The following is a 57,671-nucleotide window of genomic DNA, read 5'->3' on the forward strand; positions in this document are numbered from 1 at the left end:
TTTTATTAAATAGGAAGTGCCCCGACTACTTTTTATTTTTCTACTATGATTAGCTTTCTTAGCTCGTTTTGTATGGTCAGTAGATACAATTTTTTTCTTAAACTGATTATTATCTCGATTTACTACAAATTTTTTTGCTGTCCTTTGTTTTCGGATAATCCGTTCTCGAAAATCTGTGTTCATACTGTAGTACCTTGTTCTCTTTGCTCATTTTGATACTTATACACGTCCTCAATCTTAGTTGACATCACTTTATATAAGTTAGTATCTTTTGGAAACTCATCATAAAGTGGAATCATAGAATCGTCCGCATACATCAATCCTGCACCTTCTTTGGCATTCGTAATATATTTTTTCTGACGGCTAGAAATGTGTAACAATTCGCCTAGTCTTTCTCGATCACGTTGGGATTGATTTAACATTAGAACAAAATCACTATTTGATAGCATACGTTCTGCATTTAATGAAGAAAGAAGCGTAGACACATTCTGGGTGATACCTGTAGGAATTGCCCCCCATTTTCTTGCTCTTGACCATAATTCAAAAAAGTAATTCTCTGCGTATTCATTTGAAAAAAGAAGCTGAATTTCATCAATATATACCCATGTCCGACGTCCTGCATTTCGATTACTTGTGATACGATTCCAAATTTGATCTAGAATAATCAACATGCCCATTGATCGCAATTGTTTTCCTAAATCTTTTACATCAAATACGATAAAACGTTTGCTCGTATCAACATTGGTTTGGTGGGAAAACACTGATAATGATCCTTCAGTATAAAGTTCAAGCTCTACTGCTAATTGTCTTGCTTCATCTTCAGGCTGATCCTTAAGAATATTAGAAAAATCTTTTAAAGTAGGCATTCCAGATCCATTTTCAAAATATTTCTTGTAGGCAAATCGGCATGAACGATCAATTAAAGTTTTTTGAGTCGGACTAAGACCAATATTCCCCCCTACCAACATTTCGCAAAGAGATAACACAAAGTCAGTCTTTAAAATGACTGGATCATCATCATCTGCATAGTCATTATTAATTTCCATCGGATTCACATGATTTTTTGATCCTGCGGATATCTGAATAACCTCTCCATTTAAAGCTTCTGCTAAAGGTGTATATTCTCTTTCAGGATCAATTACTATTACTTCAGCATCGGGATCACTCAGTAAAACAGCTGTCATTTCTTTTTTAGTAGCAAAAGATTTTCCACTACCCGGAGTACCTAAAATAAAACCATTAGGAGCTTTTAGTTTTCTTCTATCTAACGTCACTAAGTTTTTTGTTACTGAGTTTAAACCGTAGTATTTCCCATTTGGCTGCATAAGTTCTTGTGCAGTAAAAGGAATAAATACAGCAGTACTAGCAGTTGTTAATGTTCGATGTATAGGGACAAAATTGTTTCCCCATAAAAGCGTAGAGTTTAGACCTTCTTCTTGAAGATAATTTAACTTTGCAAACTCGCAGTCATTTTTCCGACCTGCAGTTAAAATTTGCTCAATTGTGTCATCAAGCTTTCTTTCATCTTTATCAACCGCCATCACTAAAAAAGTAAAAGAAAAGAGCTTTTCATTGTCTCCTTGCATTTGATCCAACAATTCTTGTGCTTCGTCCATACTTCTTCTTAATTCCATTGGTATCAAGTTAGGATCATAATTACTTCTAGCCGCTTTTTTCTGTTCATCAATCTTTTGTTGCTCCATAAATGATAATTTTGTTTTTACTAAATCTAATCCCTTTTGTTGATCTAAAGGCTCAATATGCAAAGTAATCTGTAAATTAGTAGGGATATCTGTGATATTAGTAATTAATTTATCCGAAAGTTCAGCAGGATAATTACGAAGATACAAAACTTGACCGTAATAATCTCCCATCTTGAAACGATCCTTACGATATTTAAAATCAAAACTATCTGGCGCAATTGCTGAATGTGTAGTTAAGCCGCTGAAAAGCAAATCCTCATATTCAAAATGAAGTTTTTTATTGGGACGTAAAATATCATTGACAACCCTTAGGCGCTCAATTCCTGACAGTTCTTCTACTTCACACCCCATTTCGCTAAATTGATCTTCTAAATCGCCTTGAAGTCTATTTAAAGCTGGTATAGCTTGTTCTAAAGTTTTTGCTCTTTGATTAAAAGTAATATATTTTTCTTTTTGTAAACTACTATTCCCATATTTAATCTTATTAGATATCATATGATTCATTTCTTTTCGATATACATCTAGTCCATCATCAACTAATTCGTAAGATAAGTCTTTTTCAAATTGTTTCTTGTCTTTACTTCTATTAATAATCGAAATCTGCAAAGAAGTATCAGAATCACAACTATTTAGTAACTCACAATAGGAGCTAAAAGTTAATTCTTGCTCAGATTGATCTGCAATTGCATAATTGATATCTGAAAATTTGAATGTACGAGAATAAAGCCCTTCTTTAAGCTCACACACTCCATTCTCATACATTGCTTTATATGTTAATGATCGTTGGCTAGATAAAGGTGGAGCGTCTCTACGTTGATTTTTTCCACGCTGTTTTTTCTGCTTTGCTAAGATTTTTAATACTTTTTTTGCTTGCTTATCTTTTGGTTGTTTCTTTGACTTTTTGGAATCGTTTTTTTCTAAAATCATTTAGATTGCTCCTTTCTTTAGTCTGATATATTCTTATTCCAGTTTTCGAGTAATAATTTAGAATAATCTTGCCATATTTTTCTAAAGGCATACCTTCTTTTCTTATCCAGCCAAATGCTACAATAGGTATCAATAGTGGGATAACTATATAACCGGCTGCGTCAACCGACATATGCAATACCAATACACAATATGCTGTTACTCCTACTGAGATTAATACTGCCAATACAAAAAATACTAACTGCCTAACGCTCATTCCTCCCATTAGTTTTTCTTGATAATCCTTAATTTCTTTTGGTACTTTTACTCTAATTGCCACTCAAACACCTACTTTTCTTTCTTCTGTGAAAAAATATCAGATATTAATTTCTTAAAATCTCGCAACATCTCTTTTGTAATAATTACGATCATTATGAGTGTAAAAACAAGAGAAACAATGAAAAATACATAAAGTATACTTAGTGTTAATGGATTGGAAATATTATACTGTGTTAATAATATGGATAGTATTTGTAACAAAAGAAATAGCACTCCAAAAATTAGAGTGCTGTTACAACGAGATTTTTTCATTGAAAAGTCCTTCCTACATTGCATTTGTAATAGATTTTGACCATCTTCCAGTCGCCATTACTGCGAAAATTAGTAACACGCTATTACCAATTATCCCAATCAGTGTCATTAAGAATGTTTCACTTGCTGAACCACTATTTGTTATATCACTAAAAGCCGAGCTTAAGAGATATGGATAAAACTGCATAACCATAAATATTAAAGTTCCTTGTAACGCTGTCGCTGTAAATGATTTTAGAAAATTTTTACCTATACTTGACCATTCATCATTAGGAAATGTTGCGATTGGAATAGGAGACATAGCTAAGAATGCGTATAGTTCAATAAAACGCATATTTACAACTACCTGTACAATTACTATTGAACCAATAGTAATTAGTAATGCGATAATTAAAACAGTTGATACACCTACTTTAAACATTAATCCTTCTTTTAAAATAGGGGCTAATATTTTTTTTGCGTCTAACATATCACTTACTTCTTTGTTTCCCATACCTAAATTATTAATCTTGTCAGTCATATATCCTGTTATATCCATAATCGCCCGCATAATTAAAGATACTTGATCCATAGCTATTTTACATAGTCCTAATCGTAACAATGATTTAAAGATCATTTCAATACCTGTTTGACCTCCTCCATTAGTTTCCACACGATTAGATATTCTTTGTAATTCCAAAGCAAAAAACAAAGCCAATATGCTAAAAGCTATTGGCTTTGAAACAGAATCAAGAATAGTTGTTGAATACTTATATAACTGAGGACTGAAATTTTCTAAATTGCTAGTTAAGTGGCTTGTCTTACTACTAAAGGAAATTACTTCTAAAATAGATTCGACACACCATGTTAAAAATCCATCCATCATTTATCCTCATTTCTGTACATCCACTATGCTGCAATTGACTTAAATAACGCTGCTGCTGCTACAATCACAGCTCCACCAACAATTTGCCAAATACCTGATTGCATTTGTGGTCCATTATGATCTTTTAGAGCACCACCTAAAACAATTGCACCCCATACTGCATAAAATCCTCCTCCAATAACCGCAAACTTTGATACAATATCTATAATAGCGTTAAATGTTCCCATTAATTATTCTCTCCTTTTATAATTCATCTAAATTTATTGTTTCAATTTCTTCGTCTTCAAAATCATAGGTTTCTATTTCCGTATGTTTCAAAAACTCCTTCATATCGACATTTTTTGATAATTCAAAATCAATTGGATCATTATTTGCAATAAATTCTTCTTGATCCAACGGTGATTGATACATATAACCTGAAGGTGTCTCTTTTAACTTTTTAAATAAAGGGTGGCGTTCCAACTTAAAACGATCAGATAAAAAAGGCTTTGTGCCACGTAACATATAAATACATTTTCCGCCTTTAATCTCACGCACTTCATTTGGATCAAGTAGGTTTCTTCCCTGCTTTTGAGAGTTTTTAGTAAAACTTCCCGTAGTTCCCCTTGATTCGTTATAAGTTACTACATCAATTGTTTCTTTTCCTAATTGAGTTGAAATATACTTATGAGTACTTTGCTCGTTTCCTCCTAAATACAAAAAAGAATCACAGTTTCCTATGATTGTTTCCCAACTGTCTTTATAAAGCTTTTTACTAATCTGTGTTAAATTTTGCAAGATAACATCAACTGAAATTCCTCTACTACGTGTTGTTGCAATAACATTTTCAAAATCTGGAATTTGCCCAGTATTAGCAAACTCGTCTAACAAACACCTTACAGGAATTGGTAACGATCCATTATAAACATTATCTGCTTTATAAACTAACGTATCAAAAAGTTGTTGGTAAATCATACTTGCTAGAAAGTTCATAGTAGTATGAGTATCTGGCAAAATAATATAAAGTACAGTTTTACGATCTCCTATTGTATCTAATTCTAAGGTGTCCGTTGACGTTAATTTTCTGATATCTGGAACGTCAAAAGGAGACAAACGAACACCTAAACTAATTAAAATACTCTTAGCCGTCTTTCCTGCTGCCATCTTAAAATTCTGATACTGTTTTGCTGCAAAACAACTAGGCTGTTCTTGCTCTAATTCTTGAAATACTAAATCAATCGAAGAAATATATTCTTCATCATCTTCTTTTACTCTTGCGCGTCTTACTAAGTCTGCTACTATCCCTAAATTTTGTTCTTCAGGTTTTCCTTTCAAAATCAACAAATGGAAAATAGCTGCCAAAAAAGATCTTTGTGCATCGTCCCAAAATGAATCTCCACCCTTTTTGTTAGGGTCTGAAGTATTCTTCATTAGATTGTTAACCACTTTCAATATATCAATTTCACAATCTCCTTCTGTTCTTCTAATATAATGGAAGGGATTATAACCATCAGAATTTTTCATGGTATTCAGATTAAATACTTTTATCCGATACCCATTTTGTTGCATAATGGCAGCTGTATCACTCAAGATTCCACCTTTGGAGTCATTAATAACATAGCTTGAGTGCATTTGTAATAAATTGGGCAATACATAAAATCTAGTTTTACCTGAACCAGCTCCACCTACAACTACAACGTTATTATTACGTTCATATTCCTTATTCTTTTTTAACTTAGTTTCGATCGTTATTCTTTCTGTATTTGTAAATAAAAGATTATTTTTAAATTTTTTATCTACATAAGGAGCAATGTCTTTAGAAGTACCCCATTTGGCACTCCCATGTTCTTCGCCCATTCTTAAATTTTTCTTGCCACTTATAATATATAAATCAATCAGTAAAACAATAACCGCAATTATCGCCCCACCTTTCATAGCAATTTTTGAAAAAGTAAATGGAGAAATGGTAAATGTCTTAGGTTCTAAGAACTTATCAAATGCTGCATTTACTACATTTATCCATGAAGAATCTGTATTTTGAGGAATCGAGAAATAAACCATAAAAAATAAAGTACCTAAATAAAAGAAAAAAGCAGCAAGTGCGACACCAAAAATAAGATCTTTTTTGGTGATATTCATCGTTCTTGCCCCTTAGTTTTATTTTTCGTGTTCTCTTTTAGTTGTTCTCTTTGTTGATTTATTTCTTGCGCTTTATCCTCTAATTTATCAAGTTTTTTAGTTAACGATTTATCTTTATCCTTGTCATCGACAGAAGATTTTTCAATATCTTTATTAGGTTTCTCCTGCTGTTGTTCTCTATTCTGTTCTTTTTCATTAGTAAATTTTTGTAGCACATTTTCTAATGCTAAATTGAGTGTATCTCTATCTTGAGCTTTAAAGAAAACATGTATTTTACCCGTCTCTTTGTTTCTTTTTACTGCAAAATCTACCTTGTATTTCTTTAGTTCATTTGCAAGTGGCTTTAAATCAGTCTTTGAGACATCAATATGTTCTAACGCTCCATGCTTTTTTAGTTGATTATAGCGCTGTTTTCCTGTAGTTCTCTGCTTTTTAATTTGATTAGTTACTGCTTTTGTTGAGCCATTAACAATTGATACCCCTCCCCTGCTCATTTTCTGTGTTAAGTTTCGCATTAAGCTTTTACCTTCATCAAAAACAAATTCCGCCACTCGTTCGTCATTTGCTGCCATTTTAACAACCTCCTCTTTAAAATAACCTTGAACCATATTATCAGAAACAAATTCATATTTAAGTTGTTCATATCCTGCTCGTTGCATGATTTTATTTCGAGATATTCTAAAACTTTCATAGCCTTTTATATATTGATCACGCTCATTGAAGTAAGCTTTCGCTTTATTTTTTGCGTATCTCTCCATGAATCGTAAATCATTTTTTTCAAAAAAAACTGGGGACAGTATTTTTTCAAGCTTTAATTGTTGTATATGATAGTGAACAAAGTTGTCTACGCTTAATTCGTCATTCACACGTCCCTCATATCTTCTATCAAACATCGGCAAACGATTGACACCAAATGACGTAATCTCTTCTTGTAGAAAGTTATAATCAGGTGGACGGTGATTTTTTTGGTAAAAAGAATACCACTTAGTTTCCGCTCGAATCAGTTCCATATTAAAAAGTTGTCTTACCCGATTATCTTTACGATCAATAAAAGTCATATTTTTTAATAAAAATATGACTTGGAATTTATATTCTTCTAAATAATCTTCGAGTTCTATAGGTTCGCCTAATTCTTTTACTGTTATATTCATAGATATATCCTCACATAAGCTTTTTACCTACGTTTTTTTACGTTGTAAGGCAAAATTAGTTTCTCTTTAGGAATTTTGTCTTCTTCTGACACGAAAAATTCAAAGTATCCTTGCTCATATACATTTTTGTTTCCTCTTTTATTGCTAGTTCTTTCTTGATCAATCATTACTTCCTCATAAACTGCGTCTCCACTAATAACTTGCTTTCCACCTACTACTGAAATAAAAGTCTTATAGTTACTTTTTGTCACTAAGGCTACTGTTGAAACATAAAATATACTTTCTTCATTGACTACTTTATTTCCGAAAAGTTCTGCAACTTTATTAATGGATAGACGAATACTTGATAAGTTATTCTCTGAATCAAAATTTAACTTAACTTCTTTACCAATAGTCAAGTAGATAGTGATTCCTTCATTTCTATTCGTCATAAAATTTGTACTCCCTCTTTCTTAATTATCTTCTTTCATCAATCATATCTTCATAACGATCGATTGCTACTAATGACATTAACGCCACACCAATAAATCCGCCTAAAAATAAACCACTTATAAATAGCAACATAGACAATACCTCCTTAAAAATTGAATAAAAAAAACAGCCTTATTTTTAAAATAAGACTGTTTCTGGATCAACCAATTGTGATTGACTTAAACTATGATCTAAACATAATTCAAAATGTAAATGGCTACCTGTGCTATTTCCTGTCGAGCCAACATAGCCAATGATCTGACCTTGTTTTACTTTGTCGCCAACTTTGACTTGATATTCTTGTTGGTGGGCATATAAAGCCGTTGTACCGTCTTCATGCTCAATAGCTACATAATTCCCCCATGAAGGGTGAAACTCTGCTTTAACGACCGTTCCTGCTTTGCTAGCATAGATTGGCTCGCCTTGTGCTGCTGCCAAATCTAATCCTCTATGAAATTCTCCCCCACGAGTACCAAACGGACTAGAAATCGTATAGTTTTTCACTGGTACAATATATCCTTCTTTACTTAATTGTGGTCCTGCGATTTCCTTGTCGAAGTCCGTTAAATGATAGGTTTCGATCAAACCATTTAATTTTTGATCGTATTTCGTATCAGTTGCATATCTGCCAGTTAAGAATTTAGTTGCTTCTTGATAAGTTTTTGCGTTTGTTTTCCATACACCACTATAAAATTGACTATTACCAGTCAAACCTTCTTTAAGCAGCTGTGCATAGTCATTTAAGCTATCTTCATAGTTTTCATACTGTCTAAAAGTAGCTTGTGTGGTGTAAAGAGTGCCGTCACCTAAATCCTCTTGTGTGGCAAAAGAAACACCTTTTCCGTTATGTGTTCCTTTGATTCCGAACAAGTTATAATTTGGCGCTTGTGCTAACTGACTTTGTCCGCTAGCTGATTCCAAAATGGCTTGCGCAATCATGACAGAAGCGTATAAATCGTTCTCCTGTCCTACTTTGCGAGCAGATTCGCCGATTTTTCGGACAAAGCTTTCTACGGACTCATCTTTTTCAAAATGAATGTTTCCTTCAGCCGTTTCTTTGCTTGAAGGAACTAATTCTTGAATAGGCGCAGTTGGCGTTTGGTGATACGGTTTTGACTCGCTTTCTGCTGGTTTAACTTGCTGTTCCTCACTTGTTGCTTTTGCTTGATTGTTTGGAGCAACAGACGGTGCTTGCTGATTGTTTGAAGGTTCAGTTGTTGGCTGAGTCTGTGATTCATTCGTAGAACTGCCAGTGTTCGGCTTTTCTGGTTTCGATTCACTCGGCTTTATTTCGCTAGGTTTAGTTTCATCTGGTTTAGACTCACTACTGGATTCCGTTGTACTTGTTGAATCTGTCGTACTGTCTTCTGTAGGCTTTTCAGACGATTCTGTTGTAGACGTCGTATCTGTCGAGCTAGTTGTTGTATCATCGGTTGTACTTTGATCTGTACTACTTTCTGTGGAATCAGTCGTTGTTTGTGTAGTAGACGTTCCTGTTTGTTCATCACTACTTGAAGTAGATTCTTCAGACTGATTATTCATCGTGCTGGATTGACTGGTTGGCGTTGAAAGCTGTTCATCTGCTAATACCTGTAACGGTGTTGTCAATAGCATTTGAGAAAGAAGAACAGCGGAAGCTACTTTTGAAATATGCTTTTTTTTCACTTTTTCTCTTTCCTTTCCTGTGTTACATCTAAGATAACTTTATTTTATGAATTTTTTATAAAAATATATATAAGTTTTGTCACTCATTATATTCTGTTCAATAGAATACAACTTGAGAGACCAACAAGAAAAACTAACCCAATCAGAATAGGATAAGCATTAGCTAATTGAAATACTAGGATAGAAAACACTTGGAAGTTAGAATAAATAGCTTTCTTTTCTGTGAAGCGCCATTCTATTTTATTTGTTTGCTTTGCCTTTTTAGTATCCTTATCGGGAGTAATACTTTCCTTTGCTGCTTCAGTTCTATTAGTTGAAGTCGCCTGTTGGTCATTTAGACGTTGTTTATTGACTGTCTTATTTCTCGTTGTTTCTAATCCTAAAGCTTGTTTAATATCATGTGAACCATTTTCAGCTGAGTAAGATCGAACATACCTAGCTTGAATTAATGCACGATTAGCTGTGTGTAATCCTCCCTCACATCTAAAAATAGTCATTAAAGGCGAATCACCTTCTTGTGGGATATCCAATAACTTACCCTCTGATTGGTTAACAATTTTATTTGTAGTGATCTCATATTCATAAATCTTGCTAAAATCAGTCGCATAAATTGTTGATCCTACGCTAGATTGTGGTAAATTACGAAGGACTCCCCCACCTTGAACTAAATTATGTGCCATCAAAACATAGTTTCCTTTTCCAAGTAACTGGTTTGGATAATAGGTTCCCAAGCCAACCATTAAATTGTCATTGCTCATTCCTGCAAGAATCTTGGAGTATATACCAGAAGACGGAATATAGAGAGAACCGATTCCCCATTGGTTAACAAGAGCCTCATAACTCAGCTGTGCTTCCGCATAGTCTGTAGGTGTAACAGGTTGGATTTGATTTTCATTGTATGTTGCTTTCCCTATTGTCGTTTGTTGTATCTCCTTGATCTCTTTCTCTGACTGTATAGGGTGAGTGATTTGCTGTGCTTGTTTGATTGTATTTTCGGGACGAAGAAGAACGGTATAACCATAAAATCCACAGATTGCTAAAATCAGGCTACTTAGTAGCCACAATAACGGTAAGGCTTTAATGATTTTCTTTACTATATTGATCTCTCCTTTCCCTAAAAACAATAACTAAAATAGGAAAAGCACCTTTTTCAAAGTGCTTCCCCTTCATTCTTATTTTTCGTTTTTATTTACTTTTTTCTTAGTTGTAACATACAATGCTGCACCTGCAACAGCAGCAATTCCTAAAACAATTAAGCTTCCAATATTAACCAATGATCCAGAAGTTTGTGGAATTGATTTTTGTGGTGTTGTTGGAGTTGCTGGCGTAACTGGTGTTTTTGCCGTTAGTGTTTGTTTTTCATTTTTCAAATCAAAGTGTTTGGCATATTCGTTTTTGTGTTCTTTGTCTGTATAAGCAATATGAGTCGCAACTAATTTTTCGCCGTCTTTCAAAGTATTCGCTTTGTAGTTATAAACCGCTTTGAACTCATAAGTCATTTCGCCTGCTTTGTGTTCTGATTCGTCCGTACCTACAACAGTAACTTTTCCATTTTTATCAATTTTATGGAATTGTGTTACATAGTAGAATGTTTGACCGATATCTTCTTTAGGTACAGTTGCCTTTACTTCATCAATTAATGTTTGATCTTTCGTTGGATCAAATGTTTTGCCACCATCTTTTGTTACGAATAATGTTTCAATAGTTGGCAATTCAGGCACGACTGGACGAATCGTTTGTTCTTTATTCGTTAAGTCGTTGTGTTCTGCAACTTTTGCTCCATCTTTAATGAATAATTCTTCCGTAAATACGTAAGAGACAGTGTTGTCATCTTTTGAAGTATCTACCATTTGCTTAATAACGTCTTCTGCTTTATCGCCTTCAGCTACAAAATCATGAGAACCTTCCCAAACAACTTTAGCATTGTCATAGTCGTCGTTAACGATTCTCCAAAGTTTGATTTTGTTTGTATATTCGACACCTTTTTCAACGTTAGTAATTGTAGCAACGTCTTGCATTGGTGTTTCTTTTGAAGGTGTAAATGTTTTTTCTCCGTCAACAGTAGCTTTTGTGCGGATAGTTGGCATTTCTTTAACTTTATTAGTTAAGAATAATTTGCTTAAATGAATCACATTTGAACCTTCATTGATTTTAGCTTCTGGTACAGTCAATGTTTTAATTGGTTCTTTTTGTCCGTCTTCAGTAATGGTAAATGTGTATTCACGTTTTTCAGCATCAAATTTGCTGTTAATGATTAAATCTTTAATTGTTTTGTAGCCTTCTGGAGCTTTTACTTCTGACATTTTGTAGTCGCCATAAGGAACTTCATTGAATGCCCAGTATCCATCATAGCCGTTTTCATCTGTTTCAGTTGTTACTTTACGTTGTTCGCCTTTTGTTGGATCAATAGGAGTTAACGTGAAGTCAATTCCATTGTAACCAGTCTTAGTATCGCCTGATTTTGAATCAACATATTTAAAGCCATCAAGACTAAATTTGATTACATTTTCTTGTGAAGTGCTTTGAGTTTCGATTACTTTTGTATCTTGATCTTTGTAAGTAATAGAAAATTCACGTTTCGTATTATCAATTTGGTATCCTTCTGGAGCAACAAGTTCTTGCCAGTAGTAGTCACCTAATGCTAAGTGTTCAACACTTGCTTGTTGTTCTTCGTCAGATAATTCAAATTTCACTTCGTCGCCTTCTAATTTGTTTCCTTTAGAAGTTGTTGGTTTGAAGTTTTCAGACCATTTCACAGGAGTACCGTCTTTGTGGAATAATCCGTATTGTGCCCCATCAAAAGTAGCACGTCCTTGTGTTTCTTTGCCTGTTTCAGCGTCTTCTTTCGTTAACAATGTTGAACCAACGACTTCTTGGTTCGTTCCTTCAGTTCCTTTTACAATTACTGCTGTTGTTTGGTTTGCATATTCGATTTTCACTGTTACTGGTTTGAATGTGTTAGCAAACCCATTAGAAGCTGTTTTTTCAGTAATTACATAAGTACCTAATGGCAAATCTTTTCCTGTTTCTGCATGACCTTTGTCGTCCGTTGTAATAGTGCGAACAACTGTCCCTGTCTCAGTTCCCTCATGAATTTCAAATACATTTCCTGCTAATGTATAGTTAGCATTCCACATATCTTTTCCTGTTTCTACACCAGATTTTTCAATCAGGATTTGTCCTTTAGCTTTTTGGTTACGTTGTGTTAAAGTAACTGTTTGTCCTGCGACAACATCTCCTTCTACTACGTCAGAATCGCCAATAGCTGATCCTAAAACATAAGGAGCTGGTACAGCAATTTCTGTTGCTTTGACATGCACACCATGATTAATTCCTTTGATCGTTGCTAAACCATTTTTATCAGTAGTAACAGTTTGTGCTGAAGGCGCTCCTTTACCACTAAACTCTACTTTAAATTGCGTATTAGGAACAACTTCACCAGTTTCTTTATCTACTTTTTTAATTGTAATATCTCCAACTGTTTGAATACGGAAATTCACGCTGTAGTTATTAGGGTCTTTTACACTTGGTAAGTAGACTGTTTGTGAGCCTGTTTTTTCTAATGCGATTGGTGTTCCTTCCATGTATGAACGTTTAAAAGAAATGCTTCCACCTGTCACATTAGGATCAGTAGGAGTTACATCGACTGATTTACCATCAGCTGCAATATTCCAGTTAACTTTTGCACTATTAGAAACTTGAGTTTCAAAAGAATTTAAATCTACAGAAGAAGTTAATTTTTTAGTTTCGCCAAATGTTAGATCAATCGTCTTGTTGTTAAATTCTGGCAAACGTTTATATTCTTTGATTCCATCATAAAGTTTTTGCTTTTTAGCCTGAAAATCAGGAATACCACTGATAGAGTCAACTTTGATTCCATATTGTGGTAATAATTCCCAAATGACAGCTTGTGTGACAATTCGATCTTCATTGGTAAAGTTAGTCCCAAAAGCATAAAACGTATTCCAAATGACAGAAGCAATTTGTGCGTCTTTAGGAATGTCAGTTACAGCAACTGCTTCATAATCTGGATTATTTGTATTAATAAAAGGCACACCGGGTTGAATACAAAATACAATTCTATCCGTAGCCCCATTGTTAGGAGAAACTGCCATTGCAGCTGTTGCGTCGCTCCATGGTTGCCCATGCTTCGTACCATGCATAGTATAAACATTACTTGCATCATAATAGATATCGCCTTTTTCTCCCGGCTTCATCGTAATATTATCGGCATTTACGCTTTGCGAACTAAGTCCAAATCCTAAAAACATTGCCAATGCCCCTAAAATCATCAATAGATACTTGGGAACTTTCCACTTATTTCTCTTGTTTTTTATTCTCACTATAATCTCCCTCTCTTCAATCAATATATATAAGTACAATAAAAAAAGAGCTCCCCCCAAAGGCTCGCTCCACCGACTGACATTAAATTTTAGATTGGAATCACCCCCCTTAAGAAAATAAACCCTTCAATAGCAATTTGAAAAAAGGGTAAAAAAAGGTTCAGTATAAATTCTTGTGTAAACGGCTGTGAGATTTAGGATGCCTTTCGGGATATTTCCATTAATCGCAGAAAGAAGTATTCATCATCTGGATACCCATAACCCTTACGTCTCTCAGTCTTGATCTTATTGTTGATACCCTCAAGTTTGCCAGTTGATATCCCGTATTTGGCGAACGTGTAGATCCCTCTCAAATGGTTATTTAAGAGACGCGCAAACCAAATAAAGTGGCTATTCTCAGTTGCCTTGCAGATGTCTATGATCCCTTCAAGTCTAACGCACATTTCCACCTCGTCATGTGAGTTGTATGCCTGGTCTAGCAAGTCTTTGACGAGGTCTATTGTGAAGAAGAGCTTGTTTTCTTCCAACAGCTCGTCATACCATGCTTCATTACCGCCATAAGCCTTTATTTCTGGTGTATTGAATATTTCACCAGCAGTAGACACTAGCTTGCCTTGACGGGCATCCTCGTCCTTCTGAACTAATGTGGACCTCTTAGACATCAAGATGTAACGTGAGTTCTTAAGCAACTTAGCAGCCTCTGGAGAGCCTTCTTCAGCCAGCCGTCTTTGTTCATCCTTTCTGATCTCTGAAACCACTTTATCGTTGAAATTCTTGATAATGTGGAAGCGATCATAGACGATGTCTAGCTTGGGATAGCGCCCTTTAAAAGCTTCTTCGAAGTCTGAATTCATGTCGCAAGCCACCGCCTCAACTTTTGACATCCACTCATCGCCAACATGATCCATAAACTCGAAAACAACGGCTTTCTTCTTGCCATGGGCTAAGTAGAGAATATACCCTGTTTCCCAGTCTATGATTGCGGTGGCGTACTTATGGCCATCGTGGAGCTTAAACTCATCAATGGCTAAGTATTTTGCCTGCCTTTCAGGTTTTATGAGTGTCTTGCCATCAGTTGTAAATTTAGACAGTAGAAGAGACTTGTGAATTGACTTTACAGTCATCTTGTCCAAGCCAGTAAGCCAAGCCACTGCCTTTAGAGTAAGGCCATAGCTTAACAGTTTCTCAGTGTATTCTTTTAAAGGTTTGGTGATGCGATAACCATCAGCTTTAAAAGGGATAGACTGGCTTCTAGTGTTGAATTGGCAATCAATGTTAAGACAACGAAAACGTGCATAGGACACTCTGATATTGGTGTGTACTCCACCAATAGCGACGTGCTTAAGGGTAGATTCTAAAGACCCATTTTTAACTAGTTTTCTTGAGCAATTAGGACAGAAGGTATCACCACGCTCATCTAGCTTTCCTACAAAGGTTAATCCACCTTCATTTTGAATTGGCTCGCCAACTTGAATAAAGTCGGTAAGACCAGAATTAAAGGATAAGACACCTTTGTTAGGCATAACATCTTGAGTAGTAACTGACAGTTCTGTATAATTCATAGTAAGAAGGGCTCCCCATGTTTTTGTCGTTATTAACATTGTAAGGGACAACCCTTCTTTTTTTGTTATCTAATTTCTATTTACACAAGAATTTATACTGAACCGCTAAAACCAGCTAGGATCAATTCTTCAGGTTATCGGATTTATGGCAAAAAAGAAGTCGATCGTCTGCAACACATCTTATTTTATCGAACAATGGCATTCAAGTTGGATGATATCCAAGAGGTCTTAGACAATCCATCTTTTGACCACCAGAAAGCTTTAATCAAGCATCAGCAAATGTTGCTGGAAAAACGGGCACAAATCGATACCCTCTTGACAACTGTCCAACAGACACTTGATATGTACGAAGGAGGAAGAAAAATGAGTGACAAAGAAAAATTTGAAGGGTTTAAACAACAAAAGTTGAAAGAAAATGAAGAATCCTATGGACAAGAGATTCGACAAAAATACGGAAAAAAAAAGGTTACAGCATCCAATGAAAAATGGATGAATATGGATAAAGAAACGTATGAAGAAATGCAAACTGTTGAAAAGCAGATGTTATTTGATCTCACTCTTTACTTAAAAGAACCAGAAGATGAAAGCTTAGCAGACCGTATCTTCCAAGCTCATAAGAAGTGGTTATCTTACAGCTGGCCTGAATATCAGCCAAAAGCGCATAAAGGACTAGGAATGATGTACGAAGCCGATGAACGGTTCACTGCATATTATGACGAGCGAAGTGGTCATGGTGCAGCAAAAGCTTTAAATGAAATTATCCAAAAAAAGGCGTAATCTTTTACATGATCCAACAAAAAAGTACACGTAAAATGACCTAATAACAAAACAGCAGACACCCAAGTTAGATTTTTATGCTAACTTTTGGTGTCTGCTCCATTCTTTCACAAGTTTTTTCATCCTACTTTAAATATATTCATCGTTGAATAAACGTATAAGGTATTTTCACTTTATCCTTTTTTTCTGTAAGAAACAATTGAAATGCCATTTCTCCGCAAGCTTCCAGATGGTGGTCGATGGTTGGGAAACCAAGAAGCTCGCTGATCAGCAAATTATCGCGTCCAATCACCACTGGTGTCTTATCTTGCAGATAGCTTTGCAAGATGCCTGCTGCAACCATATCCGAATTTGTAAAGACACCATCAACTCCAAGCTCTTTAAAAAAGAAGCCTGCTTGTTTTCCTTTCTCTGCATCTATACAATCCCAAAAAACAAGTGATTCATCAAAAGATGGAAAAAGTTGATGACATAGCTGCAAAGTGATTTTTGAGTTATAACTTAGCCTGCCACTTCGCCCCAACGTGATGCCCAATTGCTTTATACCTTGCTGCTTCAAATAAGTAAGGCCTTCTGTAATTGATTGTTCTCGATCAATAAAGACACAACTTGCCTGTTTTCCCTTGATTTCTTCACAAAAAACTAGAGGTCCATATTTTTGATATGCCAATAAATCATCTAGTGTATTGGCACGAGACGTAATGATCAATCCATCGAAAGCTTTAGCTGCAAATTCTTCAAGATACCTTCGCTCTTTTTCTTTCTGATAGCCCGTCGGTAAAAGTGTCACTTTGTAATCATAATCAAACGCTGCTTCAATGATCCCACTGATCAACTGATCAAAATACGGATGATTGGTATAAGGCAGAATCACTCCAATGCTTTTCGTTTTTCCATAACTTAACTGTCTGGCATTTGCATTAGGGATATAATCGACTTCTTTCATGACCGCAAGTATTTCTTTCCTTTTTTCCTCATCTACATATGGATGTCCATTGATTACACGTGAAATAGTAGAAACTGAATAACCTGTGAGCTTTGCGATATCTCGAATGTTTGCCACTGCTGCTTCGCCACCTATACAAAAAGATTTTCTTGTAAATAGTCTACCACAGCTGGACCGCATTCAAAAAACTGATACATTTTTCCTTCATGCGAAAAACTGATCCGCTGCCCGCCCCAATATATATCTTTTGTCAAAGTTTCGATTTCATTCATTGGTATTTCTTTTACTATATTCCTATTCAACCCTTGAAAACTGTACAACGTTAATACGGATCCCTTGAACTCGACAAACGCATAAAAATAATTGTTCGTTGTGCCATCTGTTATCTCTACATAAGTATTCATTGCAAGCCCTCCTTTTGATACTTTGAGTATAGTGTATGAAACGCGTCTCATAGCAAGGAGTTTGTTTTGCCAAAGAAAAGTTTTATTCCTCTTTCATTATTACCAAAGTCTCTTATTTTAAATTGAATACATTATAATGATACTGTAAATATATCTTTATTATTAGTGAATGGATATTTAGTCAAGTCCATAATCCTGTGTAAAATACTATACAATGTTTTACCGGTCTCTCATTGATCAAACTTAATATATTTTCTTGTAGAACTGAGCCATTCGTCATGAAGGTCCATAAGGACAGCTCCAATTAATCGATTGGCAGACGTTCGGTTGGGAAAAATCCGAATAATCTTTTCTCTTCTGCGGACTTCCTGGTTCAGTCGTTCAAGAAGGTTGGTGCTTTTTAGCCGATTATGACTATTTCCGATAACCGTGTATTGAAAGGCATCTTCGAAGCCATTATCCAATATTTCGCAGGCTTTTGTATATTTAGGCTGGTCGATATATTCACCGACTAAGGCATTCTTAGCTGTTCGAGCGAGTTCAATATCCGTAAACTTAAAGATCGCTTTTACTGCTTCTCTAAACGGTTTTGAATTCTTTTTTGGAATGGAACTGAAGATGTTTCTTAAAAAATGGACCTGGCATCTCTGCCAACTTGCGTTGGTAAATGACTTACGAATCGCAGACACTAGGCCTTTATGGGCATCAGAAATGATGAGTTCTGTCCCCTTTAGGCCGCGTTCTTTTAAGTATTCAAAGAAGATGGACCATGTGTCATCACTTTCTTCATTTTGAATCATGAAGCCAATGATTTCACGGTCGCCACCTTCTGTTATCCCGATCGCAATATGGCAGCTTTTAGAAAGCACTCGATGGTCCTCACGGACTTTTATGTAGAGAACATCAGTCATCAGATAAGGATAATTCGTACCTGAGAGTGAACGGTTCTGCCATTCGTTGACCATCGGGTCTAACTGCTCAGTCAGGCTAGAAACAAAAGATTTCGATACAGATTTTCCACATAGCTCTTCAACAATCTTTGAAACTTTACGTGTCGAAACGCCCGAAACATACATCTCAAGCATTGAAGCGAGCAGTGCCTTTTCATTTCGCTGATAACGCTCAAACACCGTCGGTGAAAATTCACCATCACGTGTTCTAGGCACTTTTAATTCGAGTGTACCCACACGAGTCGTAAAGTCTCGCTCATAATAGCCATTTCTTTGACTCTGACGACTTTCTGAACGTTCATAGTCATCGGCTTGAATATATTCTGTTCGTTGATTTTCCATCAATTGGTTGAAAACAGTGGTTAAAATATTTTTAGAAATATCATCTTTTACCGAATGTTCAATAATACTTTGAACCTCTTCGTTGTTCAGTGTAAAATGTACTTGGGTCATGTAACGTCCTCCTGGGTATGTTTTTGTGGTTAAAAACATTGTACCGTAAAAGGGCTGTTACATGGCCTTTTATCTTTTACACAATTATATGGACTTTATCGGATATTTAGTTTTAATAGATAAAATAAATAACTATAAAATATTATAACTATTAAAAATAACTATTTACATTATAATTACACACAAAAAAGAGCGTGGGACAAAAGTAAAGAACACTTTTGTCTCACGCTCTAAACACGTATAAACGGCGGAAGCAGAAGCAACTCCTTCGGAAATAAGCTGAAATTCACAAAAATTTGAAAAGCAATTTTCGTGAATTTCTTCTTATTTCTTGGAGTTAAACGCTTCTGTTCCAGCCTCTTTTTATCTGTCTTTCACTAATGATCAGTTGTAGATAAGCAAGTTGCTTTTTCTTACATCATACCGCCCATCATTGATGGATCCATTGCAGGAGCTGCTGGCGCTGCTGGTTCTGGTTTATCTGCAACGACTGCTTCTGTCGTTAATAACAAGGCAGAAACGGAAGCGGCATTTTGCAAGGCAGAACGTGTTACTTTAGTTGGGTCTACGATACCTGCTTCAACCATGTTTACCCATTCTCCAGTAGCAGCATTGAAACCAGTGCCTAGTTCCACGTTCTTCAATTTATCAACAATCACTGATCCTTCATAACCAGCGTTTTCAGCGATTTGACGAATTGGTTCTTCTAAAGCACGAACAACGATCTTGATACCTGTTGCCACGTCTCCTTCTGCTTCTACAGCAGAAACTTTGCTGATAACGTTCACTAGAGCTGTACCACCACCTGAGACCATTCCTTCTTCTACTGCGGCACGTGTAGCATTCAATGCATCTTCAATGCGTAATTTTAATTCTTTCAATTCTGTTTCAGTAGCTGCACCAACTTTAACAACAGCTACACCACCTGCTAATTTAGCTAAGCGTTCTTGTAATTTTTCGCGGTCAAAATCAGAAGTTGTTTCAGCAATTTGGTTTTTGATCAATTGCACACGAGCTTCGATTGCTTCTTTTTCTCCAGAACCTTCTACGATCGTTGTATTGTCTTTATCTACAACAACTTTAGAAGCATTTCCTAAGTTTTCGATTGTTGCATCTTTCAATTCTAAACCTAGATCGTCAGTAATTACTGTACCACCTGTCAAAATAGCGATATCTTCAAGCATTGCTTTACGACGATCGCCGAAACCAGGAGCTTTTACAGCTACTACGTTGAATGTTCCACGGATTTTGTTCAATACAAGAGTTGGCAATGCTTCACCATCTACATCGTCAGCAATAATTAACAATGGACGTGATTGTTGCAAGATTTGTTCTAACAATGGCAGAATATCTTGGATGTTAGAGATTTTTTTGTCTGTGATCAAGATATATGGATTTTCTAGAACAGCTTCCATTTTGTCGTTATCTGTTACCATATATTGTGATAAGTAACCACGATCAAACTGCATACCTTCTACAACATCTAGTTCTGTTTCGATCCCTTTTGATTCTTCGATTGTGATGACACCGTCGTTTCCAACTTTTTCCATTGCATCAGCAATCAAATGTCCAACTTTATCAGAACCCGAAGAAACAGCTGCTACTTGTGCAATGGCTTCTTTTGAATCAACAACAGTTGAGATATTATGCAATTCTTCGACTGCTGCTTTTGTTGCCAATTCGATCCCGCGACGAATGCCTAGAGGATTAGCACCTGCAGTTACGTTTTTTAAACCTTCGCGAACGATTGCTTGTGTCAGAACAGTTGCTGTCGTTGTACCGTCTCCTGCAATATCATTTGTTTTTGATGCTACTTCTGATACAAGTTTTGCACCCATGTTTTCAAAATGATCTTCTAATTCGATTTCTTTTGCGATCGTCACACCATCATTTGTGATCAATGGAGAGCCGTAAGATTTTTCTAGTACGACATTTCGGCCTTTAGGTCCTAATGTTACTTTCACTGTATCTGCTAATTTATCTACCCCGCGTAACATAGCTGTGCGTGCGTCTTCTGCAAATTTCAATTCTTTTGCCATGATTGATTCACCTCATTGATTATTTTTGATTATTTTTTTATCTTCAAAATTTACTCAACAATCGCCATGATATCTTTTCCTGCGACGATCAGATATTCTTTTCCTTCGTATTTTACTTCTGTACCGGCGTATTTTTCGAACATAACTTGGTCGCCTGCTTTTACAGCGGCAGGAACTTTTTCACCGTTTTCTAACAAACGGCCTTCACCGACTGCAACAACTGTCCCAGTTTGGGGTTTCTCTTTAGCAGCAGAAGCTAAAACGATTCCTCCGACAGTTTTTTCTTCTTCTTTTGCGACTTCGATAATGACGCGATCACCTAATGGTTTTAACACGATAAATCCCTCCGATAACTCTTTTTTTAATCTGTTAGCACTCTTAACCTTCGAGTGCTAACCTACATTTTTAATAATACTCATTCTCCCTCTTTTTTGCAAGCTTTTAAATCAAAGAAAAGAAATTTTATTCTGACAGCTGCTTATTGAAATTATGATATAATTGAAATCAATCGATATAAGCTTACCTTGCATGCTTGTTATCCCTTAAAAGGAGGAATTACATGTCTTTAAAAAAATATAGCTTCCTCAGCATTTTTTGCTATGGTTTAATTTTTATCTCACCCTTGATCCTAGCTTCGATAGGACTTGTAAAATCTACGTCTGAATTGATCACAGCAACTGCAGTCATGTATATACTAGGCGCCGTTGTCCTAGCTATTTTTTATTTTAAGCAACGTGAACCCTTAGCGATCGAATCAGCGGTAAAAAAAGCTTCTGCTCCAAAGATTGTTATTTATGGATTGGTTGGAATCTTTGTCGCATTGATTCTGCAAAGCATCGCTGTCATGTTAGAATCTGTATTGTTTGGCGAAGCAACCCCTTCCGAGAATACACAAAATATCATCCAGATGATCATGGAAGCACCCGCTTTTATTTTGGCGACAACTGTTGCTGGACCCATCATGGAAGAGTTCGTATTCCGCCGCAGTATACTGGGGATCATCAGTCGATATTCAAATTTTTGGGTCGGAGCAGTGATCAGCTCTTTGCTGTTTGCGTTTGCTCATAATGATGGTCATCTGCTAATCTACTTTTTCCTAGGTTTCTTCTTCAGCCTAGAGTACAAAGCAACTGGTCGGATCTGGACATCGATGATCACACACGTAGGAATGAACACATTAGTTGTTCTTGTTCAATTAGCTGTCCAAAAAGGGCTAGTATAAACATGACTATAAATACTCCTGTCATCCTAGATTGGTGATTTTCCCAATCTAAAGCGACAGGAGTATTTTTGTTTTTTAGTCGTTCATCTTTTCTGCTGCTCCATCATTTTTTGTCTGTCTTTCCTTTTTGCAGTTTGCAGAATCTATTTTTTTCAAAAATGGGAAATAAATGAAAAAACTAATTGACAACACGATACCTTGTAAAATCGCTGCAGGCACTCCGCCTACTAAAAAACCCGAGAGGATCGGCGGTGTTGTCCAAGGGACTTGGACTGCTGTAAATAAAGGAACGAATCCAAAATATAAAGCGGAATAGGTAATCAATCCTGAAACGACCGGTGCGAAAATAAAAGGAACAGCCATCATCGGGTTCATCACGATCGGTGTGGAAAAAATAATTGATTCATTGATGTTGAAAAAGGCTGGTAAAAGAGCAAGATTTCCTAATTCTCTGTATTTCTTCGATTTCGCAAAAACCGTCATAAAAAATACAGCCCCTAACGTCAAACCAGCACCCGTAACCGTCATGAACTGATCGAGAAATTGCTGAGTAACGATATGTCCGCCATTTGCCACCGTCAACTCTTGTCCTGAGGCTAAGATTTCTGCATTTGCTAATGAATTCGCTTGCAAGATGGGACTAACCAACCCATTGACCATCGCAGATCCATGAAGACCAAATAACCATAAAAACGGAACAAAAAAACCTAATAAAAGCACACCAAACAACGTGTCTATGAACGATTGAATGGGAAGCTGGACATATGTCCATACTCCTTGAACAACAGTCATTCTGAACAACTGTTGAAAAACCGCTGAACCGATAAGCGTAAAAGTGACTATAACAATGATTGGAATCAATGAAGTAAAAGACTGCCAAACATTTTCAGGTATCTTCTCTCTTTGCTTCCACCCTTTCGCAAGTCTTACTAAACGTGCATAGCCCCATCCGATGATGAGCCCAGTTGTAACTGCTCCTAGTATCCCTTCAGCACCTGTCCAGACAGTATCTATCTGAGAATTTAGTGGCTGAATAAGCAGTAGATAAGCAGATAAGGCTGTTATGCCGACTGGTAAGCGATCGATATCTTCTTCTTTTGCATAAGCATATGCAATGGCAAAAACGATCCAAAAGGCTATCACATCAAATGTAGCCTGGTATACTTGTGTAAAATACATAGAAAATCCTGTTTTGTCTATCCACTGAGCGATGTAATCCACAGGAAAATGAGCAAATAAGAAAAACAGCGAGCCAACAATAATTATTGGGATCGTGTAAGTCATTCCATTACGCAAAGCAGTTAAGGGTCTAAGATTCACAACAGATGTTATCATTGGTAAAAAGGCACGATCTAACCACTCTTTCATTTCTTATCTCCTTCAACTTCTATTTTTATCAATCAGTTTTCTTAATTTAACTATACCCAATGATCACGAACCATGAAAGGAATGCGCACTGAGCTTTTCAAAAATCGGATTCTTTGACGAATATTCAGCAACTGCTTACAATGGACAGGAATAAAAAAGGAGGTTTTTTATGAAAATTGCACTCATTGGAGCTACTGGTCATGCAGGTTCATTTATTTTAGACGAAGCATTGTCCAGAGATTTAGACGTGACGGCAATCGTGCGTCATCCAGAAAAATTGCCATCAGATGTTCCGTTTATACAAAAGGATTTATTTGAGTTGACAACTACTGATCTTGCATCTTTTGATGTTGTCGTTGATGCTTTCAACGCTCCCAAAGGAAAAGAAGAAATGCATCAAACTTCTTTGTCCCATTTGATTGAGATGCTTGAAGGAACCGATACACGCTTAATTGTCGTTGGGGGTACCTCTTCGTTATTCTTAGATACAGAAAAGACGACTCGTATGATTGACCAAGTACCTAAAAATGCACCCTTCTATCCAACAGCTTTCAATATGTACGAAGGATTGTTAAAATTGAAACAATCTAAAAATCTACATTGGACTTATATCAGTCCAGCTTCTTTATTTGATCCACATGGCAAACGTACAGGTACTTATTTGTTAAGTGATGATTATTTACAAAGAAACGCTGCTGGCGACAGTACGATCAGCATGGCAGATTACGCGATTGCATTAGTAGATGAGATACTAGATGAGAAACATGAAAAGCAGCACATCAGTGTAGTCAGTCGATAATACGGTTATTTTTTTAATATGCTAAAAATATAAAAAGCAGAAGATAAAACGGTTCTATGATATTTGGTGTTGTTACTCAAATCGAGTAAGGACACCAAATATTTTTTTATAACAAAAAGACATTTGATTCCTCTATAATTAAGTCGCTGAACCACTTATAGAAGGAGAATCCAAATGTCTTTACCTAAGAATATCAAAATAAAAGATGAAAATACAGACCAAATGATCAAAGAATTGTTAAATATCAAAGATTCAAACATCGCTTTTCCCAAAGATGCGCTGACCAAAGAACGGGTCCATGGCCGAATGGCCAATGTCTTTACGGGAATATTGACTTATAAACCGCACCACTGCGAACTGTGCGGCTTTGAAACAGTGATTTATCATTCGTATAAAGAGAGCTTGATCCAGCTGATTCCTTATCAAGAAGTTCCTTCTTATCTTCGTTTATTCAAGCAGCGCTTTTATTGTAAACATTGTCGACACACATTTACAGCCAAAACTGATTATGTCGCTGAAAACTGCTATCTTTCGCAACCATTGAAATTTGCGATCGCTATTGATTTAAAGAAGAAGATCTCCATGAAAGATATTGCGGCTCGATACTTTGTATCGACCAAAACGGTCGAACGCGTACTAGACTCTTTCTTTGAAGAACCACAGTTAAAACCTGCTTACTTACCGAAACATTTGATGATTGATGAATTCAAAGGAACCAAAGATTGTGAAGGCGCGATGTGCTTTATTCTCAGTGATGCCGACACTGGAATGATTTTTGATATTTTAGATGATCGGAGAAACTTTAAATTAACCGCCTATTTCCAACGCTTCACCCTAAAAGCAAGGCAAAATGTGACTCATATCGTAATGGATATGAATGCTTCTTATCACGTAGTGACACGAGCTCTTTTTCCGAATGCCTGTGTATCGATCGACCGGTTCCACATAGTCCAACAATTGACTCGTGCCTTCAATAAGCAACGAATCCAAACCATGAACCAGTTAAAGAAAAACAATCCTAAAGCAATGAAAGATTATCGTAAATTAAAAAAATACTGGCGAACGATCTTGAAGAAAGAAACAAAAATCAACTATACTTCTCTTCGACAATTTCCGCTTTTCCAACGGAAATACGTGACCGAATCAGAGGTCCTAGACTATCTGCTCTCAATCGATAAGCACTTACGTGAAAGTTATGAAGTCTATCAGGAATTGTTGGCTGCTTTGGAAACAAAAGATTTTACTGCCTTCTTCGAGTTGATCGACACATTACCAGTATCATTGGATAAAGGATTTAAAAAAGCGATTCTTTCGTTAAACAAATATAAAAAAGGCATCATCAATGCTTTGAAATATCCCTATTCTAACGGCAAATTGGAAGGGAAAAACAATTTAATCAAGGTCATTAAACGCATCGCGTTTGGCTTTCGGACGTTTCGACATCTGCGTATGCGAGTCTTGATCCAACAAAATCTCTGTGAGATTATTTAATAACAAAAAAAAGAGGAAACGCCGAAACGTTTCCTCAAGGTGATTTAATTAAAACAACACCATTTGACAATGAGCCGATAAAACCAACCCTGATTGATTTTATCTTCTGCTTTTTATATTTTTATTGATTGAACTGTTTAAATCGAAAATAGCTCAGTTGCTTCATCTGGATCTGTATCATAGATTTCAAAATCATGTCCAACGCCAAAATCTTTTTCTTTCAAAACATTTTCCATTGTTAAATGAGCAAGTTCTTTCATATTGTTTTCCTTGCTAAGATGGCCAAGATAGATTCGTTTGGTCCGATTACCGATCACATCAGTCATGACAAGTGCACCATCTTCGTTGGAAAGATGTCCTCTATCTCCTAAAATACGCTGTTTTAAATTCCACGGATAAGGTCCCATGCGTAACATCTCAAGATCATGATTACTTTCCATCAAATAACCATCGGCATTTTCAATGACACCTCGCATATAATCACTGCAATATCCGGTGTCCGTCAACATGACGAATGACCGATTTTCTTTATGGAAACGATAAAATTGCGGAGCCGCTGCGTCATGGGAGACGCCGAAACTCTCAATATCGATATCGCCGAATGTTCTGACTTTCCCCATCTCAAATAGATGTTTTTGTTCCACTGGTACATTACCAATCAGTGGTTCCATCGCTTCCCAAGTCTGCTGATTGGCAAAAACATCCAAATGATACTTACGAGCCAAGACACCCACGCCATGTATATGATCTCGATGTTCATGCGTCACAAGTATTCCATCTAATTGGTCCGGTGTCCGATCAATTTGAGCCATCAAGGAAGTGATTTTTTTACCGCTAAGTCCTGCATCGACCAAAAGCCGTTTTTTTTCACTTTCGATATAAAGTGAATTACCCGAACTTCCACTTGCTAGGATACTGATTTTAAAAGCTGGTTTTTCTTCAGCCATTTGACTCCTACTTCCCTTCTTACTTTGTAAACTTTTTTCATTATACTCGCTTTTTTATTGATCTTCCACTTTTGGTACAGTATTGTTTGTCACGATCGTATTGCTGAAAGCGTTGACGCTCTCGATTTGGACCACTTTATCGCTTGTTTCGATCGCTACATGCCAAACAGGAACATACACATTTTTTTCCCGGACTTTCAGAATACAGGAATAAGCTAGTTGACGCCATAAAATTTTTGATCCTCTTGGTATTTTGTTATTGATGTACAATGTATTGATTGCTTCCTCTTCCGTATACAGTTCCGTCTTTTCGCGCAGCTGCTCGATATCAGATAAATGCGTCTGCATGTATTTCGTGATGCTATAATCATTATCGTTTTTTTCTAAAGAAAGAACGATTTTTGCTGTATCATCATTGAATGGGATGCCTTCATACTCTTGGCTTGCTTGGATTTCTAGTGGTTCTTCTTCTAAATGAGAAAAGTTTTTCGTGTACACATAATCATTACCGAATAAAATATTGTCTTTGTTAGATAAAAAATCTTCCAAGGAACTACTAATTTTATCTGGATCGATCACGTTCTTTTCAGCATCTGAACTGGATAAAGATTTCGTCAAAACATCACCGTCTAAAAACACACCACTTGCCAGCAAGCCGCTTTTACCAGCCTTGCGATAATTCGCTAATGAAGTGCTAAGATTGGTCTGCTCCGCGCTAAGATAATAGCCTTGCTTGTTCTCAGACGAAATCTTCCCCGTGTAAGTGATATCGTCGCTAGCCAGACGTTGTTGGATTGATTCAGTCTGATTAGAGCGAATGACATTGTTTTCTTGGTATACCGCGTCATGATAACTGCTGAATAAAAACACATTCAACCCTAAAAAAGCGACGAAAAATATCCATTCGATTTTTTTGAAATCCAATTAATTCGCCTCCAATCCAGGTAATTTTTCCAGAAGGTCGTTAGCTGAATACCAGTTATCTTTATATTTCACATACCATTCAGGTAAGAGATCAACGACACGATTCGTTTCTTTGACATTTTGCCATGTATATCCAACGATCACTGAACCAATCTTGTTACTATCTGCTCCCTTAGCTTTTAACTGCTGGATGATTTCATTCGTACTTGCAAGTTCTACTTCTTCGTCTGAAGGTATCGGCACTTGAATCGTATTCAAACTGGTTTGGATATTCACTTGCACAGAACCATTCGTTTCACCGCCAACTTCCACACCAATCTGTCCTCTGCTGTCTGTCCCAAAAACCGGGAAGCCTTCCACGAATATCCGATAATCGATCGTATTGTCACTGCGGTCAAAATATCTGAGGTTCCCTAAAGAACTGCCTAATTTGCTAATATAGGGGAAACTTTCAGAAAATACACTAGCATTTTCTTTTTTCTCTGGCAGCTCTCCACGAAAATCAACTACTTGCGTTTCCGAATGGATAGACATTGTTTCATTCCCACCGTAAAAAATCAATTCATTGCTTTCATCATTATTCTTCACGCTATCTGGTTTCTGGAAAAAAGCATTTCTAAAAAGTGTATAGGGTTGCTGTGACAGGATATAACTATACTTTTTCAGTTTGATCGAATGTTTCGTAGCATATTGCGTGTCGATTGTCGATGGTTCTGTTGTCATTTCTGTCCATTTTGTGTCGTTTGCTGTTAATTCTTTATTGATATCTGTCCAATTCAACGAAATATTCGCTTCATATACGAGATGGTTCGAATAATTCAAAAATCGGATTTTTTTATTTCCTTGATCGAATTGTATTCTAGTAAAATACATATTTTCGCTTTCTTTTGCCAAGTTCGACACATCTAAATCTAAATCAAATGCTTCCTTGTATTCTCTTAGCAAAAAAGGCGCATTATAGGCCAACTCAAAACCAGAGTTCAGATTTTTCACCTGTTCAAACTGTGATTTGTCTCCTGAAACTACTTCAGAAAGCTTTCCAAATCTTGCTTTATCGATGATCAATTGCAATCGGTACACGAGATTTTCACTGTTGGTTTCTTGGATCGTTCCCGAATGGTGCCATGTAACATGAAGCGGAAGAAAGACTTCGGAAGTTTTTCGATTGCTTTGAGACTCGATCATTTGAGTGTTTGTCTCATCTACGTTGATTGAACTTTTTCCTGCTGGGCTCAGCCAGATTGCATAAGAGAAGTATATGCTTAACGCAACCATCAAAATGAGTCCTATACGAACGACTTTTTCAGAGATTCTCATTCCCACCATTCCTCCTCATAAGGTTCATATGGCAGCGAGATATAAAAAGTCGACCCTTTTCCTTCCTTGCTCTCTGCCCAAATAGCGCCTCGATGCGCCTTAATCACTTCTCTAGAAATAGCTAATCCAAGTCCTGTCCCACCTTGTGCTCTTGCACGTGCTTTATCTACTCGATAGAACCGCTCGAACACTCGGTTCAGATCTTTTTTAGGAATCCCCAATCCTTGATCGGTGATACTTAAAATCACGTTATTATGCGTTTCTAATAAGCGACAAGTAATCGTTCCCCCGTCTGGTGAATACTTGATCGCGTTATTCATGATATTATCGACTACTTGGATGATTTTATCTGTATCTACTTCGACCCAAAGATCTCTTTGCGTAAATTCACGACGGATCTTATAATTTTTTTCCTGATTTCCCACCATCATATCAAACCGGTCAAGAACAAAATTCACTAACTCGTTGAAATTGACATATTCTAATTGAAGCTGGGTATTACCTGTATCCATGCGAGATAGATTTAAGAGGTCATTGATCATTCGAATCATTCGGTCTGTTTCATCTAGCGTTACCTTCAAAAAATTTGGTGCTACTTCCTCGTCTTTCCACGCACCTTCGCTCAATGCTTCGATATAACTACGCATACTTGTCAACGGTGTACGAAGTTCATGGGAAACATTAGAGACGAATTCACGACGTTCCCGTTCTGTTTTTTCTTGTTCTGTCACATCATGCAAGACAGCTACTAATCCGCTGATAAAACCTGATTCGCGACGGATCATAGAAAAGTCTACTCGCAAGATCATCTGATCACTTTCCAATGTACTGGTTGAACGGTCAAGTACCATTTCGTTTGGATCTTCTAATAATTTCCGCAACGTATATTCTTCTTCGATATCTAAAAGTGTCAAAATCGATTGTCCGATTGCTTCCTCGTTTTTGATATCTAGCAAGGAAACAGCCATATCATTGATCGTAATGACTTTACCCCTGCGATCTGTCGCAATGACGCCGTCTGTCATATGGGATAGCACGCTATCCAAACGATTGCGTTCAGCTTCCATTGTATCTTGAGCTTCTTCAATACGTTCAGCTAACTGATTGAAGGTATCAGCCAGCTGTCCAAGTTCATCTTGTCCATGCACTTTGACTTTCCGACTGTAGTCTCCTCTAGCGATTCGAATGGCTTGTTCTCTCATTTCACCGATCGGCTGTGTAATCGAACGAGCAACTAAAACAGATACGATCATTGAAATAAATGCCGCAATTAGTGAGGCAGTAAAGAAAATGACTGCTGTGTTATTGATTTCCGAATATTTTTGTTCGATATTACTTTTGACGTAAAGAGCCCCGATAACGGCATCGCCGGTCGGGGACAGGATCGGTTGAACATTGATATTCACCCGCTTATCGTCGTTATCTAAAGCAACATAACGTTTAGTCGTGAAATCATTGATATCAACATAATCATTTTTCTTTCCCACAGCGCTTTGTTCATTGACATCGGTTGTTCCTCGGATGATCCCTTTTTCGTCAACGACCCGTATTTCGATGATATCGCTAGTCGCACTGTTTTCAATAAATCTTTTGATATTCGCATTTACCTCTTCATCATCTACATTATCTTTTCGATTCAATTCCGGGCTGATTGTTGTTGCTAATGATTCCACCGTTTGATTCATATCTTTAATAAATGTATTGATCGTGGAACGTTCTAAACCACGTATAAAGTAGGCACCAATAATTTCGATCGAGATCAATAAAATCAGAATAAAGGTAATAGCGATCTTAAAATTGACTGATCGAAAAAAGCGGACTTTTCTTTTCATCCAATTACTCCTGTTCTGGGTTACGCAAATAGTAACCGACACCACGACGTGTCACTAAATAATTTGGATGGCTTGGATTATCTTCGATCTTTTCACGCAAACGACGTACAGTTACATCCACTGTTCGTACATCTCCAAAATAATCATAACCCCAAACCGTTTGTAATAAATGTTCTCTTGTCATCACTTGTCCAAGGTGCTTCGCCAAGTAAAAGAGTAGTTCGAATTCACGATGTGTTAACTCGATTGTTTCTCCTCGTTTCGTCACCATGTAAGCTTCTGGATGGATCGTCAAATCACCAATCGTCAATTCCGCAGGTGCTGCCTCTTCTGGTTCCTTCGCAGCCGTGGCACCGCGACGAAGATTTGCTTTGACACGTGCAACTAATTCTCGGTTGGAAAATGGCTTGGTCACGTAATCATCGGCGCCTAACTCTAAGCCTAGGACTTTATCAATTTCAGAATCTTTGGCTGTTACCATAATGATCGGCATATCATAAGTTTTGCGTACCTCACGAGCAACTTCTAAGCCGTCCATTTTAGGTAGCATCAAATCAAGTAAAATCAAATCAGGTTCTACCTCAGCAACTTTTTCCAAGGCTTCTTCCCCATCATATGCAGTATAAACATCATAGCCTTCTTTGGCTAAATTGAATTTGACGATATCCGAAATCGGCTTCTCATCATCGACAACTAAAACTTTTTTCATAAAGAGCCACCTCTTATATATTATTGTCATACCTTCTCATTATACCGTATTTCTGCTTTTGTTTCATCTTTGCCTATAAAACAAAAGAGAAAATTAAAATGAAAGTGCAAAATACTTTATTATTTTTTGTTCTAACTTCAATAAAAAAGGAAAACACTGATTTTCACCTCAGTGTTTCCTTTTTTTTGATTTATCCTTCTAAAACTTGTACACCGACACCCAATAATCCCGGACCAGTGTGGACTACTAATGCCGGAGAAATCTGGCCAAAGTAGATTTGGTTTGCTTGTGGGAACTCTCTTTTAAGTCTCGCTTCCATTTCAATTGCTTCTTCTTTCGCATCCCCATGGGCAACAGCTAAGTTGAAGACCTTTGCATTACCGATTTTTTCTTTGACGTAAGCAACCGTTTTATCCAAACTTTTTTTACGTCCCCTAGCTTTTCCTACTGTGTAATAAATCCCTTCTTCATTACATGAGATGATTGGGTTAAGCTTTAAAGCGGTTCCTACAATAGAAGCAACTAAACCGATCCGTCCACCTTTTTGAAGATATTCCAATGTCGCAACATTAAAGAAAACTTTTGTTCTTTCGACTAACTCATTCAGATTACTGATCAGTTGATCCCATTCTACTCCTTCTTCCAGCCATTTTGCTGCTTGGATCGCAGAAAAACCTGCACCAATACCAATATTTTTCGTATCTAGTACATATGCTTCCAATTCTTCTTGCTGTTGTGCAATTAAACGAACCACATTATATGTCCCGCTCAATCCACTGGAAATTGTTACCGCAAGTACCTTTTCATAACCGTCTTTTTTGATTTGCTCAAAGATTTCTGTGATCGACTCACCATCCGGCAAAGATGTACCAGGGATTTCCTCTGGCAAACGTTGATAGATCTCTTCAGGGGTAATGTCAATTTTATCTGTATATACCTGATCTTTATAAATAATTTTCAATGGGATCATATACATCTCGTATTTTTTTATCAATTCTTCTGGCACATCCGTACCTGAATCTACTAAAATTGCGATTTTATTGTTTTTCATTTGTTTTCTCCTCTTTTAAATATTCGGTTTCTAGAACAATCGTTTTTTCCGCAAGAAGTTTCATTGCAAACGATAAAGTTGCCGCTCTTACAGCAATATATTCTACAGGGGTTGCCTGGTCGAATTTTTGCGGATGAGATTTACCTTGTGCTAATTGGCTGACCATCCACACAGCTGCTTCTTGTTCATCGCAAAATAGATTATAGGCTTCACGAATTCCTACTGTTTTTCCTTGGAACAATATCCCTTCTTTGATTTCAGGAATAGTCAATACTTGTTTCAACGTAGTGATTGCAAGTAAAAATGCTACGTGTTCTTTGTTATATCTTTTTTTAACTGGTGCTGGTATCAAACCTAGTTTAACGTAATTGTTTACCATAGAAGAGGTAAGCAATGGATGCTTTTCTCCTTGTATCACAGGTGAAAGATAACGATCAACTAACGTTCTGACTTGGTCCATATAAAGTTCTAAGTCAGGGAGTTCTTCCCAGTGAGGCAGACGGAATGTTTCTAGTTCCTTCCCCCACTCCATTAATTGCTGACGCATTTTTTCCATCATAACCGCTCCTTTTTTCATTTCATAAACATGATATCAGACTTATGATAAACATTCAATCTAGTTGCTTTAACTAGGTGATTTGATTAGCGGGATTCCATGAAAACAAAAAACAAGAAGGCTAAGCCTTCTTGTCTTTTATCGTTAAGAACAGGAGACCCGCCGGGGAGACGGCGGGAAAGGAGTAAAAAATGAAAAAAGTGTTAGGGTTTGTTCTCTTGCAAGAACTTTGTTTGTTGGTATGCTTATATAATAGCGAGCAAATGTGAATAATCTATGAATGATTTCCTATAAGGAAGTAAAGATTTTTCTGATTTTCTTTAAATGTAGTCTTGCATTTTAAAATTCTTAGTGCTACTATTATTAAGTACTTTTTGTACGGGCCGTTAGCTCAGTTGGTAGAGCAGCTGACTCTTAATCAGCGGGTCGCGGGTTCGAGCCCCTCACGGCCCATTGGGTGCCAAACCCACGGAACAGGTAAATGTTGGTGCGAAAGCATTTCGAAAACATTTACGCTGTTCTTTTTTTATTTTTCAAAATAACTAGGGCTTTTTATTTTTAACTCAAAGTCCACTGTAGCCCTTTGGACTTTGAGTTAAAAAAGAAGCATAATTATGAACAGTAAAGTTTCTAATATAACAATAATTCGAGAAGCTTTGCAAAATCATGCTGCCAATGAACTCTCTAAACATATAGGATTAAATCTAAGTACTATAAAAGGTTAAAAAGTGGAGAATATTTAATAGAAAAACTAAATTTACTTGCTGCTTTCCCCTTTTCCATTAATACAACAATCAGAGAGTGTCTTTTTTTCGAAAAAATTAGAATAAATAAAAGACACGTAGTTTTTTTATCTACATGTCTTCCATCGACTACAAGTTATAATTTCTCAAAACGTATTTAGCTTTTAATTGATTAATTCGTTTCACGTTGTCTACACATTGCCTAATTAAGACTTTCTTATTAGAAGCATCAATCCTGCAATAATACCTAAAACTCCAGGAATTACCCACAATAATGTTAAAAGAAAAAATGGAATAATAGATAAAATGAGTAAACTAATACCATAGACCACTGTTTTTTGATTTTTTCTTACTAAAAAACCTATTATGAAAATCATTATCGAAAAAACTAGGGCAATTCCTCCAAATAAAACAACATTCCCGCTTAGATTGACTAACATATCTATATCCTTACTGGTTAGTTCTGTAGTATTTAAAGTAGTTGAATCAATAGAAGATAGAAACATACCACCCATCAATGCTAAAAGACTACATAAAATCCCTGTTATTCCACTAATTAAAATCAAAATAAACTCTGTTTTTCTCTTATTCATTTAATTCCCTCCAGATTAGGTGTTTTAGAATTAGAAATTTTTTGACCATAGTTAATAGCTTCTAATGAACGAATAATAACCACTGACGTGTTAGAAAAATAATCCCCAATATGTTGTTTCTTGGGCGTGAAAGCAGCCACCAAATACCCAATTTGAAATACAAAATTTTTTAATATAAACCTACATATACACTCACGAATAAAGATAGTTTGCCAACTTAGCTCTTTTTCCTCAAAGCTCACTACTCTTATCCCAAAAATCATTTTCCCAATTGTTTGTCCTGAATTCAGCTTAGTCAAAAGTACAAAATAGGTTAAATAAATAGCTAATGACGCTATACCATAAAAAGTAATAATGGATTTGTCAGATTCCAGTCCCATGATTTTGTAAAAGAGACCTATAGTAGCATGGGTGATGATGCTAATACAAATTAAATCAATAAGAAAAGCAAAAAATCGTAACCAAAATCCCGCAAATACATAATTAGGCAAAGTTTCAATGCCACTCTTCTTATTCATTTTATAGCCCTCCATAGTAATACATTGGTTTTGGAGTATCAGAAAATCCAAGTTTTTCAAAAACTGAAATTACACGATCTGATGTAGTTGCCTTTAGCCCTTGCCATTCAGCAATCTTATTACCTAACCAAGAAGAAGCAAAGCCAGTTGTGTCATTTTTATATTCTATAACCGTCGCATCAGTTAATTTCTTCTCTTTTTTTAGGGAATCTAATGCATCTTCAGAGTAACCAATTTGATCCACCAACCCATTTTCTACTGCTTGGTTACCATCATAAATTCTTCCATCCGCAAGTTCTTTCACTGCATTAGTATCCATATTTCTTCCTTTTGCTACAACATTGACAAAACGATCATAAGCACTCATCACAAATTCCTGTATAACTTTATTCTCTTCCTCTGAAGGTTTGTGTTGAGGTGACATCATATCTTTTAATGCACCACTTTTATACGTCGCATCAGTTACGCCAAGTTTTTCTAATAAGCCAGAATAATTTAAACCAGAAATAATGACACCAATTGATCCAGTTGTTGTTTCTTCCGTAGCAAATATTTTATCTGAACCAGCAGAAATGTAGTAACCTCCACTCGCCGCTGTATTTTTAAATGCAGTATAGATAGGAATATCTAGCTTTTTAATTTTTGCCATTTCTTTAGCAATCTCAGCACTTTCGTATATTCCTCCCCCAGGTGAATTTACTTCTAATAACACTCCCTTAACCGCTTTGTCTTCTTGAATTTTCTTTAGCTGTGTTAAAAAATTCTGATGGTTATATTGTTCCCTACTAAAAAGATTGCTTTCACCTGTATCTGCAATAACTCCATTGACGGATAGTTTGACAATCTTTTTATTTGATGCGCCTTCTTCTAACGTTTCTTCTGTGATTTCGTTAGATCCGTAAAAAATCTTATTTATTCCTGTTAGGGTTGTATTTGATGCTTCCTCTTTATCTTTTCCTGGAATTAGCGCGACGATAATGGATAGTAACAATAATCCGCACGCTACTCCCACAGCAATCCATCTTCTTTTATTCATATAAACTCCTCCTATATTCTTAGTAAAAATAATTATTTTTTATTTAGAAACACATCGACAATTTGTTGCCAATATGTTTTTTCTCCTACAATTAAAGACAACTCTCCAGTTAATCCATAACGAAACGGAAACGATTGAGTTGTTTTTAACGTTCCTTTCACTGCATAAAAAACACCTTTCTCAGTGGCAGTAGAATTTTCTGAAATTTCATCTAAAGTTCCGTCGATCGTAATCGGAGCCCCACCTTTTTGATCCAATTTAAAATGAACCTTCATCCCTTCTTTAATATAGGTACTTTCATTCGCAGGTAAAAGTGCTGTAAATTTCATTTTTGATTTTTCGTGGATCGGATAAATTTCTGCAAGCACTGTTCCTTTGGCTAGTTCTGCTTGTCCCTTTGTTTCTTCATTTAAATGAACCGTTCCAGATACAGGAGCTTTTAGTATTCCTTTTGAAAGTTGATCGTCCAAACTTTTGATAACTGACTGGTTCTTCTCTTGTTTTTCATTTAGCTCTGTAACTGTTTGTTTTACAGTTGTTATTGCTTGTTCTAGCTCTTGCTTTCCTTTTTCCGTTTGACTAATTCTGTCATTCTCAGAAGTAGTTGATTTAACTAATTTAGCTTTTTCTGACTGATACTGTTCTACTTCTTTTTTTAGTTGCTCAATTTGTTCATTTATGCTTGCTGAAATTGTCAGTTTCACTTGATTTTTTTGATCATCAGAAACATTATTTAGTTGTTCTTGCCAATTCTCATAGTTTGCCATCATTTCTTTTGAAAAATCTTTTAATGATTGATTATTACTCCAAGCTACCTGTACTTGTTGCCATTCTTGTAATTTACTATCTGAACTCTCAATTTGTTTTTCTAGTTGTCTTTTTGTCTTTTCGTATACTTCTAATTGCTTTTGATCATTTAATTCACTTTGCTTCAAAGCGTAGCGGAGTGATTCTTTTTCTGACAACATGCTCTTTAATTGATTACTGTAGCCAAAACTGTCATCCGTTGAAAACAAATTTTTTCCTTTACTTATACTTTCAATAAATAGCTGAGCCATCTTTATTTGTTGAGTAATACGTTGGTTTTCTTGTTCTATCTGAGCCTTTTCATTCTCTATTAAAGAACAATCCAATCTAACCAACACATCGTCCTTATGAACAAATTGATTTTCTTTTAGGAAGTTTTCCATTATTTTAGCTTCTAATGGCACTTGTAACTTCTCTATTTTTTCGGGGTTCAATTGAGCCGTTGTCCGAATAACAACCTCTTTTTTAGCAAAGGTTAAAAACAATCCAATAATACATAAAAAAAGAATTACAGGGTATAACACCCAACGGTAGAAGCTATGATGTTGTTTAGTATAGATACTAGAATGTTCGAACCAATTATTATTCTGCATAAATTGTTTCCCTCTCCTAGATTTCCCATAATTTTTGATAGATACCATCGGCAAAACGAAGTTCATCGTGCGTTCCTTTTTCTACCAAATGCCCTTCATGGAGAACTAAAATTTGATCACATGCTTTTGCTATTGGTAAATGATGCGCAATAAAAATAATCGTTTTTTCTTTTAAATTGAGGAGATAATTCATAATTGCATGTTCTAACAAGGTATCTAATCCACTAGTTGCTTCATCTAAAATTAATATGTCCGGATTTTTTAATAAAGCCCGTGCTATGGCTAATCGTTGTCGTTGCCCTCCTGAAAGATTATTTCCACCTTCTTCCAACAATGTCTCGTAACGTAATGGCTGTTGATTAATAAATTCATTTAGTTGGACTATCTCACAAACTTCTATTATTTGTTCGAAACTTGGTGGGCTATCTAAACCGAATATAAGATTCTCAATGATTGTTCCACTAAAGAAAAATGACTCTTGAGGCAAATATGTCACTCGATCGCGTAATATCTGAAAAGGAATGTCTAAGTGATTAATGTTTCCATAATGGATCGATCCTTCTGATGCTTCATAAAAACGAACAAATAACTTTGCAAGAGTTGATTTTCCAGAACCACTAACTCCAACTATAGCCGTTTTACTGTGCGAAGGAATTGTACATGAAATTTCGTTCAACGTTGGGGCCTTCATGCTATACGAGAATGAAACGTTTTTTACAGTGATATCTTGTTGAAATAATTGTTCAGAAAGCATATATTCAAAAGACTGGTTCGATTTTTCTGAATCAATCGCGAAAATTTCATTTAAACGATTATTTGCAACTTGAGCCGTTTGCATTTTCACTTGTAAATTAATAATGTTTTGTAAAGGATCTGTGAAAAATACTAGTAAAGCATTGTATGTGATAAGTTGACCTAGACTAATTCTATTATCCATAACAAAATAAGAACCTAGCCATAAAATTAATGCACTGCTAATTAATTGAATCAAATGTTTAATTCCTTGTTGAATATTATCAAGCGTAACCGTACGAAATGATTTTTTCATTAATTTAACAAATTCATGGTCTATACGGTTATATACTTTCTCTTCACCGCTATATGCTTTAATTGTTTCTATTCCTTTAAGACTTTCTATGATACTAGAATTTACAGCTGCACCGGCTGCCATTTCTTCCCTGTTCGATTTTTCATAGCTTTTCACGAAAGCGAATATTGCAACTACATAAAAAGGCAAAGAGCATAGAGTGATTAAAAACAACGTACTATTCTGAATAGCTAACGTAACCCCAACAAGCAACACCATACCAATATCTAAAAATATTGATAACGTAGCACTTGCTAAAGCATCAATAATCTTACTGGCATCAAGAAAACGAGAAATAATTTCCCCTGATTTTCTCGTAGCAAAAAAATTCATTGGTAAAGTTAACACATGTTTGAAATACTGAAGCATAATTGCCATACTCATTCGCTGTCCTAAAATAATAAGAAGATAACTACGACTATATTCAAACAATACCCGAAATAAATAGACAGCGATCAAGCCAATGGAAATTATATTTAAAGTTGAACGTGCTTGATTAGGGATGAAAAAATCAAGAATACCTTGAAAATAATATGAGCTTCCTATGCCAAAAAACGTAATGAAAATCGATGCTAAAACGATGTGGAATACTAATCCTTTTTGTTTCCAAATTATAGGCAAAAAAGAACTTAATCCAGCTACTTTTTCTTTAATAGGAATATAAGTTTCTCTAGGCATAGGTAATAAAAGAATACCTGTCCATTCTTTTTGAAACGCTTCAATCGTTTTTCTATTTTTTCCATTAGCGGGATCTGCAATCCATAGTACGTTTCCCTTCGTTTTATAAATTACAACGTAGTGCATATAGCTGTTATCAACCAATATATGTGCAATTAATGGTAAGATAAGATCTCTTTCTTTCCAAATCTCACTATCTGCTTGAATAGCCATACAATCAAAAGACAATTTTTCAAATGTCTTTTTCAATCCAAATGCTGAAGTACCCTCTAAATCAGTCCCAGATAGGTCCCGTAATTTATGAATCGGGATATCAGTTTTAAAATATTTTAAAATCATCGAAAGGCAAGCAACACCACAATCTTTTTCATCTTGTTGCTGCACAAAAGGAAATGATTTTATCACTTATCTAACACAACTCCTTCTAAAAAATTTTTATAGAAAAATTCTCAATATAGCTTTAATACAGTGAAAATATTGTCTCATAATTCCACAAAAACTTTGAAAACAGTTCTTGAACACTAACTTTTTCATTCCTGAATCAAATTTATTTTGGAAATTTTACTATTCAAGAATAAACTTGATAAGTTTCAGGAAGATTTTTACTGTTAATCAAATACGTATGTTACAGTAGCACCGTAAAAAATATTATTTAAAGAAGCGTGTTTAAACATGCAAAATGTAAAGGAACTAAGTATTGTGGAAATGCACAAACTGTTGGTGGAGGCAATAATGCTTGGGGAAAATTGGGGCAAGTTGTAGGTGGACTTACCACAGGGGCAGTAGGTGGTGCAGGTTTAGGAACAGCAATTTGTGGACCAGCTTGCGGTGTTGTTGGAGGGTTATATGGAGCTGTCGCTGGAGGTGTTGCAGCTGGCTGGGATGCTCGAAAAAAATAAAAAAGGAGAATAAGTATTATGCATATTAAAAACACAAAAACAACATTTATATTATCTTCAGAAGAGTTGAAAAATATTCAAGGTGGGAGTGCCGTGGGAGTTTTAGGCACTACTTTTTCTGGGGCAACAGCAGGAGTAAAACTTTGTTCAGCCGGAGGACCTTATGCAATAGCTGCTTGTGGTGTAGGTGGAGCTTTATTAGGTGCTGGATTCGGCATGTGGACCGGTGCGTAAACAATTAAAAAATATCAAACCTCAAGATTGGTTTGTGTCGATTACGAACATAGGTATGTTCTTTATCTTTTCAAAAGTTTGGAATGGACAGAACTTTTTACTAAAGCTTCTTGTGCTAGTTTTTATAATTATATTAAATTTTTATCTTTTATTAAAGTCAGATAAAAATTCTTTGGAAATGTAATGGTAGAGATATTTTTACAAAAGGAGTTGGCAGCGCTGTAGTTGGTGCTGCAGGAGGACCTATTTCGGCCGTTACAGGAGGTATTGGTAATGTACTTGTCGGATGTGCATTAAAGCCTGTTCCTGCAAGTTAAATTTATAAAAACAGGAAAGTAATTATCTCAAATCCTATCAAGTACAATCATAGGATTGCACTTGACAGGATAAATTTTTTAACTAAAAAATGAAAAACACTTTCTAAAAATTAGTAGAATTTGCCAAATCTTTCGCATCTTCCACCATACATTTAATTTTAATTCCCCTTTATGGTACTTAATAAAAACAAGAAAAGAACTATTCATTTGGCCCTTTTTTGGTTCCAGACCATAGAAATATTCCTCCAGTAACTAATATTGCTGTTATGCACGTAACTAATAACAGCTATAAAAATTGGTACAACTTTAATAGGATTCAGAAAAATTTGCACTAGTGAAGGAATCTATTTTATTAGAAAAATGCAATCTCCCTAAAGAAAAAACCACTAAACAGTGCTTTCTTTCAACTTCTCCTTAATTTTTTGTGCTTTCCCTAAAGTAAAGTTTCTGGCCAACTCTGAATCAAAATATAGTGAACGTTTTTTAAAATCTATTTCTTTAACGTTAAAGATATTTACTAAACACGCTCGACTAATTCTTGTTAACATAGGATATTTCTTTTCAAGCTCACTAATTCTTCCATAAAATTCGTACTGCCCATCTTTAGTACACAATGATAATCTATGTGGTAATTTTGAAGCTTCTACAAAATAAATGTCATTTATATCAAAAGTAAATGTTTGAGAACCTATGGAAAAAACAAATGCTTGATTCGTAACCTGTTTTGTTGCATCTATCCTTTCTTGCGCTAATAACAATAACTCAACAATCTCGTTTCGATACTCATCTAGTGTTTGATCTTTTGTTACAAATCCTAACGTTTCAACTCTTCTTTTTATTGTTACGGGTAACATCTCATCATGAGTAGTTGTAAAAATGATTTTTGCTTGAACATCATATTTTCTGATTACTTCTGCTAATTCTATACCGTTAACTTCATGATTTAAATCAATATCTAAGAAATATATTCCTTGCTTTGGTCGGAATTGTTTGAGGTATTTTTTAACTTCTAACGGACTTTGTGTTTTCAATACTATCTTAAATACTTTATCGTGAAAAAGAATGAAATTATCAATAATTCGTTCTAACTGATTTAATTGTATAATTTGATCTTCACATAATATTATTGGATAACTCATAAATCCTCCTTCCCTCAAAACAACAAAATAACTTGAGTAGTAAATTGATACGGATCGTTTTGATAGTTCACAAACATATTGGGATTCTTTTTATTGATTTCCTCTATACTAGATAAACCTAACCCTTGATGTCCCTTTTTTGTTGTTATTCCTTTTTTCATTAGAGTATCTATAGAGAGTAGTATCTCTCTACAACTATTCGATATCGAAATTTCTATCTGTTTATCATCTCGGTAAATAGCTAGAGACAGTTCTCTATCTTGACTCTCTATAGATGCTTCAATTGCATTATCGAGAATAATTCCAAGCACCCTAATACAGTCAAATATTGGAACAGGAACTTCAATAATAGTACTTGGACATTCGAATTTACAACAAATCTTATTGTTATTTGCTTGGTATAGCTTCGCTATCAACAAACTTTTCAAATATTCATTTTTTATATTTTTTAAATAACGATATTCAAACTTATTGGTTAGATAAGAATTAGAATAGATCTCTAATTCTTTTATTTCTTTTTCCAATATCGAATCATGGTTTTGATTAGCGATTTCTTTTAAACTCAGCAATAAATTTTTATAGTCATGTCTAAATCTGGCAAATTTTTCTTGATCTTTTTCCAGTGAATCAGTATATTTTTTTAGATAAACCAATTCTTTTCTTTTCAATTGCTGTTCATATTGTTCTCGTTGCCTAATAGTTATTCTAATAAATAAAAATAGAACAACAAACATTTGAATGATTAAAAATATTAAGACACCAAACACAAAATGATCAAATACTTGATATTGATGAGCAACATAAGAAACAAATAAACCAATTGTAAGTAAATAAATCATGAATATAGCAGTAAGTTTAGAACTGGACTGTTCAACAATCCTATTTATAGCTAATTTTCTATATAACCAAATAAACATCAGCAAAAACAAAGAATCAAGCATTATCTGGAATACTACATAACCATACCCTTTTATCCCTTCAAATGAAAACATATACGTCATAACCATGGAAGTAATAATAGATCTGAAATCATCAATAAGCATACATAATAGTAATTTATTTAAAAGCACTATATTAGTTTTCTTCTTTTCCTTTAATATAAAATAACTTCCGATTATAGGTATAGCTGCGGAAACATCAGTAAATAATTCAACAAAAAAAGTGAGTGGTATCAATAAACATACAAAAAGATATTTTCTTTTGTTAAGATCAGTATTAGTCATATAAAATAAGAGAAAAAAGAAAAAGTTTCCCACGAACATTCTTAATAGATAAGCTTTTGTATCGATAGTAATCAAGAGATCCCCTCCTGATTTTAGGATATCATAAAAAAAATTTTAGTTACACTTTTTAAATAATGAAAAAACACATTCCACTAAATTTGATGCCGGTTTTCCTTGAGGTTTTGTTCCAGCACCTCCTTTAATTTTTTTAAGCTCTTGATCTGAACATTGTTTAGCATTTAGTCTATTTTTTTCTTCCATTACGATTCCCCCTACAAACTATAAATACTTTTATGGCACTGATTCAATATACCTATTTTTCTAATCAAAAAATTTTGAGACATATTTAATATTATAAGTATCATTAAAATTGAGATTTATCTCCATAATCTGCTCGATATAAACCATTTATTCCAGCAGTTCTTCCAATTTCACTCAAATTTCTTATTAATTCCTCTTGATATTCAGTGAATCTTATTTTATTAGTATAAGCAGTAAAATATAGATAATTCACCAATCTATTTATTAAAGGACTGGGATCTAATTCATATTTTTGTTTTTCTAATTTTAAATATACCTTTTGTAAAACCTCAAGAATATCAGAATATTTAGGATCTTTACTTATAGATATATCATTATATAATTCATGAACAATTTGCTTAGCATTTTTTTTCATTTTAGCACTTCCCTGGAATTGCTCCACCTAAAAAACCACCTATAGACATTCCTGCAATACAAGTAGTTGCCTTGGCCCAATCGACCGTACATTTATTTTTAGTGCAATACACTCCATTTCCATAATATTTTCCACTATGAGTGGTACCCCCATAGATAAGTTGTGTCTCTTTAATAGACAAAATTTTTAAATGTTTCATAATCTAATCACCCCTAAATTAATGTTTTTAGACTATTATTCTAACATTCATTAAATTTCAAAAAACAATTCCTTCTTGAAACGTAGCAAAATAATTCCTGAATAAGAATTTAATCACTTTTAAGTATATAAACTATGTATATTCTTTAATATTTTTTGAGAATGCACTTCGTACATAATAAACTTTAATCACATTAGTCTTTCATACCTACGATCGATCTCTTTGACTCGCACCCATAAATTCATAATAGTTTGTCGGCGTCTTTGGACGTTTCGAAGATGAGCTACGCATTCTCTTTTTTTATAGACAAAAAAGATAGAGACGAACATGGAGCTTCCAAATTTGGATATTTGATCCAATTTTGGAAGCTCCATTTATTTCGTGTCTGTCTTTTTATTTTTTCCAGCTTTCGACTAATTCTTGGTTCTCTTTGATCCAGTCTTTTGCTGCTTGCTGTGGATCTTTTCCATTGTTGATTTCCAACATAACTTTTTCCATATCTTTTTCTGACCAATGGAAATTGTCTAATACTTTGTAAGCTTCTGGCTGGTCTTCTTTCAATCCTTTTCGAACCATCGTATGGATCTGCTCTTCGCTTCCCATTCCGTTTTCAGGATCTTCTAAGTATTTCAGATCATATTTGGCAAACATCCAATGAGGTGTCCATCCTGTAACTACAATTGGTTCGTGTTTTTTGATCGCTTGACCTAGTGCAACGGTCATTGCTCCTGAAGAAGATGTCTCGACTTTCCAGTCTTTCAAGTTGTCATATTTTTGGATCGTGTTTTCAGCAGCCGTAACTACACCAGCTCCTGGCTCGATTCCTATGATTTTCTTACCTGCCTGATCGGTTAACTCATCGATCGAATTTACATCCATGTAGGCTGGCACTGCTAAACCAACTTTTGCTCCTGTCAAATTGGCACCTAGGTCTTCGACTTGATCTTTATATTGTGCATATTGTGAACCATGAGTTTTAGGTAGCCAAGCTGAAACCATGGCATCTGACTCGCCATTTGAAACAGATTTCCACATGATTGAATTATCTAATGGCGTCATCGTTACATCATAGCCCATTTGTTTCAATACTTCACCGACTACATTTGTTGAAGCAACTTCTGTATCCCATTCAACATAAGATAAGTTGATACGTTTTGTTTCTTTGGCAGATGAAAAACTCCCTATACCAATCGCACCTAAGATCACTACTACTACAGCACCAATGATCAGTCCTTGACGTTTTTTACTTTTCTGTGTTGCTGCTCCTGCAGCTTTTTTATTGTTTGGCTGGTTCAAATGCTGTGTAAAACGGTCAATGATGATTGCTAAGATAACTAATGCAACCCCGTTGACAAATCCATTCCCGACTTGTGCTCTTTGCAATGCTGATAATACGCCGCGTCCTAAGCCGGGTGCACCGATCATAGAGGCAATAACGACCATTGAAAGTGACAGCATTGTTGTTTGATTGATCCCTGCCATGATCGTACTTTTAGCTAAAGGCAATTCTAGTTTGAATAGTTTTTGACGACTTGTGCTCCCGAATGAATCAGAAGCTTCTACTAATTCTTTAGGAACTTGTCGAATCCCTAAATTCGTAAAACGAACGGTTGGTGGCAGAGCAAAGATGACTGAGGCAAATACCCCTGGAACCATCCCGATACCGAAAAATGCAACTGCTGGAATCAAATAAACGAATCCTGGCATTGTCTGCATAAAGTCAAGGATCGGTTTGATAATACTTTGTGCTTTACTGCTTTTTGCCATCAAGATCCCTAATGGTACCCCAATGATGATTGAGATCACACTAGATAAAAGAACAAGTGTGACAGTATTCATCAAATCATTCCATAGACCTTGGTTATAAATAAACCATAGACCGATTAATGTGAACAACGTAAGTCCTGGATGTTTCTTAGAAATAAAGAAAGCTGCTACCGTCAATAACAAGATAAACAAAGGAGCTGGAATCACTAACAGTAAATTTGTAATCCCCGACATCACTGCCTGTCCGATCGTTTGTAAAAATGAAAATAGGCCAGAAAAAGTTGTCGTAAACCATTCTGTGATATTTTCTACCCAGTTTGCCACTGGTAATTGATAGTTCAATAGATTATTCATGTTCACTCACCTCGCTTGTTTCTGCTAATGCTTCAATCACACTACCTCGGATGACGACACCTTTTAATTTTCCATCCTCTACAACTGCAAGTGGAGTCGGTGAGTCATAAATAATATTGAAAATATCACTTACCACCATGTCTTTCCCAATCACCGTCACATTTTCATCTAGGAAGTCGATCAATGGACGTTTTTGCTTCCTAGCTTCTAACGCTTGATCTGCAGTGATGATCCCTTTCAGGTGTCTCTTTCTGTCAACAGCCATCAGCATGCTGACTTCTTCATTACGCATCCTTGTCAATGCAACGTTTGGTCCATCAGATTCGATATTCGTCGTCAATGCAGGTACCATGATGTTTTGAGCCGTAAGCACTTTGGAACGATCGACTTCTTCCACAAATTCACGTACATAATCATTTGCTGGATTGGTCAATATTTCTTCACCTGTTCCGATCTGCATGATTTCGCCGTCTTTCATCAAGGCGATTCTGTCCCCAATCCGTAAAGCTTCATTCAAATCATGGGTAATGAAAATAATCGTTTTTTGAACATTGGCTTGCAGGTCCAGTAATTCGTCTTGCATTTCTCGCCGGATCAGCGGATCAAGAGCCGAGAACGCTTCGTCCATCAGCAAGATCTCAGGATCATTTGCTAAAGCTCTGGCTAGGCCAACCCGTTGTTGCATCCCACCAGATAACTGACTAGGATATTGGTCTTTAAATGAAAGCAAACTAGAATTTTCTAATGCTTTTTCTGCTTTTTCTTGTCGTTCTTCTTTAGGTACACCACGGACTTCTAACCCGTATTCTGTATTTTCCAAGATCGTTCGATGTGGAAACAGACCGAAGTTTTGGAAAACCATATTGATTTTATGACGACGGACTTCTCGCAATTCTTCTTTGCTTAACTTCGATACATCTTCTCCATCAATATAGATACTGCCCGAAGTTGGCTCAATCAGACGATTCAATAGACGGATCAATGTGGATTTCCCACTCCCGGAAAGCCCCATGATCACGAAGATTTCTCCTTCTTTTACGTCAAAATTCACGTCATACACACCAACCGTTGCACCGGTTTTCTTTAAAATCTCCGTTTTCGGCTGGTGATCATTCATCATATCTAAAGCGGCTTGTGTCTTTTTACCAAATATCTTTGTTAAATGTTTTACTTCTACTTTTACCAAACAAATTCTCCTTTTTTATGTAAATTCATTTTTCTTTCTGAAAAAAGTGACCACACTATGTTAACATCATGTAGTCACTTTGTCAAAAATGAAAGAAATTTGCTTGTCCAAACTGAAAAAAACTTGGCTAAATCTTTGTAAATAAAAGGTTTAGCCAAGTTAATATTTTTTTAATATTTCACACAATCATTCTGCAAGCTGATGCTCCGGGTAAAAAAAGTTTGTCATACGCTGTAGTGTATATTCATTTCCAATAAAATGAACGATGTCCCCTGCCGTAAATTTAGCATAGGGGCCAGGTGAAACAAGCAGTTCTTCATTATGAGAAATTGCGATAACTGTGGCGCCAGTCGCCTGCCAGATATTCAACTCGCTAATTGAACGGTCCAGATGCATTGCTTTTTCTGATAAAGATAATTCAAACGGAAGTAAAGGATTCATCTTATGTATTCGCTTCGTTTGATTGACCAGCTGATCCAATAATTGAGAAAAATGATTCAGCTCATCTTGTTGCTTCTCCACACTTGCCATGATTTCTGCTTTTGTATCTTGGATGGATTGTACATCTTGATATTGCAATAGGAAATCTTTTGCTTTTTCCTTCGAAGCAACAAATGCCCCACTTCCATGCCGTACTTCCATGATTCCAAGATCTACCAGCACATTGATAGCCTTGCGGGTAGTCTCAGGAGAAGCATTGTACGTACTGGCAAGTGTTGAGCGGGCATGGATCTTCTCACCCACTTTATATCGGTTTTCAACGATACGTTCGGCTAAATCAACAGCAATCTGCTGGTAGCGCGGGCGGACGATTTTTTTCTTTCCAGACATTTTCTTTCCTCTTTCTTTTTTTACTTTCCCTCATCTTACTATGCTCTAGCAAAATAAGCAAAAAAGGGGAGAATAGCCTCTTGCAACGACTGATCATCGCTTGATCTGTTCCTTTTTTACTGGGCAAGCTGTTTGACAGTCATCACAATTCTTACCGGATTTTAAACGAGTATAGACAATCGCGCCTGCACTTCCAAAGATTAACACACTTAATAAGAATGTCGCCATCCTATTCCTCTCCTTCTAATGACAATATAGTATAAAACTGGTTCTTGGATTTTGGCTGACGGAACAAAACATAAACGAGTCCTATCATCAGTAAAATAGCAAGATACGTCCCTAACGCTACCTGTCCACCCTCCAATAAGTGTCCCAACTGATAAATCACAAAACTAACTAAATAAGCTAAACCGCATTGATAGCCTATGGCGATCCAAGTCCATTTCTTGGCATTCATTTCCCGATGGATAGCCCCAATTGCCGCAAAACAAGGCGCACAAAGTAAATTGAAGGCTAACAATGAATAAGCTGCTGCGGGAGTATATGTGTGTTGTAGCACTTGCCAGATTTCTCTGCCATTTTCGGATACTTCCGCATGACCAAACAAAATACCAAATGTGCCAATAATATTTTCTTTAGCGACCAATCCTGTAATCGCTGCGACTGTTCCTTGCCAGTTTCCCCAACCAAGCGGCTGAAAAACAACTGCCAGGATTCGCCCGAAAAAGGCTAAGATACTTTGGTCTTCAGAAACAGGTTGAGCATAAAAATTATAAGAAGAGCTGAACCAGATCACGATACTAGAAACAAAGATAATCGTTCCTGCTTTTTTAACAAAAGACTTGCTGCGGTCATAGGTTTGTCTTAGGACCGCTGACCATTGAGGAAAATGATATGCGGGCAATTCCATGATAAAAGGAGCTGTATCTCCAGCAAACAAACGCGTTTTTTTCAAGCTGATTCCAGAGAAAATAATTGCAGTCATACCAAGAAAATAGGCAGAAGGAGCTACCCAAGATTGATGAGGAAAAAAGGCCCCTGCTACTAAGGCAATAATCGGCAACTTTGCAGAACAAGGCATGAAGGTTGTGACCATGATCGTCAAACGACGATCTTGCTCGTTTTCAATCGTGCGACTGGCCATGACGCCTGGCACTCCACATCCTGTAGCAATCAGCATAGGAATGAAGGATTTTCCTGAAAGACCGAATTTCCTGAAAAGTCGATCCATGACAAAAGCGATCCTCGCCATATATCCGCAGTCTTCCAGAAAGCTCAAGCATAAAAACAATATGATCAATTGCGGTAGAAATCCTAACACTGCTCCCACGCCTGCGATGATGCCGTTCAAGATCAGCTCCTGCATCCATCCCGCTACTTGCCATTCAGCTAACAATCTGCCAACATGTTCTGGTAACCATGTACCAAACAATGTGTCATTGATCCAATCTGTCCCCATTGTTCCTACTGTTTGAATAGCCAGATAATAGATCAGCCACATCACAAATGCGAAGATCGGCAAGGCTAACCAACGATTCGTTGCAATCTGATCGATTTTGTCACTCATCGATAATTGGAAAGAATCATTTGACACAACACAGAGTGTACATAGTTGGGTAATAAATTCATACCGTTCATTGACTAGAATCGTTTCACTATCGTCATCCAATAGTTTCTCTGTCAACTGGATCAGTTGTTCGATTTCTTTTTGCTGAGAAACTGCTATCTCGTAATCCTCTCTTACCTTCTGATCTCGTTCAAAATATTTCATTGCATACCAGCGTTTCTTGCCGCTTTGTTCTCCTAGTACATCTTCAATTTCATGTAAAGCTGCTTCTACACGTGGATCATATGTACAGGGAACAGGAATAGAAGGCCGCTTTTTTGCAGACTCCTGAATCTTTTCGATTAGTTTTTCGATTCCTTGCTTTTTCAATACGCTGATTGGTAAAACTGGTACACCAAGACCATAGGAAAGCTTTTCTAGGTTGATTTTTTTTCCTTCTTTTTTGATGACATCCATCATATTCAGACCAATGATCATAGGAATGTCTAAATCCAATAACTGCGTAGTTAAATAAAGATTTCGTTCTAAATTGGTAGCATCAATAATGTTGATGATCAGTTCAGGCTGTTCCTGAACCAAATAATCTCTTGCAATCACTTCTTCTGGTGTATAAGGAGACAAAGAATAGATGCCGGGTAGGTCCTGAATATGAATGTTCGGATTTTTTTTCAACGATCCTTCTTTTTTTTCTACTGTTACGCCCGGCCAATTCCCTACATATTGATTCGAACCAGTCAAGAGATTGAACAAGCTAGTTTTCCCGCTGTTTGGATTTCCGACTAACGCGATATTCATTCTTTTTCCTCCCTTTGTATCAAGATTAGTTCAGCCTCTGACTTTCGTAACGTCAGTTCATACCCTCGCACTGTCAGTTCAATTGGATCTCCCAGAGGGGCTAGTTTTCGGATAACTATTTTTACATTTCGCGTCAATCCCATATCCATTAACCGTCGCTTCACTGCGCCTTGTCCGTGGATTGCTACGACGATCCCAGTCTCTCCTGCTTTTAATTGATCAAGAGAAGTCCAGCTATCAGAGGAAGCAGTCTTTTTATTGACAAAGATTTGACCTAGTATTTCCCGACTTACTGCCACTCGATGACTTTTTACCAGTAAAATGGCATTGTTGCCTGATAAATTGACGACGACGATTTTACTTCCGGCAACGATCCCGATATTTTGCAAATGGCGTTTTGTTTTTTCTTCTGTTTCGATTCGTTCGACTTGATAAACGAAATTTTGCTTTGCCTGCGCTAAGGTCTGCATATTGATTCCTCTCTTGTGAAATAAATCATGTATTAAAATCATTCATTATATGTTCTAATTTTCTTACGTATTACGCAAATAAATGAGAATCATTCTCACATAGAATACTCTCGGTAATTGAGAATGTCAATTATACTTGTGATATTATGAGCGAATCTTTAGTATTGATAGATAAAAATGAGAAAAAAATATTTCTTCATAGTTTTCCACAATTTTTTCTCTATTAAATTTGCTATTTTCCCACACGATACTTGTTTTCAGCTCTTTTTTCAAAAACACAAAACTTAGTATTCCACAGTTTCCACAACACAATATGTAGTGTTTGTTGTTTGACTTTTTTACTAAGAGTTTTATACTATCTATTATAGATAATAAGAATGTGTTAGAGGAGGCACTCACCATGAACGTAAAAATCTTTTCTAAAAATAATTGTATGCAATGTAAGATGGTCAAACGGTTTTTAACAGAAAATCAAATTGCTTTTGAAGAAGTCAATATCGATGAACAGCCTGAAGCAGTAGACTGGTTGAAAGCACAAGGATTCCAAAGTGTTCCTGTCATTACTTCTGATGCAGAAACAGTTATCGGATTCCGTCCTGATCAGTTGCGTAAACTTGCCAGCTAACATGACTAAAAGAATCAAAACGTGATACATGGATTTGAAGGGCTTGAGACAGCACCAGTTTTTGTCGCAAACTTCCAAATCCTTTTTTAAAGCTTAAAAACAATGCAATGATTTGCAATCAAGCATCATCAAATACGAAATGAAGGTTGGGCGTACGTATGAGTCTTAAAAATTTACAAGATGTCAGTTATTTCAAGCTGAATAATGAAATCAATCGGCCAGTCAATGGTCAAATCCCTTTGAATAAGGATAAAGAAGCTTTAGTTGCCTTTTTTGAGGAAAATGTCAAACCAAATACGATGACTTTTCCATCTATTATGGAAAAAATCAATTACTTGATCGATCAAGAATATATAGAAGCAGAATTCATTCAATTGTATTCACCATCATTTATTGAAAAGCTATATCAATTTTTAGACGAGCAACATTTTTCTTTCAAATCTTTTATGGCTGCTTACAAATTTTATTCTCAATATGCGTTGAAAACCAATGACGGTTCCGCTTATCTGGAAACTTATGAAGATCGAGTAGCCTTCAATGCGCTTTACTTTGCGAACGGGGATGAAGAATTAGCACTTGCTCTTGCAGACGAAATGATCCATCAACGATATCAGCCAGCTACACCTTCTTTCTTGAATGCTGGACGTAAACGTCGGGGCGAATTGGTGTCTTGTTTCTTGACTCAAGTCACTGACGATATGAACTCTATCGGGCGCTCAATCAACTCTGCTTTGCAATTGTCCCGTATTGGTGGCGGCGTAGGGATTACTTTATCAAATCTTCGTGAAGCCGGCGCTCCTATCAAAGGATATGAGGGGGCTGCGAGTGGTGTCGTTCCAGTCATGAAATTATTCGAAGATAGTTTCAGCTATTCTAATCAATTAGGTCAGCGTCAAGGAGCTGGCGTGGTTTACTTGAATGTGTTTCATCCAGACATTATTGCTTTCCTTTCAGCAAAAAAAGAAAATGCAGATGAAAAGATTCGCGTAAAAACTCTTTCTCTTGGCGTGATCGTACCTGATAAATTTTATGAATTGACACGTAAAAACGAAGATATGTATTTATTTAGTCCATATAGTGTCGAAAAAGAATATGGTGTCCCATTCTCTTATGTAGATATTACAGCTGAGTATGATCATCTAGTTGCAAATCCAAACATTCGCAAACAAAAAATCAAAGCGCGTGACCTTGAAAATGAAATCTCAAAATTACAACAAGAATCTGGCTATCCTTACGTAATCAATATTGATACAGCGAACCGCGAGAATCCAATCGATGGCAAGATCATCATGAGTAATTTATGTTCAGAGATTTTACAAGTTCAAACGCCTTCTGTGATTAACGGCAAACAGGAATATGAAGTATTAGGAACAGATATCTCATGTAACTTAGGCTCGACAAATATCGTGAATTTGATGCAAAGCCCTAACTTTGGTCAATCTGTGCGTACGATGACTCGTGCATTGACATTTATTACAGATGCATCTGATATCGATGTCGTACCACCGATCCAAAACGGAAATAAGCTGAATCATACGATTGGATTAGGTGCCATGGGCTTACACACTTATCTTGCAAAAGAACAAATGGAATATGGCTCAGAGGATTCATTAGACTTTACAAATATTTACTTCATGCTGTTGAATTATTGGACACTTGTTGAAAGCAACAATATCGCTCGTGAAAGAAAACAAGTTTTCCATAATTTTGAAAAATCAGCTTATGCTGACGGCACTTATTTCGAAAAATACGTAACTGGAGAATTCCAGCCAAAATCAGAAAAAGTCAAAGCATTGTTTGAAGGCATTTTTATCCCAACTGCTGAAGATTGGAATGCTTTGAAACAAGCAGTAATGAAAGATGGACTGTATCATCAAAATCGCTTGGCAGTAGCACCAAATGGCTCAATTTCATATATCAACGATACGAGTGCAAGTATTCATCCTATCACTCGCATGATCGAAGAACGCCAAGAGAAGAAAATCGGTAAAATTTATTACCCAGCGCCTTATCTATCCAATGAGACGATTCCGTATTACACTTCTGCTTATGATATGGACATGCGTAAAGTAATCGATGTTTATGCAACGGCACAACAACACGTCGATCAAGGCATGAGTTTGACTTTATTCATGCGTTCTGAAATCCCAGAAGGCATTTATGAATGGAAGACAACAACGAAGCAAACGACACGTGATTTGAATATTTTAAGACATTACGCTTTCCACAAAGGAATCAAATCCATTTATTACGTACGTACCTTTACTGATGATGCAGAAGAAATCGGAAGCAATCAATGTGAAAGCTGCGTGATCTAATATCATAGATAGATTCGCTTATTCATATTTTAATTAAAGGAGCATTCTCATGTCAGAAACATATTATGAAGCAATAAACTGGAATGAAATTGAAGATATCATTGATAAATCCACTTGGGAGAAGCTGACAGAGCAATTTTGGCTAGATACACGTATCCCACTTTCAAATGACCTAGATGATTGGCGTACATTGTCTCAATTGGAAAAAGATACAGTAGGACATGTATTTGGCGGTTTGACACTGCTAGATACTGTCCAATCTGAAAGTGGCATGGATCAGTTGCGTAAAGATGTCCGCACTCCCCATGAAGAAGCCGTTTTGAACAATATTCAATTCATGGAATCCGTTCATGCCAAAAGTTATTCTTCTATTTTTAGTACACTGAATACGAAAAAAGAAATCGAAGAAATTTTTGACTGGACAAATACGAATCCTTATCTGCAAAAAAAAGCTGAGCGTATCAATGAAATCTACAAACACGGTACACCGCTAGAAAAGAAAATTGCCAGCGTCTTTTTAGAAACATTCTTGTTCTATTCAGGTTTTTATACTCCTCTTTATTATTTAGGAAACAACAAATTGGCTAACGTAGCAGAGATCATCAAACTAATCATCCGAGATGAATCTGTACATGGAACCTACATCGGTTACAAATTCCAATTAGGATTCAACGAGTTACCTGAAGCAGAACAAGAAACGTTAAAAGACTGGATGTACAATCTTCTTTATGAGCTTTACGAAAACGAAGAACGTTATACAGAAGAATTATACGATCCAATCGGCTGGACAGAAGAAGTCAAGACATTCCTACGCTATAATGCCAACAAAGCATTGATGAACTTAGGGATGGATCCACTCTTTCCAGATACTGCCAATGATGTCAACCCAATCGTAATGAACGGGATTTCAACAGGCACAAGCAACCATGACTTCTTCTCACAAGTCGGAAACGGCTATTTGTTAGGTCATGTAGAAGCGATGAAAGACGACGATTATTTGATTGGATTGGAATAAGGATTTATTTTAATTCAAAAATTTTTCGAAAAATAAAAAGAGTTTAGCGTACAGATATTTTAAATGTACACTGAACTCTTTTTTATGCTTATTCACTTGTTTCTTCCAGCACTTTTGGACTGTCTAACTTTTCCGAAACATGTTCCATTCTTCTCAATAAATAGATTTTCCGGATATTTAATATTATCGTCTTAATCACTGCATAGACAGGTATGCAAATCAGCATGCCTAATATTCCTGCGACACTTCCTGCTCCAATCAATACCAAGATGATCGTCAAAGGATGGATATTCATTGATTTCCCAAATAACAACGGCTTGATCAAATTTCCATCTAATTGTTGGATCACTAAAATCGACAACGCCATATACAAAGCTTGAAATGGAGAGATAAACAAACCGACAATGATTGCTGGTACCGCTCCAATAAAAGGGCCGACATACGGGATAATATTCGTGATTCCGCAAATGACCGCAAGCAACAAGCTATAAGGCTGATCGAATATTCTCATTGCCAAAAAGCTCATTACACCAATAATCAAAGCATCTAAGATCGTACTGCTGATATAGGCAGATAATGTTTCGTTTAATTCTTTTACCGTTTGGCGTAACTCTTTACGAATCGCTTTCGGAAAGAAGTGAGACAACGCATCAATAAATTTGTGCCCATCCTTGAACATAAATAGCAAAATAAATGGAACGGTAAATAACAAAATAAAAAATTGCATCATAAATGAAATGATTTTTGAGACACTTGCAGATAAACTGACTAATATGATATTGAACAAATTACTAAGAGATAAATTTGCTGATGCTAATTGTTCTTCCAAATTGAAATTTTTAAACTCTTCCCGCTGCGCCAATTCATTTAACCATTTGCTTGTTTCATCTGCATACGTTGGCAAGCTCTGGGTCAATTGAATTGTCTGTTCCATTAACTGAGGCACTACATTCATGACAGTTAAAACAACTAAAATGATTACGACCAAAAACGTCAATAAAAAACCGAACACTCTCGGGATCCGATGCTTTTCGAGAAAAACAACGATTGGATCGAACATATAATAGATAAAACCAGCAACAAGCAATGGTAAAAAAATAGCTGAAAGCATTTTCAATATTGGACTAAAAATATTCGGCATTTGTAAAATAAAGTACACGCCGATGATCGTGAGTACTAGCTCCACTGTCCAGAAAAATAGTTTTGATTGTTTAAAACGTGATTGCATACATCTCCTCCAAGGTCCTTTGATACTTCTATTCTATCATTTAACAAAGAGTTACGCGCTGAGATTTTCATTTGCTTAAAAAAAACAAAAAAAATAAACATATTTTAATGAGTAGACGAGTACTTAAACAAAAACACGGTTTGGAGTAGTGACAAAAATTATACTGCAGTCCCTTTTTCCAAATAAACGGTGTTCAAAAGCTTGCATCTTCGTAATAAGCCCAGCCAAACGAAAAATATAAGGAACTATTTTTATTTGGCTGGGCTTATTACTTGATGTAGGACATCTATTTTACAACCTCAGATCATTTATTGCGCAATACTGACTAAATGCAACTTTGTGATATTTTTGTGTACGGACAACTCCTCGATCACATCGGCATAAGTGAGCCCTTTTGGAAGATCAATCGTATAGATATTTTTGTACACTCGGTAGTCATCAACGAATTTTACATCAAAATTCACATCTTCGATTACGATATTTTTCTCTTCAAAATAATCGGTAAGAAAATCTTTGGTTTCTTTTCTATGGATAAATTGGATTTCTAACTTTTTAGTCGTAGGTACATGGATCACGCGTTTCACTACTGTGAGTGCAATAGCAATCCCGATAAAACTGATGATCGCAATGGAATAGTAACCCATGCCGATGGCGATCCCTAATCCAGCAATAGCCCATAAAGAAGCGGCAGTCGTAAGTCCCGTCACCGATTGTTTCGTGACGATGATCGTTCCCGCGCCTAAGAAACCGACACCACTCACCACTTGAGCAATCAGCCTTGCTTCATCTGAACGAATCGTTCCAGCAAGCTGTGGATACTCTAAAGCATCTCTTAATGCACCACTAGCGATCTCAACTTGGATCAATGCAATGATACATGCTCCCATACAAACTAAAATATGCGTACGCATACCTGCTGGACGATTTTTATATTGTCGTTCAAAACCGATTGCTCCACCAAATAGCATAGCGATCCCTAAACGTAAAATAATCTCTGGAATTGTCAATACCATATCATTCATCTAAACACCCTCCAGTCCAATATATCATGTCTGAAAGGAGCAGACAAAAAAAGTGCAATTTTTACCTCTTACGAAAAAAGGACTATGACAAAATTTTTGTCATAGTCCTTTTTATGAATAAACGGTGTTCAATCAGCTGACCCTCGGTATTAGCTCAACAAACGGCAAAATATGGGGAGCTATTTTTCCTTTGTCTTCTCTAATACTCAGGTCAAAACGCTGATTTTACAACCTCTCTACTAAACGGTGTTCAATCAGCTGACCCTCGGTATTAGCTCAACAAACGGCAAAATATGGGGAGCTATTTTTCCTTTGTCTTCTCTAATACTCAGGTCAAAACGCTGATTTCACAACCTCTCTACTAAACGGTGTTCAATCAGCTGACCTTCGGTATTAGCTCAACAAACGGCAAAATATGGGGAGCTATTTTTCCTTTGTTTTCTCTAATACTCAGGTCAAAACGCTGATTTCACAACCTCTTTAGCCTACTATTGAAAATTACAACTTACTTGCTGCTTCTTCATCGATGATCACAACAACATTGTCGTGGTTTTGCAATACACTTGCTGGTAAATGATTCGTTACAGGTCC

At 36.1% G+C, this 57,671-nt stretch carries 51 protein-coding genes, 1 tRNA gene and 1 pseudogene (1 of these 53 running past the window's edge); 10 read left to right on the top strand and 43 right to left on the bottom strand.

The window, feature by feature from the left end; translation table 11 throughout:
• Nucleotides 1-179 precede the first annotated feature (179 nt).
• The 11 genes from IGL70_RS10820 to IGL70_RS10870 form a co-directional block, all read right to left on the bottom strand.
• Nucleotides 180-2,630, bottom strand: coding sequence for a VirB4-like conjugal transfer ATPase, CD1110 family (locus IGL70_RS10820; protein ID WP_104874698.1), 2,451 nt, complete (start codon nt 2,628-2,630; stop codon nt 180-182).
• Complete coding sequence (locus tag IGL70_RS10825) at nt 2,578-2,949, bottom strand: PrgI family protein (RefSeq protein WP_002372477.1); 372 nt, start codon at nt 2,947-2,949, stop codon at nt 2,578-2,580. The genes IGL70_RS10820 and IGL70_RS10825 overlap by 53 nt, the downstream gene beginning before the upstream one ends.
• A gap of 264 nt (nt 2,950-3,213) precedes the next feature.
• On the bottom strand, nt 3,214-4,062 hold the full coding sequence (locus tag IGL70_RS10830; protein WP_171024621.1) for a hypothetical protein: 849 nt from the start codon (nt 4,060-4,062) through the stop codon (nt 3,214-3,216).
• Between the two features lie 26 nt (nt 4,063-4,088).
• The gene (locus IGL70_RS10835; protein ID WP_086319127.1) at nt 4,089-4,292 is read right to left on the bottom strand and encodes a hypothetical protein; all 204 of its coding nucleotides are present in this window, start codon (nt 4,290-4,292) and stop codon (nt 4,089-4,091) included.
• Between the two features lie 16 nt (nt 4,293-4,308).
• On the bottom strand, nt 4,309-6,183 hold the full coding sequence (locus IGL70_RS10840) for a VirD4-like conjugal transfer protein, CD1115 family (RefSeq protein WP_104817318.1): 1,875 nt from the start codon (nt 6,181-6,183) through the stop codon (nt 4,309-4,311).
• Nucleotides 6,180-7,334, bottom strand: a complete 1,155-nt coding sequence (locus IGL70_RS10845) for a PcfB family protein (protein WP_104817320.1) — start codon at nt 7,332-7,334, stop codon at nt 6,180-6,182. The genes IGL70_RS10840 and IGL70_RS10845 overlap by 4 nt, the downstream gene beginning before the upstream one ends.
• Nucleotides 7,335-7,357: 23 nt before the next feature.
• Entirely contained in the window at nt 7,358-7,765 is a 408-nt protein-coding gene (locus IGL70_RS10850) for a hypothetical protein (protein ID WP_002332892.1), read from the bottom strand.
• A 178-nt stretch (nt 7,766-7,943) separates the two neighbouring features.
• The gene (locus IGL70_RS10855) at nt 7,944-9,470 is read right to left on the bottom strand and encodes a peptidoglycan DD-metalloendopeptidase family protein (protein WP_010722085.1); all 1,527 of its coding nucleotides are present in this window, start codon (nt 9,468-9,470) and stop codon (nt 7,944-7,946) included.
• 86 nt (nt 9,471-9,556) lie between these two features.
• A complete protein-coding gene (locus tag IGL70_RS10860; protein WP_002332895.1) occupies nt 9,557-10,594 on the bottom strand; it encodes a class A sortase in 1,038 nt (345 codons plus the stop codon).
• A gap of 48 nt (nt 10,595-10,642) precedes the next feature.
• Nucleotides 10,643-13,762, bottom strand: coding sequence for a SpaA isopeptide-forming pilin-related protein (locus IGL70_RS10865; protein ID WP_104874700.1), 3,120 nt, complete (start codon nt 13,760-13,762; stop codon nt 10,643-10,645).
• Nucleotides 13,763-14,007: 245 nt separating this feature from the next.
• On the bottom strand, nt 14,008-15,375 hold the full coding sequence (locus IGL70_RS10870) for an ISL3 family transposase (RefSeq protein ID WP_043921381.1): 1,368 nt from the start codon (nt 15,373-15,375) through the stop codon (nt 14,008-14,010).
• A gap of 105 nt (nt 15,376-15,480) precedes the next feature.
• Between IGL70_RS10870 and IGL70_RS10875 the strand changes: the two are divergent.
• A pseudogene (locus tag IGL70_RS10875) lies at nt 15,481-16,152 on the top strand (MerR family transcriptional regulator); the annotation flags it as partial.
• A 139-nt stretch (nt 16,153-16,291) separates the two neighbouring features.
• Here IGL70_RS10875 and IGL70_RS10880 read toward each other — a convergent pair.
• From IGL70_RS10880 to groES, 5 genes are all read right to left on the bottom strand, one after another.
• Nucleotides 16,292-17,215: a LacI family DNA-binding transcriptional regulator gene (locus IGL70_RS10880; RefSeq protein ID WP_002294125.1), complete on the bottom strand. Its 924-nt coding sequence runs from the start codon at nt 17,213-17,215 to the stop codon at nt 16,292-16,294.
• A gap of 14 nt (nt 17,216-17,229) precedes the next feature.
• On the bottom strand, nt 17,230-17,502 hold the full coding sequence (locus IGL70_RS10885) for a hypothetical protein (RefSeq protein ID WP_002297679.1): 273 nt from the start codon (nt 17,500-17,502) through the stop codon (nt 17,230-17,232).
• Nucleotides 17,503-17,732: 230 nt separating this feature from the next.
• Nucleotides 17,733-18,905: an IS256-like element IS1542 family transposase gene (locus IGL70_RS10890; protein WP_104807992.1), complete on the bottom strand. Its 1,173-nt coding sequence runs from the start codon at nt 18,903-18,905 to the stop codon at nt 17,733-17,735.
• Between the two features lie 413 nt (nt 18,906-19,318).
• The gene (groL, locus tag IGL70_RS10895) at nt 19,319-20,944 is read right to left on the bottom strand and encodes a chaperonin GroEL (RefSeq protein ID WP_104874037.1); all 1,626 of its coding nucleotides are present in this window, start codon (nt 20,942-20,944) and stop codon (nt 19,319-19,321) included.
• A 50-nt stretch (nt 20,945-20,994) separates the two neighbouring features.
• Nucleotides 20,995-21,279: a co-chaperone GroES gene (gene groES, locus IGL70_RS10900; protein ID WP_002288862.1), complete on the bottom strand. Its 285-nt coding sequence runs from the start codon at nt 21,277-21,279 to the stop codon at nt 20,995-20,997.
• Between the two features lie 224 nt (nt 21,280-21,503).
• Between groES and IGL70_RS10905 the strand changes: the two genes are divergently transcribed.
• Nucleotides 21,504-22,166, top strand: coding sequence for a CPBP family intramembrane glutamic endopeptidase (locus IGL70_RS10905; RefSeq protein WP_002299792.1), 663 nt, complete (start codon nt 21,504-21,506; stop codon nt 22,164-22,166).
• 75 nt (nt 22,167-22,241) lie between these two features.
• On the opposite strand, the gene IGL70_RS10910 is transcribed toward IGL70_RS10905, so the two are convergent.
• Nucleotides 22,242-23,534, bottom strand: a complete 1,293-nt coding sequence (locus IGL70_RS10910) for a PTS sugar transporter subunit IIC (protein WP_002338654.1) — start codon at nt 23,532-23,534, stop codon at nt 22,242-22,244.
• A 169-nt stretch (nt 23,535-23,703) separates the two neighbouring features.
• Between IGL70_RS10910 and IGL70_RS10915 the strand changes: the two genes are divergently transcribed.
• Nucleotides 23,704-24,333, top strand: a complete 630-nt coding sequence (locus IGL70_RS10915) for an NAD(P)-dependent oxidoreductase (protein ID WP_104874036.1) — start codon at nt 23,704-23,706, stop codon at nt 24,331-24,333.
• Nucleotides 24,334-24,507: 174 nt separating this feature from the next.
• On the top strand, nt 24,508-25,824 hold the full coding sequence (locus IGL70_RS10920) for an ISL3 family transposase (RefSeq protein ID WP_104770650.1): 1,317 nt from the start codon (nt 24,508-24,510) through the stop codon (nt 25,822-25,824).
• A 137-nt stretch (nt 25,825-25,961) separates the two neighbouring features.
• Here IGL70_RS10920 and IGL70_RS10925 read toward each other — a convergent pair whose 3' ends face one another.
• The 7 genes from IGL70_RS10925 to IGL70_RS10955 all read right to left on the bottom strand — a co-directional run bounded on the left by IGL70_RS10925 (nt 25,962) and on the right by IGL70_RS10955 (nt 33,160).
• Nucleotides 25,962-26,771, bottom strand: coding sequence for an MBL fold metallo-hydrolase (locus IGL70_RS10925; RefSeq protein WP_002288854.1), 810 nt, complete (start codon nt 26,769-26,771; stop codon nt 25,962-25,964).
• Between the two features lie 54 nt (nt 26,772-26,825).
• A complete protein-coding gene (locus tag IGL70_RS10930) occupies nt 26,826-27,695 on the bottom strand; it encodes a two-component system regulatory protein YycI (RefSeq protein WP_002288853.1) in 870 nt (289 codons plus the stop codon).
• The gene (locus IGL70_RS10935; protein WP_002299788.1) at nt 27,696-29,012 is read right to left on the bottom strand and encodes a YycH family regulatory protein; all 1,317 of its coding nucleotides are present in this window, start codon (nt 29,010-29,012) and stop codon (nt 27,696-27,698) included.
• Complete coding sequence (walK, locus tag IGL70_RS10940) at nt 29,009-30,844, bottom strand: cell wall metabolism sensor histidine kinase WalK (protein WP_002325379.1); 1,836 nt, start codon at nt 30,842-30,844, stop codon at nt 29,009-29,011. The genes IGL70_RS10935 and walK overlap by 4 nt, the downstream gene beginning before the upstream one ends.
• A gap of 4 nt (nt 30,845-30,848) precedes the next feature.
• Nucleotides 30,849-31,553: a response regulator YycF gene (gene yycF / locus IGL70_RS10945; protein ID WP_002288850.1), complete on the bottom strand. Its 705-nt coding sequence runs from the start codon at nt 31,551-31,553 to the stop codon at nt 30,849-30,851.
• Between the two features lie 190 nt (nt 31,554-31,743).
• On the bottom strand, nt 31,744-32,604 hold the full coding sequence (locus tag IGL70_RS10950; RefSeq protein WP_002294132.1) for a DegV family protein: 861 nt from the start codon (nt 32,602-32,604) through the stop codon (nt 31,744-31,746).
• Nucleotides 32,591-33,160 carry a DUF1836 domain-containing protein gene (locus tag IGL70_RS10955; RefSeq protein ID WP_002322652.1) on the bottom strand — a complete coding sequence of 190 codons (570 nt, stop codon included), beginning with the start codon at nt 33,158-33,160 and terminating at the stop codon, nt 32,591-32,593. Before IGL70_RS10955 ends, IGL70_RS10950 begins: the two co-directional genes overlap by 14 nt.
• A gap of 380 nt (nt 33,161-33,540) precedes the next feature.
• Between IGL70_RS10955 and IGL70_RS10960 the strand changes: the two genes are divergently transcribed.
• Nucleotides 33,541-33,613, top strand: a tRNA-Lys gene (locus IGL70_RS10960).
• A gap of 496 nt (nt 33,614-34,109) precedes the next feature.
• On the opposite strand, the gene IGL70_RS10965 is transcribed toward IGL70_RS10960, so the two are convergent.
• From IGL70_RS10965 to IGL70_RS10985, 5 genes are read right to left on the bottom strand one after another with little or no spacing between them, the layout of a single operon-like run.
• On the bottom strand, nt 34,110-34,496 hold the full coding sequence (locus tag IGL70_RS10965; RefSeq protein WP_010728086.1) for a DUF4064 domain-containing protein: 387 nt from the start codon (nt 34,494-34,496) through the stop codon (nt 34,110-34,112).
• Nucleotides 34,493-35,014: an RDD family protein gene (locus IGL70_RS10970; protein WP_010728085.1), complete on the bottom strand. Its 522-nt coding sequence runs from the start codon at nt 35,012-35,014 to the stop codon at nt 34,493-34,495. Before IGL70_RS10970 ends, IGL70_RS10965 begins: the two co-directional genes overlap by 4 nt.
• A gap of 1 nt (nt 35,015) precedes the next feature.
• The gene (sppA, locus tag IGL70_RS10975) at nt 35,016-36,050 is read right to left on the bottom strand and encodes a signal peptide peptidase SppA (protein ID WP_002294607.1); all 1,035 of its coding nucleotides are present in this window, start codon (nt 36,048-36,050) and stop codon (nt 35,016-35,018) included.
• Nucleotides 36,051-36,082: 32 nt separating this feature from the next.
• Nucleotides 36,083-37,498 (bottom strand): HlyD family secretion protein, encoded by a 1,416-nt coding sequence (locus tag IGL70_RS10980; RefSeq protein WP_104873934.1) that lies wholly within the window; start codon nt 37,496-37,498, stop codon nt 36,083-36,085.
• Nucleotides 37,467-39,620 carry a peptide cleavage/export ABC transporter gene (locus IGL70_RS10985; RefSeq protein ID WP_002307140.1) on the bottom strand — a complete coding sequence of 718 codons (2,154 nt, stop codon included), beginning with the start codon at nt 39,618-39,620 and terminating at the stop codon, nt 37,467-37,469. Before IGL70_RS10985 ends, IGL70_RS10980 begins: the two co-directional genes overlap by 32 nt.
• Before the next feature lie 257 nt (nt 39,621-39,877).
• Here IGL70_RS10985 and IGL70_RS10990 point away from each other — a divergent pair, with 257 nt between their 5' ends.
• Together IGL70_RS10990 and IGL70_RS10995 are read left to right on the top strand one after the other, a co-directional pair.
• Nucleotides 39,878-40,114 (top strand): bacteriocin, encoded by a 237-nt coding sequence (locus IGL70_RS10990; RefSeq protein WP_104873932.1) that lies wholly within the window; start codon nt 39,878-39,880, stop codon nt 40,112-40,114.
• A gap of 18 nt (nt 40,115-40,132) precedes the next feature.
• Nucleotides 40,133-40,348, top strand: a complete 216-nt coding sequence (locus IGL70_RS10995) for a Blp family class II bacteriocin (protein ID WP_002307138.1) — start codon at nt 40,133-40,135, stop codon at nt 40,346-40,348.
• Between the two features lie 703 nt (nt 40,349-41,051).
• On the opposite strand, the gene IGL70_RS11000 is transcribed toward IGL70_RS10995, so the two are convergent.
• The 11 genes from IGL70_RS11000 to IGL70_RS11050 all read right to left on the bottom strand — a co-directional run bounded on the left by IGL70_RS11000 (nt 41,052) and on the right by IGL70_RS11050 (nt 50,872).
• Nucleotides 41,052-41,804 carry a response regulator transcription factor gene (locus IGL70_RS11000; RefSeq protein WP_002294602.1) on the bottom strand — a complete coding sequence of 251 codons (753 nt, stop codon included), beginning with the start codon at nt 41,802-41,804 and terminating at the stop codon, nt 41,052-41,054.
• Nucleotides 41,805-41,818: 14 nt separating this feature from the next.
• Entirely contained in the window at nt 41,819-43,102 is a 1,284-nt protein-coding gene (locus IGL70_RS11005) for a sensor histidine kinase (protein ID WP_002294601.1), read from the bottom strand.
• Between the two features lie 39 nt (nt 43,103-43,141).
• The gene (locus IGL70_RS11010; protein ID WP_002294600.1) at nt 43,142-43,288 is read right to left on the bottom strand and encodes an EntF family bacteriocin induction factor; all 147 of its coding nucleotides are present in this window, start codon (nt 43,286-43,288) and stop codon (nt 43,142-43,144) included.
• 103 nt (nt 43,289-43,391) lie between these two features.
• Complete coding sequence (locus tag IGL70_RS11015) at nt 43,392-43,703, bottom strand: bacteriocin immunity protein (RefSeq protein ID WP_002287810.1); 312 nt, start codon at nt 43,701-43,703, stop codon at nt 43,392-43,394.
• Nucleotide 43,704: 1 nt separating this feature from the next.
• Nucleotides 43,705-43,902, bottom strand: coding sequence for a class II bacteriocin (locus tag IGL70_RS11020; RefSeq protein ID WP_002304799.1), 198 nt, complete (start codon nt 43,900-43,902; stop codon nt 43,705-43,707).
• 393 nt (nt 43,903-44,295) lie between these two features.
• The gene (locus IGL70_RS11025; protein ID WP_104873933.1) at nt 44,296-46,023 is read right to left on the bottom strand and encodes an ABC transporter permease/substrate binding protein; all 1,728 of its coding nucleotides are present in this window, start codon (nt 46,021-46,023) and stop codon (nt 44,296-44,298) included.
• Nucleotides 46,016-47,209, bottom strand: coding sequence for a quaternary amine ABC transporter ATP-binding protein (locus IGL70_RS11030; protein ID WP_002287805.1), 1,194 nt, complete (start codon nt 47,207-47,209; stop codon nt 46,016-46,018). The genes IGL70_RS11025 and IGL70_RS11030 overlap by 8 nt, the downstream gene beginning before the upstream one ends.
• 186 nt (nt 47,210-47,395) lie before the next feature.
• Complete coding sequence (locus IGL70_RS11035; protein ID WP_002287801.1) at nt 47,396-48,040, bottom strand: GntR family transcriptional regulator; 645 nt, start codon at nt 48,038-48,040, stop codon at nt 47,396-47,398.
• Nucleotides 48,041-48,133: 93 nt separating this feature from the next.
• Nucleotides 48,134-48,268 (bottom strand): hypothetical protein, encoded by a 135-nt coding sequence (locus IGL70_RS11040; RefSeq protein ID WP_002290587.1) that lies wholly within the window; start codon nt 48,266-48,268, stop codon nt 48,134-48,136.
• Between the two features lies 1 nt (nt 48,269).
• Nucleotides 48,270-50,402 carry a ferrous iron transport protein B gene (gene feoB / locus IGL70_RS11045; protein WP_002319009.1) on the bottom strand — a complete coding sequence of 711 codons (2,133 nt, stop codon included), beginning with the start codon at nt 50,400-50,402 and terminating at the stop codon, nt 48,270-48,272.
• Nucleotides 50,399-50,872, bottom strand: coding sequence for a FeoA family protein (locus IGL70_RS11050; RefSeq protein ID WP_002298509.1), 474 nt, complete (start codon nt 50,870-50,872; stop codon nt 50,399-50,401). Before IGL70_RS11050 ends, feoB begins: the two co-directional genes overlap by 4 nt.
• Before the next feature lie 400 nt (nt 50,873-51,272).
• Between IGL70_RS11050 and nrdH the strand changes: the two genes are divergently transcribed.
• The 3 genes from nrdH to nrdF all read left to right on the top strand — a co-directional run bounded on the left by nrdH (nt 51,273) and on the right by nrdF (nt 54,830).
• Entirely contained in the window at nt 51,273-51,497 is a 225-nt protein-coding gene (nrdH, locus tag IGL70_RS11055) for a glutaredoxin-like protein NrdH (protein ID WP_002287795.1), read from the top strand.
• A gap of 158 nt (nt 51,498-51,655) precedes the next feature.
• On the top strand, nt 51,656-53,815 hold the full coding sequence (nrdE, locus tag IGL70_RS11060; RefSeq protein ID WP_002319007.1) for a class 1b ribonucleoside-diphosphate reductase subunit alpha: 2,160 nt from the start codon (nt 51,656-51,658) through the stop codon (nt 53,813-53,815).
• A 49-nt stretch (nt 53,816-53,864) separates the two neighbouring features.
• Nucleotides 53,865-54,830, top strand: a complete 966-nt coding sequence (gene nrdF / locus IGL70_RS11065; protein ID WP_002287792.1) for a class 1b ribonucleoside-diphosphate reductase subunit beta — start codon at nt 53,865-53,867, stop codon at nt 54,828-54,830.
• Between the two features lie 88 nt (nt 54,831-54,918).
• On the opposite strand, the gene IGL70_RS11070 is transcribed toward nrdF, so the two are convergent.
• The 3 genes from IGL70_RS11070 to nagB all read right to left on the bottom strand — a co-directional run.
• Nucleotides 54,919-56,058 carry an AI-2E family transporter gene (locus tag IGL70_RS11070; protein ID WP_002298514.1) on the bottom strand — a complete coding sequence of 380 codons (1,140 nt, stop codon included), beginning with the start codon at nt 56,056-56,058 and terminating at the stop codon, nt 54,919-54,921.
• A gap of 308 nt (nt 56,059-56,366) precedes the next feature.
• Nucleotides 56,367-57,080, bottom strand: a complete 714-nt coding sequence (locus IGL70_RS11075; protein ID WP_002287788.1) for an MgtC/SapB family protein — start codon at nt 57,078-57,080, stop codon at nt 56,367-56,369.
• A gap of 498 nt (nt 57,081-57,578) precedes the next feature.
• Nucleotides 57,579-57,671 carry the final stretch of a glucosamine-6-phosphate deaminase gene (gene nagB / locus IGL70_RS11080; RefSeq protein WP_002287787.1) on the bottom strand. The gene runs 609 nt beyond the window's last position, so only the last 93 of its 702 coding nucleotides appear in the window; its start codon lies beyond the right edge, outside the window — the gene reads right to left on this strand; it ends in the stop codon at nt 57,579-57,581.

It is taken from the genome of Enterococcus sp. DIV0901a (assembly GCF_051711525.1).
In the GTDB taxonomy this organism is placed as follows: domain Bacteria; phylum Bacillota; class Bacilli; order Lactobacillales; family Enterococcaceae; genus Enterococcus_B; species Enterococcus_B faecium.

Bases quoted from the DNA above. Each gene is read 5' to 3' on its own strand.
- IGL70_RS10870 (WP_043921381.1), bottom strand. From the start codon at position 15,375: ATGAATTATACAGAACTGTCAGTTACTACTCAAGATGTTATGCCTAAC.
- feoB (WP_002319009.1), bottom strand. From the start codon at position 50,402: ATGAATATCGCGTTAGTCGGAAATCCAAACAGCGGGAAAACTAGCTTG.
- IGL70_RS10955 (WP_002322652.1), bottom strand. From the start codon at position 33,160: ATGGAAAAAATGCGTCAGCAATTAATGGAGTGGGGGAAGGAACTAGAA.
- walK (WP_002325379.1), bottom strand. From the start codon at position 30,844: ATGAAAAGAAAAGTCCGCTTTTTTCGATCAGTCAATTTTAAGATCGCT.
- IGL70_RS11015 (WP_002287810.1), bottom strand. From the start codon at position 43,703: ATGAAAAAAAATGCTAAGCAAATTGTTCATGAATTATATAATGATATA.
- IGL70_RS10905 (WP_002299792.1), top strand. From the start codon at position 21,504: ATGTCTTTAAAAAAATATAGCTTCCTCAGCATTTTTTGCTATGGTTTA.
- IGL70_RS11070 (WP_002298514.1), bottom strand. From the start codon at position 56,058: ATGCAATCACGTTTTAAACAATCAAAACTATTTTTCTGGACAGTGGAG.
- IGL70_RS10980 (WP_104873934.1), bottom strand. From the start codon at position 37,498: ATGGTATCTATCAAAAATTATGGGAAATCTAGGAGAGGGAAACAATTT.
- IGL70_RS11000 (WP_002294602.1), bottom strand. From the start codon at position 41,804: ATGAGTTATCCAATAATATTATGTGAAGATCAAATTATACAATTAAAT.
- sppA (WP_002294607.1), bottom strand. From the start codon at position 36,050: ATGAATAAAAGAAGATGGATTGCTGTGGGAGTAGCGTGCGGATTATTG.
- IGL70_RS10840 (WP_104817318.1), bottom strand. From the start codon at position 6,183: ATGAATATCACCAAAAAAGATCTTATTTTTGGTGTCGCACTTGCTGCT.
- groL (WP_104874037.1), bottom strand. From the start codon at position 20,944: ATGGCAAAAGAATTGAAATTTGCAGAAGACGCACGCACAGCTATGTTA.
- IGL70_RS11025 (WP_104873933.1), bottom strand. From the start codon at position 46,023: ATGAATAATCTATTGAACTATCAATTACCAGTGGCAAACTGGGTAGAA.
- nrdE (WP_002319007.1), top strand. From the start codon at position 51,656: ATGAGTCTTAAAAATTTACAAGATGTCAGTTATTTCAAGCTGAATAAT.
- IGL70_RS10950 (WP_002294132.1), bottom strand. From the start codon at position 32,604: ATGAAAAACAATAAAATCGCAATTTTAGTAGATTCAGGTACGGATGTG.
- IGL70_RS10850 (WP_002332892.1), bottom strand. From the start codon at position 7,765: ATGACGAATAGAAATGAAGGAATCACTATCTACTTGACTATTGGTAAA.
- IGL70_RS10890 (WP_104807992.1), bottom strand. From the start codon at position 18,905: ATGACCCAAGTACATTTTACACTGAACAACGAAGAGGTTCAAAGTATT.
- IGL70_RS11020 (WP_002304799.1), bottom strand. From the start codon at position 43,902: ATGAAACATTTAAAAATTTTGTCTATTAAAGAGACACAACTTATCTAT.
- IGL70_RS10935 (WP_002299788.1), bottom strand. From the start codon at position 29,012: ATGAGAATCTCTGAAAAAGTCGTTCGTATAGGACTCATTTTGATGGTT.
- IGL70_RS10910 (WP_002338654.1), bottom strand. From the start codon at position 23,534: ATGAAAGAGTGGTTAGATCGTGCCTTTTTACCAATGATAACATCTGTT.
- IGL70_RS10925 (WP_002288854.1), bottom strand. From the start codon at position 26,771: ATGGCTGAAGAAAAACCAGCTTTTAAAATCAGTATCCTAGCAAGTGGA.
- IGL70_RS11050 (WP_002298509.1), bottom strand. From the start codon at position 50,872: ATGCAGACCTTAGCGCAGGCAAAGCAAAATTTCGTTTATCAAGTCGAA.
- IGL70_RS10915 (WP_104874036.1), top strand. From the start codon at position 23,704: ATGAAAATTGCACTCATTGGAGCTACTGGTCATGCAGGTTCATTTATT.
- IGL70_RS10820 (WP_104874698.1), bottom strand. From the start codon at position 2,630: ATGATTTTAGAAAAAAACGATTCCAAAAAGTCAAAGAAACAACCAAAA.
- IGL70_RS10865 (WP_104874700.1), bottom strand. From the start codon at position 13,762: ATGATTTTAGGGGCATTGGCAATGTTTTTAGGATTTGGACTTAGTTCG.
- nrdH (WP_002287795.1), top strand. From the start codon at position 51,273: ATGAACGTAAAAATCTTTTCTAAAAATAATTGTATGCAATGTAAGATG.
- IGL70_RS10885 (WP_002297679.1), bottom strand. From the start codon at position 17,502: ATGAATACTTATGTAGAGATAACAGATGGCACAACGAACAATTATTTT.
- IGL70_RS11075 (WP_002287788.1), bottom strand. From the start codon at position 57,080: ATGAATGATATGGTATTGACAATTCCAGAGATTATTTTACGTTTAGGG.
- IGL70_RS10970 (WP_010728085.1), bottom strand. From the start codon at position 35,014: ATGAATAAGAAGAGTGGCATTGAAACTTTGCCTAATTATGTATTTGCG.
- IGL70_RS10830 (WP_171024621.1), bottom strand. From the start codon at position 4,062: ATGGATGGATTTTTAACATGGTGTGTCGAATCTATTTTAGAAGTAATT.
- IGL70_RS11010 (WP_002294600.1), bottom strand. From the start codon at position 43,288: ATGGAAGAAAAAAATAGACTAAATGCTAAACAATGTTCAGATCAAGAG.
- IGL70_RS10995 (WP_002307138.1), top strand. From the start codon at position 40,133: ATGCATATTAAAAACACAAAAACAACATTTATATTATCTTCAGAAGAG.
- IGL70_RS11035 (WP_002287801.1), bottom strand. From the start codon at position 48,040: ATGTCTGGAAAGAAAAAAATCGTCCGCCCGCGCTACCAGCAGATTGCT.
- yycF (WP_002288850.1), bottom strand. From the start codon at position 31,553: ATGAAAAAAGTTTTAGTTGTCGATGATGAGAAGCCGATTTCGGATATC.
- IGL70_RS10965 (WP_010728086.1), bottom strand. From the start codon at position 34,496: ATGAATAAGAGAAAAACAGAGTTTATTTTGATTTTAATTAGTGGAATA.
- IGL70_RS10845 (WP_104817320.1), bottom strand. From the start codon at position 7,334: ATGAATATAACAGTAAAAGAATTAGGCGAACCTATAGAACTCGAAGAT.
- IGL70_RS11040 (WP_002290587.1), bottom strand. From the start codon at position 48,268: ATGGCGACATTCTTATTAAGTGTGTTAATCTTTGGAAGTGCAGGCGCG.
- IGL70_RS10835 (WP_086319127.1), bottom strand. From the start codon at position 4,292: ATGGGAACATTTAACGCTATTATAGATATTGTATCAAAGTTTGCGGTT.
- nrdF (WP_002287792.1), top strand. From the start codon at position 53,865: ATGTCAGAAACATATTATGAAGCAATAAACTGGAATGAAATTGAAGAT.
- IGL70_RS10920 (WP_104770650.1), top strand. From the start codon at position 24,508: ATGTCTTTACCTAAGAATATCAAAATAAAAGATGAAAATACAGACCAA.